The organism is Bradyrhizobium sp. (assembly GCF_027307225.1).
GTDB lineage: Bacteria > Pseudomonadota > Alphaproteobacteria > Rhizobiales > Xanthobacteraceae > Bradyrhizobium.
Window position 1 is genome coordinate 1 of record NZ_DAHUXJ010000154.1, and the last position, 55933, is coordinate 55933.

The following is a 55933-nucleotide window of genomic DNA, read 5'->3' on the forward strand; positions in this document are numbered from 1 at the left end:
GCAAATCGAGCCTACAAAGCCAATCAGTAGAGCCGCCAAGCCAATCCGGGCCTGTGCATCGGCATTCTCCACCCCGCCGATAATGCACACTAAGATGCCTACGGTGAAGGATACGAACGTACCGGCTGGGACGAGGAGGAAAGCGAGAAAGAGAAAAACCGGGGTTGAAATGCGTCGGAAAAAGTTCGGCTGAATAGAGTTTTCGGCGCTGGACATCGTTCGATCCTTTCAATGTTTTCGTCGTGAGCGCGCCCGCCTAGGTTGACGAATAGGGACTATATTCCCTAGAGACTATATGCCCGATGGTGCTCGATCCTGCAATGCAGGACTGGCGCGCGATATTGGGGAGAAACGTTCGCAAGATCCGTCAGCAACGACGGATGACGCAGGAGAAGTTGGCCTTCGAGGCCGAGATCGATTTGACTTATGTCGGCGGGATCGAACGAGGGAAGCGCAACCCCAGTCTGATGGTCATGGCGCGCATTGCGGAGGCGCTTTCGGTACCTCTAACCAAGCTGATTTCTGAGTAGTGGCGGGCGTCCTGATGAGCCGGTTAGCTACTAATATTCTTCTGCCAACATTATCGTAATCACCCGTTCGGTAAGAGACGGATCGGCGGGATCGGGCGAATGTGCCTCTGCGTCCAGAGCGTAGTAGTCGATCTTGAAAACGATGGAATGGCCTTCAAATTGGAGCGTCCCAAAATCGTGCTCACCCCAAGGATCGTTGTCGGCGCTGAAATCGTGGAAGCTGGCTATCGCATTGACGATGTGATTGACTGCTGCCTCTCCGAGCGCTGCGACGCCGGGAGTCATGACGGCACCTCCACTATATAAATGTTGTCGCAGTTCATCGTTGAGCAAACGGATGCGATCCGTGTCGGTGGACATCGGTGTGTCTCCTAAAAAGATGGTGGGATCTGAGTTTGCGCACCTAAGAGCCGGGTCGCGCAGTTTTGGAAGTTGGCCCGGGCCGAAGTCCGAGCCAGCTACACGAACGTTGGGCCTATGATCAGGCGGGGCCGGGGTTGACCAGTGCCACCGCATTGATGTGGCGGACCCACGTTCCCTGTTTTGGATAATCACGCAGGCGGAGGGTCAGGACTTCGCCCTCACGTTTGATAACTGTAGCCTCGAACCAACCATCTTCTGGGCTCTCATGCATAAGGACCATGTGACCGACCGAGACCTCGTCCCAGCTCCTCGGCAAGCCCGAAATTGTGGGCGAGACACATTTCACATCGGGGAGAGCGGAGTGAGCCACTTGGCCCTTGGTCTCATTGGCTGCCGTCTGCTCGCTGGGAGCGGCTTCCGTTTTGGTCTTAGATAGAGCTTCGGCGGTTCGCGCCGCCTCTGATATCTGGTCGTAGAGTTCGCGCCGGATGTTTGGGACGAACAGCCTCACCACCTTGCCTGTACCGATCACACGACCGACCGGCAGCTTCATGCCAAGCGCGGAAACCGCTTCGGGTTGGCTGATCAGCACGCGGCAGTTCATATCCATGGCGGCGGAAGCGATGCTGTCCTTCAGTTCTGGAAAGCGTGCGCCGCGCGGCTTTCCATTAGCGTCCAGACCAAGGACGTAGACTTGATCAACTCGCGCCGGTTCTTTCTTCTCAGCTTTCTTACCCATCGAGCGGCTCCTAAAAATGCGAAAGGGAGCCATTGGCTCCCTCTTTCCGCGGTTGGAAAGGCGATTTCAGACCCGAAGGCTGGGGCAAAGAGAAGTATTCCCGGAAGTATCTCCAAGTCTAAAATGCGCAAGGTCGTGAATTCGACTCTGTGTCAAAAGTATATCGAGATTCTAAGTCAGAAACAAGTCTGAAAAATACCGTAAATACTTGAAATTACGCCGTTTTTAGCGGCTTTCTGGCGCAAATCCGAAACAGGTGGCAGTAGCCAAGCTGGCACGGCTCGGTGGCCGGGAGACGGTTGCCGTTGCACAGATCGAGCCCCTCTGCGGAGCAGTATCGCCAGAGAGCGAATTGAATCCAACGCGGGAAAAGCTTCGGAAACCGCGGATTGAAGGTGCGAGCATCAATCCGGTCTGCGGCTCCTCTGATAATTTCGGCGCAGCCGCCCTCCGCGTAGCAGGCGGGACCATAGGGGTGGGGGACACCGCAATCATCCAGAATCCCCGAGCGGGTTAGGAAGGCATGGACGAGGGTATCCACGACTATCATCGACACGCCCGCCTCAAACCAGAGGGGCCGCTGTTCCCGAGAGCCGATGAGGAGGCCGGACAGCGCCATCGTCAGGAGTTTGTCCGAGACGCCGAAAATCTCCCGAAGAGGCCCAATTAATGCTTCCTGCCTTGCCTTTTCTAGGTCGGCGACTGGGGCGCGCGCTGCGGCTTTCAGTTGACCGTCGATCCAGCCGACGAGGTCGCTCTCGGCGATGTCCCGGACAAATAAAAAGAAGCTGAGGGCGATCTGGTTCAGTCGCCCGTTTCGCAAACGAAGGCGAGGTACCGGACACGCGTCGATACGATCCGGCACCGTGCAGGTGTGCCGAGTCTTTTCGTACCCGCAGTCTGCGTAGCTCCAAAATGAACGAAGCTTCGAGCATGGCGGAAAATCCGTGATACTTGCCTCTACCTGGGACCACGACGCAGTGCCGTGCTTACGCATGTATTCCCAAGCGGCTTGATCGGAAATTCCTTGAAAATTGAATGCTCGTAGGAGCCAATCGAAAATTGGTGGTGTTTGTCTTCGCGTGACCGCCTCTCGCAAGCCAGTGCCCCGGATTTCCTCGTCGATGTCGTCGAGGAAGGATAAGGGACCTGCAAATTCACAGACGGTTCGAATGAGCAATGTGGTGCGCTCACTCGGACTGCGATGCACAGAGGACAGTGGGCGTGTGGGTGCCGCGATCTGTTGCCGAGATCGGGCATGCGGAGGCGGACTCAAATCAGCGAAACCAATTTGCGCTGCGCATCCGTATCGCCGTCGATGTATCCCTGCGTGGTTTGTATTGAACGATGACCCGCAAGTAGTTGTACATCGCGGAGCGATCCGCCGGTCTTGTGCACCAGTCTCGCCGCCCTCGTGATAAACGTGCGGCGACCTGAGTGGGAAGAACACCCCGTCAAATCGAGCGCTTTGAACACACGATGAAACCAGACGACAATACTGAGAGGCGTCATAGCGCCGCCTTGCTGCGACCGGATCACAGGTCCTCGACCTGTGCTTTGGTGTCTGACAGCGACAAGTGCTTGTCGTAGATCAGTATGAAGCGGAACCGACCTTCCACCACCCTTTTTCGCGACTTTGTCGTGAAGTTCGATGGTACTGCCAACTTCGCCGCTCGGATCGAGGATCATATCCCAAGTGAGCTTGGCGATTTCAGCCGCGCGAAGGCCAGCTTTCACTGACAATAACACGATCAGGCGATTGCGGTGCGGATGACGAGAGGTTTCGGCGAAATAAAGGAGTTCGTCGATATGATCAGTCGAAAGCGTCTTGGCCTGTCTGCCTGCCATCGTCACTCAGAAAAGTAGACCTCGATTCTAGAGCGATTTGGTCGGCGCGCAACGGAAATTTACGAACCAGATTCGATAAGGTTTCTATGAAAAGCTTATCGAATGCCGCACCACAAATCGGCACACGCAAAGAACTTATCAGTTCTATTGAATTCTGCTCGGAGGCGAGCGAGATCAAGTCGTGAGAACAAGAGCAAAAAGGTATCGAGGCCGATTCGGTCAGTGCGGCTTGCTGGTCGCGACACTTCTGAAAGGAGTCGCACCGATCAAGAAAAAGCTAAGCAAGCGGTAGGGTCGCTGTTTGCGGTCGCCGCGCGGCAACGCAGTGCGCTCTTCTTCAGTCAGCTTGGTGCGCGTGAAGCTATGAATACGTCCAAAGTGACCCATTGAATCTTGCGAATGCCGCGCAAAGAGAGAATGTCTCTCCCACAGAGAGACTAGCCGCCTCCGAAGGAAGCTTTCATGACAGGTACATTTGTAGTAGCCGCCGCGATCCTGCTCCGAGAGGGATTGGAAGCCTTGCTAGTGATCGCAGCCCTCGCTGCTATCTCAAATCAGCCGTTTCGCGAAGTGCGGGTTCGGACCTAACAGATCGCGAGGGGCGATCCATCCACCGTCTTCCAATTCGTCATTGTTAGAAAGAGTGTCCTTATTCTCGACTGCAAAGCCGAGAACATAAAAGCCTTGCCGAAATCGGACGAAGCAGCCAAACAACCCTTCATTTACATTCGTATCGAACTTGTATTCGAATGTTTTTCCTGTATCCCAGCGGCCCTGAACCAACTTGTTGTATTTGCCCATCAGATTGATGAGGTCCAACGGTACGCCGTGGTGAAAGTCTTCCTTTGACCTCCAGAAAGCTTGCACGCGACCGTTATTTGATAGCGGTCGCTTGAAGTGCTCGAAGTAAAGGGCCAGTGCCACCTTATGGGAGAACACGTTCAGATGACGAACGGTGAGAGGTCCAATGGTCACGACCGGCGTACCACGCGGAAGGTCAACGCCCTGACGCTTGAGGTGTAGTTGCCCTCGACGCTGCATATCTGGCGTAAACGCGGTCTCCCACTCAAGCAGAACGTCAGGAGCTTGTATCCTGATCTGACTAACAAGCTTCGCGTGGTCGGCTGGACCATAAGGCGTTTGTTCAAAGCCCCAACGACTTATCAGCGACACGACCAAATCAGAAGTGCTGGTGCCTCTATTGCACTCGCCGCAAGCAGGCATGACTAGCTTGTCTGGGCGATGCTTATTCTCGAAGAGCGCTTTGGGCGGCATGTGCTCGCGAGTAGCGGTAGGACGTTCACCGCAAAGACAGCACGCGGGATAGTTCCGAATGAACTCAGCCGTGCTGCGCCGTTTCACCTTCTGCTGTCCCATACTTCAACCTGAATAGGTGTTGAACCTTCCGTGCTTCACGCCACGCACGTACCCTTCCGATACTTGCTTCTCTGTGAATTCAAGAGCGACCAAGAGCGCCTTAACAGCCTCTCGCGCATCACCGCCACAAGCCGCTATCGCCTGATCAGCAGCAATCTCCAATCGCTCCGCGTCTGACGGCGGATCGACCGTTTGGGCCTCGTTCATGATGGCTAATCCGCTTGACGGAGCGAAATAGATGTTCTCATTATGTTCTTATTAAGTCAAGCTGCGTTGGGCCCCTCTTGCGGGATGCGAACCCTTTAAAGGAACGGAAAGTGTCTGAAAATTCGTCCGACGCCTCAGTGCGATTTCTGCTTACTGAAAGACTGGCTGAGATTAGCTTCAATCCGGCACTTCCAGACGGCCTGACATTCGCTGATGCTTCATCGGGCGTGGAAATCACCATCAAGCCAGAACGCCCCGACGGTTTTAGACCTCTCGTGTGCAAAGCGCGCGTAAGCCTCGCCGCGCCTGCCGCTGCACACAAGTTCATTACGTCATTGCTTGCCCGTAAATTTGAAGCACATGACAAGATGCCTGTTGAGCTGCCTTACAAGGACCGCGACCGTACCTTGATTGCTGCTGACGGTTCAATTTCAGAAGGCTTTGGTGTGCCTTTCGAGCTGTATCCACTTGACGTGCAGGCCCTGTGCGACACAGCGCGCGAAATGCTCTTGCAGCGAGCCTATCGGCTGGTCCGTCTCCTGCGATGGCAACAGAATCTGGATGGTCCTCATTGGGTGTTCGATGGTGACCCTGCGCTGTATTGGAATGTAGGCGGCAGCTCGTACCAGATTGTGGGGCGTCGAGGGCAAGAACGAGTAGGAGCATCACCGGCTGGAATCGAGTGGAATGAGCTGGATCGCGCCGACCTGGATAGCGTCTGGAACGAAGCTTCTTCAGAAGAAAGTGTCGCTCATGAGCTTTTGAGAGAAGCCAAAGTTCTTCGAGAGCACTCCCCACGCAGCGCGTTTTTGATCGCTACTTCGGCACTGGAAGTCGGCGTTAAGGCGTATGTCGCGCACCTCTCTCCGGACACTAGTTGGTTGCTTTCTGAGCTGCCTTCACCTCCAATCCACAAAATTCTTAGGGCTTATATTCCGGAGTTGCATCAGCATCGGGGAACACCAATCGACTATTGGGGCAAGCTGAAGCCGTGGTTCAAGCGCGTTGAGTCTGGGGCGATCACTCGAAACAAGCTTGTTCATACGGGAGCGATACAGATCGAGCCAAAGGACCTTACGGCATACCTTCAGGATGTATCGGACTTGCTCTACTTGTTTGATATCTTGAGAGGCCACGAGTGGGCCAAGCACAACGTTAGTTCCGCAATGAGAGCCGCGCTCGGCTGGCCATCATCGCGCCGAAAGCGCTACATCGTGCTGATGCGCTCGGGCGGCCTGTAAGAAAGGCGATATGACGGCTGAAGATCCGCTGAATCTCCTGTGGGATTTGCGGGTGCCGTTGAGTGGTTACGCAGCTTACGAGCTAGTGCCTAGGCTCGCGGTGCTGTAGACAATCCCCTATTTGGCGAGAGTTGATGCGCGACGGCTAACGCGAATGAGATCAACCACTAGCCAAACTGCTTGGGCCGCAAGCTCCTCCCGTGCGTAAGTGGGAAAGCTCCCGGTCAGCCATAGAATGAGGCTGGCGATTACCAGAGAAGCGACGTTCGCCGCAATCGCGAGGAACGGCCCATTCGGAAGAGCTTTGCCGACAACCCAAAGCATAAGTCTGCTAATCAAGAATGTCGGCACGAGTGCACCAATGAAAAACGCCACGTCAAACATGCCAACCTCCTATGCAAGCTAAGAGTTTCTTTACCGGATGCGACGATACGGCGAACCGGGTTGCGTATCATGCCCCCTTCCTAGCAAAGCCGTCGCCGATCTCAACCCGGCGGCGGCTTTCGACTTTGTGGGGCTTTGCGCCTTCGATAAAGTTCGCTACGATTGTAAGCGGGGAGCATCACAACGTATGAACGACCTCTTTGACTGGGTTCTTTCACTTCCGTCCTTCGCCATCGTCGGGATTATCGGCGCGATAGCTGGCGGAACTGGTGCATTGCTTGGCGCTGCGGCTCAGAAAGTCTTCGGCCAGAATAAAGCGTGGCGGATCATCCCTGTTATTTTCGTGGTTGGCTCAATCCAGTTAACGACGAAGTCACTTCTCCCATCGCTCCAGCAAGATGCGGCGGTCAGGGTGATGATGAAGCAATCCCCGATTTTCAGCGTGATCCTCAAATATCACCCTGACGCGGAAGCGGAGACCGTGCGAAAGCTAAATGAAATCAGGGGTAGTCCAAACTCCGGTCTAGCCGCTCGCGCGGTTGGCGCGGCAATCGCAGACAAATATGTAAACCTGCACATGTTAGTGGCTTCTGATGAAGCCGTCCGAAATTTGCTTCTGAGCGAAGTGGCCATAGTTCGTTCCGCGAGATCGCAACCAAGTGACTGTGTCGCTCTCTATCTCGGGACAGCAAATGCTCCCGTCGATAAAGTCCCGCTCGACCTATTGAACGCAAAGGCGAAAGCCAGAGCCGACATCATCGAAACGGCCGTCACTCAACCCGCTCCGCTACCATCAGGTCTCTCGGTGGACGCGCTCGGAAAGATTCTAGCCCGCTCCTATCAAAGCAACGGCTTTAACATCGGCGAAATCAGCAAGCTCGAAGATGTCGGCTCGTTGCCCGCGAAAGAAGGATGCGACATCGCATATCATTTTCTTACTGCTATGGCCTCGCTTGCTCCGAAGGAAGCGGCGACGGTTTACAAAGGGCTATTGGCCTTAAATAAGTAGCTCAGGTCCGATTCGGAGTGAGAAGCATCGCCATGCGGCAGAAAACTAGGAAATACCCTCATGGCGTCGGCATCGCTCTCGCACTAGCCATCTTCACCCCCTGCATGGCGCAGAACTCGAAGCTGAACGCGCCGATTTCACGGCAGCCAACTGTAGGATCAGAAATTGATAGGGGCCAAGATGCTGCGTTCGACTGCGGACTGCACAACCTCACAAACTTTGCCGAGTTCGTCGCCTGCCTAAACGACATTGTCACCGCCAATCGGCAAAAGAGTACGCTATCCGAGCCGTTCCAATTCGGCCTTTACGTGCGCGCGTTGCAACACGCCTATGTGCAGCACGTTGCTCTGGAGGGGAACGTGTCGATCTGGCGTGACAGCATGGTCAAGATAATGAAGTCCAATAAACTATCATTTAAGGACTTCTGCGACGCGGTTGGCTCGGGCAAGTGTGAACCCGTCAAAATCAACGAACAGACCTTCGGAAGCGCGACCGCTGCGCGGCATTGATAGAACAGGGTAGGGGAAAGCGGCGAACATGACAGCAGTAACGCCTTTGGCGCGCCTTGAACGTGAGACGCTTCGCAAAGCATGGCCTAACGAGGCCAGTAACTTCACTCCGTGGCTGGCAGAAAAGGCCAATCTTGATCTACTTGCTGAGAGAATTGGCATCCCACTCCAGCTTGAAGCGGTTGAAAAGGTGGTCGGGTCCTTCTTTGCGGACATCTTAGCCAAGGAGGCTGATACGGGCCGATGGGTAATTATCGAAAGCCAGATCACGCCTACCGATCACAGCCATCTCGGGCAGTTATTGACGTATGCGGCTGGATTGGAAGCTAGCACGGTCATTTGGATCGCCGAGAATTTTCGGGAAGAGCACCGCGCAGCAATCGATTTTCTTAATCGAGCTACTACCGAGGAGTTCGCTTTCTTCGGTGTGGAGATCGAGCTTTACAAAATTGGCGATAGCCCGCTTGCCCCCGATTTCTCGATTGTCGCGAAACCGAATGACTGGGCAAAGAGAACGCTGACGGCAAAGCAGACTACGGCCACCGAAAAAGAATATCAGCGAGAGTGGAAGGACTACTGGCGCGCGTTGATCGAAGCAGCGAACGGCCGATATTCCGCCCTTGCTGAACGAAGTCCGTACAGAGAAAATTGGCAGGCGTTTGAAACTTTGAAAGGTGGCAACCCTAGCTTCGCGCTCAATGCAACATTCCCCTGGGATAAAAGTCTTCGACTGGAAATCTATATTCAGGGGTCTTTGGCGAAGGCCGGGTTCGCCGCGCTCCTTGCCCAAAAGGAGCAGATTGAGAACGCCTTCGGGGCACCGCTTGCATGGGAGGAATTGCCGGAAAGACAGGCTTCTCGGATCGCGTTTTATATGCCCGGCCTAGAGAAGCGCGGCGATCAGGCAACATGGGGAAAACAGCACGAGTGGTTGCTTACGTGGGGGCCGAAATTGGCAAGCGCTCTGAAGCCTTTTATGAGCAATCTCAAGCTTGCCGTGCCGGACATTGAGCATGATCGCTCGGCGCTTTGATAAGCGGCTGGCGTTCGCCCGGGCAGGATAGGGAGGTCAGCGCTCGGAATGTTGCGACGAATTGCGATAGCCGCAAGCCTCTTACTTGCCGTAGCGACCGAAGCAGACGCCATGACTTTCACTAGGCGTGACCTCCAGACGGTGTATGCATCAGGGCCGATTGAAGAAAATGACGCAGCGAAATTCGCTGCGTTGCCAAAGTTCGAAACGTTAGAATTAGACAGCCCTGGCGGCCTAGTTGGCGAGGCGCTCGCTATCGCCGCCCGTATGGATGCGCGCGGCGGTATTCGGACGGTGGTCAGGGCGGGTGCATCGTGTGCTTCTGCGTGCGCGATGGCTCTGTTCGTATCGGGCAAGACACGCGTTGTGTACATGGGCGGGCGTCTCGGCATTCATTCTTGCCGTAATCCAGACGGCACACCAGCCCTCGAATGTAACAAGGCCATGGCCGCTAATGCGACCGCGCATGGCGTACCATGGGGCGTGATCGAAGGTTTCGGTAAATACACCAAACCCTCTGACATGATGTGGCTTGGTGCCGAAGACTCCGAGTGCTGGGGACTCATGAAGTGGAGCGTGGAGGATACCTCAAATAATGGCGTTGACTGCTACAGATGGGCAAGCCGCATTCCCGCTGAGGAGGTAACACCGGCCAGCGCAAATGAAGCAGACTACATAGCTTGTAGGGCCAACGCGGCCACGTCTCGTACTTATGTTTCAACGGGCCGCGATAGTCAGGGGCGCTCAGCCGCATACCGCACGGCTTGCGAACGCATTGCGGCAGATCCGAAGACGCCGAAGTATGCCGCCATCGATATAATCATGTGGCTTACTCTTTCTGACCCCAACATGTCGGCGCAAAAACCGGGGACGCTGATGGTGACTATTTTGGATCGCGATGACAAGCAAATCGTCAACTGCTGGAAATGCCTCGCCATCGTAGGAATATCGGAAGCCATGCGTGGATATCCAAGGGAGGCACTAGAGGATTTTCGAAAAGCTGTGAACTTGGTTAGGCGCGAGACTGGCTCAGTTCCTGCTTGGCTTACGGCGAGCGTTGATACTGCTGCTGCGGAGGCGGCAAAGCAAGACCGCTAGTTTGTGGCGCTGGCGGCGGCGTGTTGGCTTATGTGTCGCCAGTTGTCCGGGCGGAGTTCGTCAAGGCTCATCGCGAGGGAATCGACCTAGAGGAGATGTTTGATCAGGTCTTCGCGCGCGACCGGAAGATTGCCTCCGCCCAAGCCATACGAGGCAGCCAATTTCGGGTTTTTTTCGGCATCCAACGCGAAGAACGCGACGCCTCCGAGCGATGTTTTATCGGGATTGAAGGTGAGATCGATTATCAGGGAACATCGGCTAGATCGGCGGAACTATCTGCCACTCGCAACGGATACTGCGCTGATGGAGGACCTTGGTCGGCATGGACGCCGTAATCGGTGAATGGCCCCTCATATCCTATTAGGTAAAACGTTAGCTGCCGGAGCAAAACTTCGGTACGATGTATGAGGTCAAAAAGCTCTTGGTAATCGACTTGATCAGGTTTCTTTAGATCCCTTATTGTTGGGTGGACGTGTCGCTGACGAAGCCTATTCCAAGCTTTGATATATTCCTTTGTAACGTGCCCTGTTTCGGCGAGCACGTGTAAAGTATCATGCGGGCGTTTATTTCCCATCGCATCGATCTGTCCGTTTATTCGGTTAGCGAAGTCTTGCAGGTCAGCCTGCTCGGAGAACCATTCACGCATTCGATCTTGAAGGACGCCGACCCTTTCAGCCTTTTCTTTGTCTCCTTCCACGCTGATTAAACTTGTCAAGGCCTCAACCGCGACGGATACACCGACCGCCCAAGCGTCGAGTGAGCCTGCTGTCGCTTCGCAAGCGTTGTACAGGTGATATGCAACAGGGTTCCAGTATGTACCTTTTGCACTGGCGATGACGTACTCTAAGTATTTCCCAAACAGCCGCCATCCGTGCTGATGAAAATCAATAGAGATTGGTGCGATGGGTGGATTGAATTGAGTGCGCGGAGCCTTACGCAATGACGACGCAAGTTCGAGGTGAAGTTCGCTACCCGCGCTCTCTAGGCGGGCGCGGTAGATTGCTGTCTTTGCTGTTATGTATTGGAGAGCTTCCTGTATTCTGAGATTAAACTGCGCAGGGAAGGGGCTTTCGGAAGTCACTTCAATGGTGGTGTCGCCCGACCCGTCGCGCTTCCGAACCTCAAACTTCGATCCGCATGCTTCAAATTCGGCAAGGTCCCGAACCATCCAGCGATTTCCGTGCTTTTCAGTCTCACTCATACGATGAAGTGGAACGACATATTCGTCGAAAAAATGCAGACGCAGGAAATTCAGCCTTTGCGGCATATCAAGATGTGCGGTTATAGATTGCATCTGAGCGTTGACCAGCACGCTCAAATCCGTCGCGTCCCAATGAGGCGCTAATCGAATGCGCTTCGAGGTCCAACGCGTGCCGTCGTGCCCAGTTGCATCTAAATCGTAAAACAGGTCATCGCTAATAATCTCGCCCGACTTGGTAGCGAACATGGCTGCAAAATGGCCGAACGGTTTGGCGTTGTGTTGCGCGACATAAATTTTGCACACAAGCGTGCCATCTGCTGACTGGCGGACATACCCTTGACCTTCGAAGCGTTCGCCGTCTTTCTTTCGTTGAGCTAGCACCATTCGCTTGCAGTCGAAATCGAGCGCACCCCGGCGGAAAGCGTCAATCGTGTCATCGATGTCCAACATGCCTCAGACTTCCAAAAAGGACGCACAGTCCGGTGGGCCTAGCCTAATAAATTGAAGGGCTACTGCGCACTCAGATCATCGGGTGCGCCGATTCAACTCATCGAGCGGACTTGAGCGGCAATCTTCTATCGAATGGCGGAGATGCCGCGGCTTTGGCGTGGACGGCCAGACGTGAATAGCCCGCTGCACCTACTTCGCTCGATACATTTCGTGCACTCTTCAACGTAACCATTTTTCCAATCCGAGATCGACTGGACAGCATAAGGCCAAATACTGCGTTCGAGGACACACAGTGGGAGGTTGTAAACAGAGACATTCATGCCAATGGCGGCCAATGTCTGGACCCCCTCACAAAGGCTCTCCCGATAGTCAATCGGATCGATCCAAAGCGATTTTTCGTTAGCGAGCGCGAAACCAGTGTTTTCCATTCCCATTAAGGCGACGTGATCGACGAAGGGCAGATTTCGGGCAATCCAGCGACTAGTCTCGGCGATAATCGGTGCTGTGTGCGCATGTAAGACCACCCGCACTTCCACGCGTTGTCCTCGATCCTTAAGTTTCAAAATGCCTAGGATCGTTTCATCGAAGGCACCTTTGGCCTGGACAACGTAATCGTGCAGATAGTCTACGGCTGCATATACTGGAATTGCCGCTATCAGGCTTCGATGACCTATAGCCTTCCAAGCGTCTACAATTGTCGAGTTAGCAAATGCGCGCCCGTTTGTCAGAACTTGAATGGCGGTATTCGGAAGAAGGTCGCGGCAGTCTGCAATAACCCCGATAAAGTCAGTCCAATCTGAGAGCGGCTCGCCCCCCGTAAAAGTTAGAGTAGGAGTGCTTTTGGGAATAAGCGGCAAGCTCCGTTTTATCTCACTTAGAATCCAATTGTCGTCTATGTCTTTTGGTGGCTGGGAGCACATAAGGCAATAGTTGTTGCAGCGCTCGGTTACCAAGAATGAGTTGTGCCGGGAGCTCCTTCTAAACAGTGTCCGGAATTTTTTAGTTGGAATATGGATCCCGAGGATATCGCCCGTATCCAAATAATCGAATTTGGCCGGTAGTGAAATTACCCTATTGAACAGGCTGGGCGACACGGGGGTATCAAGTGAGTCGCCGACCACAAATATTGAGTGGTGCTTTCCCTCAATTGAGCGGATCAAATCAACGGTCGATTTGACGAGCGAAAAATCGGAATCGTCGCAGGGTTCAGTGTCCGGCGATTTCAAACGAACAACGATCCTCGACGGCTCTCTCGCAAATCCCTCACAACTATCAGCAATCCCAAATAGCGGAAGCGTCATATCCCTGCCCACTGCCGTAGAATTGCTGCGTCCTTCGGAGAGCTTTCCAATATTTCGAGCAGCAGACGCATTGTTCCCTTCTGCCGTTCGCAGAAGTCCGAAAGGGGCTTGATGCCGAGCATGTCACCTTGAGTGGCGTGGTGATGAACCGGGTTCGCCCCGCAGTGGCTTTCAAACACGCAGTCTGAGCATTCGGGGGCGCATTGGGTCAGAGAAGCTGAAATTGCCTCGATTAATGTGTCCGACAGAACAAGCGAGCGGTAGTCATGAGTGTCAACATGGCCAAGACGAAATGCGTTGTCGCCGGTCTCCGCAAGCATGCGTCCCTCGTCAGAGGCATATACACTTCCATCATAATTATAGACCAAAGCGCCTATTCCAATTCCAGCCGGACTGCGCAGATCAACGTAGCCGATTGGTTTGTCTGTAAGCATCCTGGTCAGGACCAGCGCGGAGTAGAACTCACGGAACGGGGTACCTTTGTGATTGATATCTAGAATGCGTCGAAGACCTTGTTCGAAGAAACGAAGCCAGCGCTTCGTATCGTAACGTTGATACTGCTTCGTTTTAATGGCGAAGCCAAACGGCGATAACGGTCGGAGAAAAATGCCTTCTAAGCCGAGCTTCAAGTATTCATCGATGATTTCATCGACGCGATCCAAGCTGGCTTCGGTTGTCGTCATAAGTGCGCCGACGCGGTCTTTGCCAAGCGCCTCTTGTGCCCTGCGGATGCCACTAGTCGCCAATTCGTAGCTGTTTCCGCCCGGTCTAGGTCGATTCTTGTTATGTAGGTCTAAGGGGCCATCAAGCGAAGTCGATAGAAGGACTCCATTCGCTTTGCAGTATTCCAAGATTGAAGTGTTCAGTAGGGCGAGGTTAGTCGCAATTACGAAGTCAACCTGCTTGCCGCGCGTTGTGGATTTTGTGTTAGCCGCTTGCACAATTTTCTGGATTAAGCCGAAGTTGAGAAGGGGCTCGCCTCCTTGGAATTCAATCTTAATTCGTGATGACTTGCTTTCGAACGCAATATCTAGCGCTCGCTGAGCGGTCGTTTCGCTCATGTCAAATCGCGAACGATCTGTACTCTGACGCGAGACTTGGCAATATGGGCACGAGTGCTCGCAGCGCAACGTCACGACAAACATGTGCAAAGGTGTCATTTCCCGCAAGAATGACATCCGGCTCCGAAGACGGAGAGCGAGAAGCTGCTGCTGAGCCTTTTGCTGAGTGCCAGTGATCAGGTGAGCGGCGTAAGCCCTTTCGTATAACCCGTCTCCGGGCTTCAGCTTAAGGTCAATGACGTTGTTGATTTCATCCTCGGTCAGTCGGATGAAATCGCCCACCATATTGGAAACTAGGAATTGTGCGTTTCCCGTGCGCTCAAAATTGAACGGCAGAAGGGTAAGCTCACCGCTTGGCGAGCCGAAAGCTTCTACGTTAGCAAAACGGGCCATGCTGAGCAGTTCTACGCGCTAGTTGTTAGCTTGGTCGGCTGCCAACGATCCAAAGGCGAGCGCCAGTATTACATTCCGGATACCGGACGTTTTCCTCGCCACTTGCGCTCTCAAGTTCTCGTCGGTGACAAAGTCCAGAAAGCGCGCCCTTAGTCTATCCGGATCCTCCTCCACACGCCCAGAGGGCCCGTGCTGAATTTCAAGATGACAAACGAATTGGCCGTTTACTTCCTCAATCCGGCACGCCGCGGTTCCGATTAGACGATAGGCAGCCGCCTGCAAGGCATCCAAAGTCTGGACGCTCGCATCGAAATCTACGGTAATCGAAGGTCGCGGCTCGTGCTTCTCAGTATCGGCTTGAGGCATGTGATGCGTGAGACGCATGAGAAGCGTGGGAAGTGTGAGACGAATGCTGGGCCACCAACGTTCCGTCTGGCTGCTGAGTCATCACAAAGCCGAGTAGATCATCGCCCACTCGGTAGTGCGCGTTTGGTTCCAACCGTGGAACGGAGTTCTCTGTACCGACATTTGTAGCGTTCGAATCCGTTGCCGCTGTTGCGTGCGCTTCGGTGCCGAGCACCTGAGCGCCAGTCAAAGATGCAATCGCAGTTCCAAGTGAAAGAATCTTTTTGGAAGTGACAGACATCAGGCAAATCCCCCGGCTCACGTGTTGGCGTTATGAAATGAAAAGCACCATTTTGCGATTGGTTGCAAGTATCAGAGGGGACCAACTTTAGATTAAAAACACTTCTTTGGCAGCCCTAATCTAACTTTTCCGGTCCGCTCCGCCCCGCTTTTGCGCGAGCAACTGGACGACAGCCGCTCTCTGAGAGGGGGGACCGACCGGCCTTTCCTTGCATAGGACTAGCTCAAATCCCTGGAGTGCCTCTGGAATCTCGCCAAGCTTTGGCAATTCGAGATAGTTTTGGCCTTGGCCCCCAAAGGTCTCGACGTAAAGCCATCCACCATCTTTTAACGCAGTGCACAAATCCACAATGACCTTCTGCACCGGATAATGGATGCAGAGAATTGCTGAAAATGATGAGTTCCGAAAAGGCAATCGGCTCGCGACAAGGTCGGCGCAGAGCGTGACAATCCTTCCTGACCCGGTCGATTGCAATGCGCCAGACACTTCGACCGATTTGAGACGTGCAACATCGTTATCGACCGCAATCACGTCGTACCCGCGGGAAGCCAGAGCCAGCGCGTTTCGCCCGAAACCGCACGGGGCGTCCAAAACCGGCTGGTCATAGGATGAAGCCACTCGGTCGAGGACTTGCATCAAAAATTTAGACGGAGCGAGCGAAGGTACCGGCCTGCTTGTAGGCACTGCGCCAATGTCCAGTTATAGGAACGAAGGGGACAACACAGCGCCTGATGCGTGTTGTCCCATTGGTCTCACGGATGCTGTTCGTTCTTTGCGGCGCGCATTCCTTGTGTAGCAGTATCTCTTTCACACATATACGCGCCGTCTTTGGTGTTTCCGTAATTGTGAGTTCCCGCAAAATGATAGATTTTGGACCGCAAGTTCACCCAAACAACGGTATCTCCCAAGCAGGAAGCCTTCGCTTGAGCCTCAGTTGCGTATTGGCCAGTTCCGGACGGCGATCCGGTGGATGGTGCCCGTTGCGTAGTACCGTAGGGCGGTTCTGACGACGGCCTTGAAGCGGTTGGTGCAGGCGGCGGTGACGGTGACGGTGGCGGTGGGGCGGCAGTCGTCGTAGGCGCTGGGGCAGGGGCTGGAGCCACCGTAGGCGTTGCGACAGTTCCGGCCCGGCATGCCGCGACATACGCTCTTTCTGTGATGCCTCTAGCTTGGAAGTTGGCTTTATCAGCACGCCATTCTTCGGTGCAGGCTTTAGCGGTTTTTGCCCCCGCATTGCCTTCAGGCGCTGTTGCAACAGGAGGAGGCGCAGCCGTCGGCGCTGGACTTGGTGCAGCGGTCGGGGTTACGGCGGTCCCGGCGCGACAAGCAGCTACGTATGCTCTTTCCGTGATGCCCTTAGCCTGGAAATTCGCTTTATCCGCCCGCCATTCTTCGGTGCAAGCTTTGGCGGTCTTTCCGCCCGTGCCGCTACCTGGAAAGGTCGTGCTGGGTGCCGTCGCTGTGGGGGCTGAAGGCGGAGCAGTGGTAGGGACTGCCGCCGTTCCGGCCCGACACTGCGCTACATATGCCTTCTCTGTAATGCCCTTCGCTTGGAAATTGGCCTTGTCCGCTCGCCACTCTTCGGTGCAAGCTTTAGCGGTCTTCCCTTGAGCCAATACGGGGATGGAAAACGCGAAGAAACCGACTATGACAGCGCCGGTTGATACTAGAATCAGTTTTTTCATTAAACATCCTCCCAGCAAATGCAATTGACGGTTGTCAGCTTAACATAAGACTCTCAACGCCGTCATTCCCACCTAAAGCATGTTAACTCAGCATTTGCCGTTATCGGGTGGTTTGGGCAGCCGCCGTTTCACAGATCGAGCCAGTTCGTCGAACGAGTCAAACTTCTCTACACCATGCAAGAATTCACCTTCCACGTAACCATCGTCTCGAATTCTGTAGCCCACGCCATAGAGATAGCCGACTTCCTGACCTAATGCCCGACCAATTAAAACCGTCTCTACGTCGAGCGGGGGCTTCAACGGATTGATATGCCCTGTTGATCGCATCTGCCTAAAGGGCATGTGCATTCCAGTAACTTCCGTCTCGCATGATCCGTTGGGCTCTGATTTTTTTTTATTCGTTGGATAGTCTGACGTGCCGGAAATTCGAGACAATATTGCTCGATGAGGACTAACCTCGTACTCAAAGAACAAATCCTTTTCGATTTTGACTCGCCGCTTAATCATGGGCTTCATTCGTGCTTAGCTAGGAGCATGTCGGCAGTCTAGCGGTCATGGATTTCAGCCCCCGGGGCGACGCGCCAATCCGCGAAGCCGATAACTTGCGCTGACAGGCGTGTGGTCCATCCCAGCACTTGTAGCCAATATCCGTTGAGCAGCCAAAGGCACGAGGAATTGCGGCTCTCGCAGCAGAGCTTCTCGTCGGAACGTTGAAAGTTTGGCCTCGTGAAACCCAACGAATAGGCCAATTCCTCACCCTAACGCTATGGCGCGACAAAGCGTGACCTGATGTTCTCTTTTGCAAAGCAGCGGGCTTCATTACGTCACTTCCGCATGCTGTCGCGTTGCCTCTCGGCTTCGACGATACTAGCGAAGAGCTTCTGTGTTTCGATTTTTGCGTCGGTTTCCGTCAGTTTCCGTCTGTCAACCCGCTCGGATATTTGAAGGCGCTTCGTATTGAAGTCCTCAATGAGGTCCATGTAGCGGTAGTTGGCTCTTCTAAAAGCTTGGATGATGCGAGGATTGGCACATTCAGCCGACGCGACGAAAGATTTCAGTTCGCCGTTGATCCTCTTATTTCTGCACTCGGCGATTGCCGCGACCATTTCGTTTTGCGCGACCACCATAGCGTCTTGTGGCGGTTGGCTGAGCGCTTGCTGCGGTAACGGCGCGCCCATTTCGCGAAGTTTACGTTGCGCATCGAGCGCCTGCTGATGTTCCTTAGCGTTCGCCTGTTGCGTCCCTTCAACTCGTTCCGCCATTATTTGTGCCGCCGTGCATCGCCCAGCCAACTCGATACTTTGCGGAAGAGATTTATTTTCGATTGCATCTGCTTGTAGGCAGACGATTGTCGCGTTTCGCTTGAATTGCTCTAGCGTTCCGCAGGTACCGTTAATGCAACAGCTTCCGCCCGGCATACATGGAGGTGTTTGAGCAAAAGCAACTCCGCTGACGGCGACAAATACAATTGCGAAAAGCATCTTAATCGGGAATGCTGCTCGCAACGCGATACTGTCCAGCTTGGCAATCATTGATGCCCCCATCGCAAGTCTCGGGGCGGGATCATCGGGTAAAAGGCGCTTCTGTCAATCAGGGGATGTGCCTGCTGGCTTGCCGCGCGGCGCGAAAAATGCGGGCAATTTTCGGACATGCTGAGAATCGTGGAGGCAACGCGCCTAAAGGATCTTCATTTCACCGTTGAGGACGGGACCGACGGTTCCCGGTCTTTAGCTGAGGTATCTTGGCGGCGTTGGCCTAGCGATTGATAGCCGAGCTTTGGCGGGTAACATTGCCGAACGCCGCCCCTCGAAAACCCCCCGAAGTATGGCGTGAACGAAACGCGAAGAGGGTGGCCGGAAGCCGATGAAAAACACTGAAAATACAAAGGCTGACGACTTGGGAAGGGCGTTCGGGACGCAGGGGTCGCAGGTTCGAATCCTGCCGCTCCGACCAACTTCTCAACTCCTTTTAGATACGACTGTTTTCGAGCGCAACGACTGGCTGCCATGATTGACCCCATGGCCCGGTCAGCGCTGGCCTTCGCCTCTCTATTGCTGGTGGCGGCTTGAAGGATCGGAATCAGCCGCGCCGCTTCGCTCTTTACGAGCTCGGCGAGCCGCTTTTTGACCTGTTTCCTTCTCAAGATCGCCATCTGAAAGATGGCGGCCGCCACCCAATACCTCATCACGATTGCCTCCCTTGCGCGGTGCCCGCTGCCGCCGTGCCTGGCGACGCCGTCAAATCTGCGGTTAGACCTCGAGCTTGTCGCCGCCCTTCAGATCGAGAATTTCGCGGGCTTCGTCGGAGCTTGCGATCTCGAGACCAAGCCCCTCGATGATCTTGCGGGCGAGCAGCACCTGCTCGGCGTTCGAGGCTGCCATCCGCCCCGGCGCGGCCCACAGCGAGTCCTCCAGCCCGACGCGGACGTTGCCGCCCATGGCGGCCGACATCGCCGCGATCGGCAACTGGTTGCGTCCGGCGCCGAGTACCGACCAGATCATCTTGTCGCCGAACAGCCGGTCCGCGGTGCGCTTCATGTGCAGCACGTCGTCGGGATGCGCGCCGATCCCGCCCTGCAGGCCGAACACGGTCTGGATGAACAGAGGCGGCTTTACCAGGCCCTGATCGAGGAAATATTTGAGGTTATAGAGGTGGGCGGTGTCGTAGCATTCGAACTCGAAACGGGAGCCACTTTCCGCAAGTGTCGTAAGCACATATTCGATATCCTGAAAGGTGTTGCGAAACACGATGTCCTTGTTTTCGACGTGCTTGCGCTCCCATTCGTGCTCGAACTTGTTGAAGCGGTTGAGCATGCCGAAGAAGGCGAAGTTCATCGATCCCATGTTGAGCGATGCGACCTCGGGCTTGTAGGTCGCCGCTGGCCGCACCCGTTCGTCGACCGTCATGGTCGGCGAGCCACCGGTGGTAAGATTGATCACGCAATTCGAGCGCTGCTTGATGATCTTGAGGAAAGGCGCGAAGGCCGCCGGACTTTGATCGGGCTGGCCGGTCCTGGGGTTTCTTGCATGCAGATGCACGATCGCGGCTCCTGCTTCCGCCGCCTCGACCGCGGCATCGGCGATTTCCTGCGGCGTCACCGGGAGCGCCTTCGACATCGAAGGCGTATGGATCGCGCCGGTCACGGCGCAGGTGATGATGACTTTGCGGGGGGCCATGGTTTTTTGCCTTTTTTGAGGAGGATGGAGTCAGGACTTATTGGCTTGGTTGATCTTGTGGGCCGCGAGCGCGGCGAGGCGTTCATTGCGTCGAGCGGTCAATGCTGCGATGCGCTCGGCCTCCGGCGGGTAGGGCCACGCCGCGATCACCGCCTCGACATTCGGGCTTTCGTACACGGCGGGACCGGCCGCGGACGCGGCGAGTTCCTTGTAGAAGCCGGTGTAGCGCGCGCAATAGTCCGGGATGCCGCCGGGCGCATTTAGTTCGATGGTCTCGAACGGCCCGAGAAACGACCAGCGCAGACCAAGCCCGTCCTTGACGGTGTGGTCGAGGTCCTCCGCCGAGATATAGCCTTCGCCGACCAGCCGGAACGCTTCAGCGAGCAGCGCGCCTTGCAGGCGGTTGAGCACAAAGCCGTTGACCTCCTTGTTGATCGTGACCGGCACCTGTCCGATTTCGCGGTAGATCGTACGTGCCCGCTCGATCGCCTCGGGCGAGGTCCAGGGCGCGCCGCAAAGTTCCACCAGCGGCACCAGATGCGGCGGGTTGACCGGATGGCCCACCAGGCAGCGCGCGCGGCCAGGCAGATCCTCGGTGAAGCGCGAGGCCGTGATCGCCGAAGTCGAGGAGACGAGCAGCGCGTCCTTTCGCGTCAGCCGGTCGAGCTGGGCGAAGATGACCCGCTTGTCCTCGAGCTTTTCCGGTCCGTTCTCCTGAACGAATTCGACATCGTGCACCGCTTCCTCGAAACTGCCGGCCACCGAAACCCGCGCGACGGCACTATCGGGATCGTCGGCGAGGCCATGGCGCGCCAGCATGTGCAACTCGTCGCGAATGAGGCGCGGGGCGGCCTTGAGCGTTGCGATGTGCGGATCGGTCAACCGCACGTTCCACCCTGCGCGGGCGAAGATCGCGGCCCAGGCCCGTCCAATCAGCCCAGCGCCAACGATGGCGACGTTGCGTTCAGCGTTGGCCATTTCTGTCTCTCACCGGTTTTCCTTGCCGTGATCTGTCATGACAGTTAGAGTTGCAAAAGACAGGACGCTTGTCGACCTGCCCCACGAGTGATCATGAATCTCGACATCAACGGTTTGCGCGTGCTGGTGACGGCAGGCGCCAACGGCATCGGGCTCGCCATCGCGCGCGCTTTCGTGCGCGAGGGCGCAAAGGTCCACACCTGCGACGTCGATGATGCGGCACTCGCGGCGCTGGCCCGAACCGATCCTGCGATCACCCAGACCAAGTGCGACGTTTCCGACCGCAGGACGGTGAAGCATTTGTTTGACGAGGCGATCGGAAATCTTCGCGGTCTCGACGTGCTGGTGAACAATGCCGGTGTCGCCGGCCCGACCTCGAAGGTCGATGAGATGCACCCGGAAGATTGGGACCGCTGCGTGGACATCTGCCTGACCGGGCAATTCAATTGCACGCGGCTCGCCGTGCCGCAGTTGCGCAAGAGCAGGAACGCCTCGATCGTGAATATCTCGTCGGCGGCAGGAAAGCTCGGCTTTGCGATGCGAACGCCCTACGCGGCGGCGAAATGGGGCGTGATCGGCTTCACCAAGTCGCTGTCGATCGAGCTTGGACCGGACAATATTCGCGTCAATGCGATCCTGCCTGGCCTCGTTGCCGGTGACAGGCAACGCCGCGTGCTGGAGGCAAAAGCGCAGCAGCGCGGCATTTCCTATGCCGAGATGGAGCGCACCGCATTCTCCTTCACCTCGATCAAGGAATATGTGACGCCCGATCAGCTCGCCGATCAAATCCTCTTCATGTGCAGTCCGCGCGGCAAGACGATTTCCGGACAGGCGATCTCGATCTGCGGTGACACGCAAATGCTGGGATAGGCGAGAGGGGGCAAAAACGCAGGGGTGACGTCGCCCGCAGGGCGATGACAGCCGGCCCACGATTTGCTCAAATTCTGGCGCGACTGAAGTTCCCGCTCGCTGGAAATCCAAATGCATTTTATCGAACTGGACGGTGTTGCGCTTCGCTTCGAGTTGAGCGGCACGGGTGAGCGTACGCTGGTGCTGGTGCATGAAATGGGCGGCTCGCTCGAAAGCTGGGACGAGGTCGTTCCGCATGTTGCCTCGTTGCGCCGTGTCCTGCGCTACGACACCCGCGGGGCAGGGATGTCGCAGAAAGTCCGTGGCGAGCTCAGCTTTGCCGCCATGGCAGCCGATATTGCCGCGCTGCTCGATGCACTGCGGATAAGCGGCAGGGTGGCGCTGGCAGGCGTTGCCGTCGGCGGCGCCATCGCGCTTCAATTCGCGGGCCAATATCCGGAGCGAGCAAGCGCCGTCATCGTCGGCAGTCCGGCCACCGGGATCGCAGCCGCGCGCCGTCCGGCGGCGCTTGAACGCGTTGCCAGGATCGAGGCGCTCGGGATGGCATCCGTCGTCGAGGATTCGATGCTGAACGGCTACCCACCGGAGCTGCGCGGTGATGGCAAGCGCTTTGAGCAATTCCAGGCGCGCTGGCTTGGCAACGATCCCTCGAGTTACGCGACGATCTGGCGAATGCTGGCGAACGCCGACATGCAGGAAACCCTGAGCAAGATCAGGTGCCCGGCGCTTGTAATCGGCGGAAGCCTTGATCGCGTCCGGCCACCGGCGATTGCGCAGGAATTGGCCAAAACGATACCAGGCGCCCGTTATCTCGAAGTACGTACCGGGCATTATATGGCGGTCCAGACTCCCGGCCTGATCGCGAACTGCATCGACGAGTATCTCACATCCATCGGTGCCTGACGGATCAGCTTCCCTCCAGTGTATCAAGGTCGCCCCCATGACTTCCCAGCCCCTGCAGCAAATTCCCGGCCTCTATCGTCGCAAGATCGGGGACATTATCGTTACCGCCGTCAGCGACGGTTACCTCGACGGCAATCTCGAAGTGATGCGCAACGTCGATCTGCAAATGGCGGAGACGATCCTGCGCGAGGCGTTTCGCCCTGCGCGCCGAACCAGCGTCAACACCTTCCTGATCCGGTCAAAAGGACGCACCGCGATCATCGACACCGGATCGGGCAATTATCTCATGCCGACCGCAGGTCACGTTCATCGCAATCTCGTCGCAGGCGGCATCGATCCGAAGTCGATCGACACGGTGCTCCTGACCCATATGCACCCGGATCATTCCGCCGGGCTGACCGACATGTCGAACGGCGAGCTGCTGTTTCCGAATGCGGAACTGGTCGTGCACGAATACGAACTACCGCACTGGTTCGACGACGGCGCGATGGCCAAGGCCGATGAGCGCTCGAAGAAGCTGTTTTTCCAGGCAGGCCGCGAACAGGTCGCGCCCTACAAGAACCGCACGCGCTTGTTCAAGCAGGGCGAAATCTTTCCCGGCGTGACGGCGGTGCCAAGCCATGGACATACGCCGGGCCACACCGCCTATCTGGTCGCATCAGGCGATCATCAATTGATGATCTGGGGCGACACGGTTCATGTGCCGGAAGTGCAGACCGCGCATCCCGAAGCCGGCATGGCCTTCGATACCGATCTGGCGCAAGCGGCAGCATCCCGAAAGCGCATGTTTGACCGGGTCAGCGCCGACGGCGTCCTCATCGCGGGGATGCATACGCATTTCCCGGGCTTTGGGCGGTTGGCGCGGCGCGGCGACGCTTATGCACTTTATCCGGAAGCATGGGTGCACAGCTTCGACCAGGCCTGACGAACGCCATTCGTTCGCGCCACTTTCCGAAGTTCGTGTTACATCTTCGCGCTCTTTGGCTCTCACCCGGAGATGATGATGTCTTTCGATCTGGTTCTGCGCGGCGGTCGCGTGGTTGATCCCTCCCAGAAACTCGATGCCATCGCCGATGTTGCTTTTGCCGGCGGCAAGGTCGCCGCGGTCGGGAACGCGCTCAAGACAACTCCGGGTACCGAGGTGCGCGATGTGTCGGGCCATATCGTCACGCCCGGCCTGATCGACCTGCATACGCATGTCTATTGGGGCGGTACCTCGCTCGGCATCGACGCCGAGGAGTTCTGCCGCACCTCGGGCGTCACGACCGCGATCGACACCGGCAGCGCGGGGCCCGGCAATTTCGCCGGCTTCCGCAAGCACGTGATCGAGCCGAGCCAGGTCCGCATCCTGGCCTACTTGCACATTTCGCATGCCGGCATCTACGGCTTCTCGCACCGCGTCATGGTCGGTGAAAGCGAGGAAATGCGGCTGATGAATCCGATCGACGCCGTGCAGGTCGCGGATGCCAACCGCGACCTCATCGTCGGCATCAAGGTGCGGGTCGGTCTTCATTCTTCCGGTACGTCCGGAATCGTACCGCTGCGGATGGCGCTGGAAGTGGCGAACGAAGTCGGCATGCCGCTGATGGCGCATATCGACCATCCGCCGCCGAGCTACGAAGAGGTGGTCAGCCTGCTGCGCCCCGGCGACGTTCTGACGCACGCCTTCCGGCCGTTCCCCAATTCGGCGGTTTCCGCGCAGGGCACGGTGAAACAGGTCGTGCGGGAAGCGCGCGAGCGCGGTGTGCTGTTCGATATCGGCCACGGCAAGGGATCGTTTGCCTTCAAGGTCGCGCGCGCGATGCTCGCCAACGGCTTCTATCCCGACACGATTTCCTCCGACGTTCATCAGCTCTGCATCAATGGCCCGGCCTACGACCAGGTGACGACGATGTCGAAATTCCTGTGCATGGGCATGCCGTTTCCGGACGTGGTCGCGGCGTCGACCGTCAATGCGGCGATGGCGCTGCGGCGTCCCGAACTCGGCAGCCTCAAACCGGGCTGTGTCGGTGATGCGACCGTCCTCTCCATCCAGGAGGGGAAATTCGACTACGAAGACGTTGTCGGCGAGCATTTGGTGGGCGACCGCAGGATCGTGTCCGAAGGCGTCGTCATCGGCGGACGCTGGTGGTATCCGAAAGAGTCGCCGAAATTCAAACGGCTAGCTGGCTAACTCCCGCCGAAAATGCTGTGATCCTCCAAAATCGCCCATCCAGACCGGGCTAAACCGGCAGGGCGTTGGCATATCGTTTGCAAGCTAACGAACCGCATTGCGTGACGTTGCTTCTTGAGGGCCTAATCGCGCGGTGGGCATTGGGAATTGGGAGGTCTCCATGGATCGCAGAACAGTATTGAAGGGATTGGCGGGGGCGGGCACCCTTGCAGCCACGGGCAGCCTGCCGATGCCGGCGCTGTCCCAGGGCGCTGCCGCGCGCACCTTGCGCCTTGTGCCGCAGGCCGACCTTGCGAATTTCGACCCCGTCTGGACCACGCAATATGTGGTGCGCAACGCCGCCGTGCTGGTGTGGGAAACGCTCTACGGCTTTGACGAAAAATTGCAGCCGCAGCGCCAGATGGTCGAGTCGGAAGAAAACTCCAGCGACGGCCTGACCTGGACGTTCCGGCTGAGGCCGGGGCTGAAGTTTCATGATGGCGAGCCGGTGCGCGCCAAGGATGTCGTGGCGAGCCTGACCCGATGGTCGAACCGCGATCCCATGGGACTCATGCTCAAAGCAATCCAGAACGAGCTCACCGCTGTCGACGACAGGACCTTCAAATGGGTGCTGAAGCGGCCCTATCCGAAAATGCTGCTGGCGCTCGGCAAGAACAGCACGCCTTGCGCTTTCATCATGCCGGAGCGCATTGCCCAGACCGACCCGTTCAAGCAGATCAACGAATATGTCGGCTCCGGGCCGATGAAATTCGTGCGGAGCGAGTGGGTGCCCGGCGCGAAGTCGGTGTTTGAGAAATTCGCCGACTACGTGCCGCGGCAAGAAAAGAACTCGTGGTTTGCCGGCGGCAAGCAGATGCTGCTTGATCGGATCGAATGGGTGGTGATCCCCGATCCGGCGACGGCGTCGGCCGCCTTGCAGAGCGGCGAGGTCGACTGGTGGGAGAATCCGCTTCCCGATCTCGTGCCGGTCTTGAGGAAGAACCGCAACATCAATGTCGATATTGCCGACCCACTTGGCAACATCGGCTCATTCCGGATGAATCATCTTCACCCGCCCTTCAATGACGTCAGGGCGCGGCGCGCTGTGCTGACTGCGATGAACCAGGAAGATTATATGCGGGCGCTGGTCGGGGACGATACCTCGCTCTGGAAGACGCTGCCGGGCTTCTTCACGCCCAATACGCCGCTTTACACGGAAGAAGGCGGCGAAATCCTCAAAATGCGCAATCTCGATGCTGCCAAGAAACTTCTTGCCGAGAGCGGCTATGCCAACCAGCCGGTCTCTTGCATTGTGGCGCAGGACCAGGTGATCACCAAGGCCCAGGGCGACGTCACGGCCGATCTGTTGAAGCGCATGGGCATGAATGTCGATTTCGTCGCCACCGACTGGGGCACGGTCGGTACGCGCCGCGCGCAAAAGGCGCCCCACAACCAGGGCGGCTGGGAAATGTTCCACACCTGGCACGCCGGCGCGGATTGCATCAATCCTGCCGTCTATATCGCCATTCGCGCCAGTGGCGACAAGGCTTGGTATGGCTGGCCGGATAGCCCCGCCGTGGAAAAGGAAGTGACGGCATGGTTCGATGCCAGGAGCCTCGATGAGGAAAAGGCCGCGGTCCGCCGCCTCAACAAGGCGGCGCTCGAGGATGTCGTCTATGCGCCGACCGGTTTCTTCCTGAGCTACACGGCGTGGCGCAAGAACGTGTCCGGGATCGTCAAGGGGCCGGTGCCGTTCTTCTGGGGTGTGTCGAAGACCGCCTGAGCCGTGCGGTAAAGCGATCATGGCCTCCTACATCCTGCGGCGCGTTCTGGTGACTTTGCCGGTGATGGCGATCGTCGCGCTGTTTGTCTTCAGCCTGCTCTACATCGCGCCGGGCGATCCGGCGGCGGTGATCGCAGGTGATCAGGCAAGCCCGGCGGATGTCGAGCGGATTCGCCAGAGCCTTGGTCTCGACCAGCCGTTCCTGGTCCAGTTCGGCGGCTGGTGCTGGCGAATTCTGCACCTCGATCTCGGCACCTCGATCTTCACCAACCTGCCGGTCACTTCCATGATCGCGCAGCGCATTGAGCCGACGCTCTCGCTCATGATGCTGACGCTGGCGCTCACCCTCGTGATCGCCGTGCCGCTTGGCGTGATCGCGGCCTGGAAAGCCGGTAGCTGGATCGATCGTTCGATCATGGCGTTTGCCGTATCGGCATTCTCGCTTCCCGTTTTTGTGGTCGGTTACGTTCTGGCCTATGTCTTTGCGCTGGAGCTCGATTGGCTTCCGGTCCAGGGCTATACGCCGTTTTCCGAAGGGGTCTGGCCATGGCTGCAGAACCTCATTCTTCCATCGGTCGCACTTGGTAGCGTCTATATCGCGCTGATCGCGCGCATCACGCGGGCCTCGATGCTCGAAGTGCTACAGCAGGACTATGTCCGCACCGCCCGCGCCAAAGGTCTCGGGCAACGTGATGTTCTCTTCATTCACGCGTTGAAAAATGCCGCCGTGCCGATCGTCACGGTGATCGGCATCGGTGTTGCCTTGCTGATCGGTGGCGCGGTGGTGACCGAGAGCGTGTTCGCCATTCCGGGTTTGGGACGCCTGACGGTCGACGCGATCCTGCGCCGCGATTATCCTGTGATCCAGGGTATCGTGCTGATGTTCTCTTTCCTCTACACGCTCGTCAATTTGATGGTCGACGTCACGTATACGCTGCTTGATCCGAGGATACGCTATTGACGGCGTCAATCACCAGTTCAGTACCCGTGCCGCCGGGCCTTGCCGTCGCGCAGGTGCTGCCGGACCTCATGCTGCCGGTGAAGGTGCGGCGCGGCGTGCTCGGCTTTCTGCGCAACAATCCGACGGTTGCGATCGGCGGCGCATTACTGCTCTTGCTGGTGCTGATCGGCGTCTTCGCACCCTATCTCTGGACGGTCGATCCTACGGCGTTGGCGCCTGCCAAGCGCATGCGCCCGCCATCGGAACAATACTGGTTCGGCACGGACGCGCTTGGCCGCGATGTCTTTTCGCGCGTGATTTTCGGGACGCGCGTTTCGCTCACGGTCGGGCTGTCAGTGGCACTGCTCGCCACGTTCGCCGGCCTTGCCATCGGTCTCGTCTCGGGCTTCGTGCGCTGGGCCGACAGCATCATCATGCGGATCATGGACGGGTTGATGTCGATCCCGCCGATCCTGCTCGCGATTGCGCTGATGGCCTTGACGCGCGGCAGCGTCCGCAATGTCATCATGTCGATCACGATTGCCGAAATCCCGCGGGTATCGCGTCTCGTGCGCGGTGTCGTCCTGTCGTTGCGCGAGCAGCCCTACGTGGACGCTGCGATCGCATGCGGGACTCGGACGCCGATGATCATTCTTCGCCACATCCTGCCCAACACGTTGGCTCCGCTTTTGGTACAGGCCACCTATGTCTGCGCCAGCGCGATGATCGTCGAGGCCATCCTGTCCTTCATCGGCGCCGGCACGCCGCCGACGATTCCGTCCTGGGGGAACATCATGGCCGAGGGCAGGGCGCTGTGGCAGGTGAAGCCTTTTATCGTGTTCTTCCCGGCCGCGTTTCTCTCGATCACAGTGCTCGCGGTCAATCTGGTCGGCGATGGCTTGCGCGACGCGCTCGATCCCCGCATGGCCAAGAATCTCTAGGTCCGTTTCTGATGGCGTTGCTCGAAGTCGAGAATCTGCAGACCCACTTCCGCACTCCGGACGGAATCAACCGCGCTGTCGATGGCGTCTCTTTTCACGTCAATGAAGGCGAGACGCTGGCGATCGTCGGCGAGTCCGGCTGCGGCAAGTCGGTGACATCGATGTCGGTGATGCGGCTCATTCCGGAGCCGCCCGGCAAGATCGCTGGCTCGATCCGCTTTCGCGGAAAGGATCTTCTAAAGCTCAGCGATCGCGAAATGCGCAATATCCGCGGCAACGATATTTCAATGATCTTTCAGGAACCGATGACGAGCCTCAACCCGGTGTTGACGGTCGGTCGCCAGATCGGCGAGACGCTGCGGCTGCATCAGGGGCTCGACAAGCAGACGGCGGAGGCGCGCGCCGTCGAGCTGTTGACGCTGGTCGGCATCCCCGAGCCGGCGCGGCGGGTCAGGGAATATCCGCATCAGATGTCCGGTGGAATGCGCCAGCGCGTGATGATCGCGATTTCGCTCGCCTGCAATCCCAAGCTTCTGATCGCCGACGAGCCGACTACCGCGCTCGACGTCACGATCCAGGCCCAGATCCTGCAATTGATGCTCGACTTGAAACGCCGCGTCGGCGCTGCCGTGATCCTGATCACCCATGATCTCGGTGTGGTCGCCGAAGTCGCCGAGCGCGTCATGGTGATGTATGCCGGCCGCAAGGTCGAGGAAGCGCCGGTCGAGGAGCTGTTTCGCACCCCACGTCATCCCTATACGCAAGGCCTGCTCGGCGCCGTGCCCAAGCTCGGCTCGTCGCTATCGGGCGAGGCCGGCCGGCTTGCGGAAATCCCTGGCCAGGTGCCGAGCCTGAAGCAGCGCATCGCGGGCTGCGCCTTTGCCGGGCGATGCGCGCTTGCCACCGATTTCTGCCGCGAGGTTGCGCCCGGGCTGGAAGAGAAATCGTTCCGCCATTTCGCCGCCTGCCATTTTGCGAAGAAGGAGGCGGCCGCGGCATGAACGCGCCTCTGTTGCAGGTCAATGACCTCAAGAAGCACTTTCCGATCCGCGGCAATCTTTTCAGCCGCGGCGGCGGGGGCAGGGTCTATGCGGTCGACGGCGTATCTTTCGAAATCGCGCGCGGCGAGACGCTGTCCCTGGTCGGCGAATCCGGCTGCGGCAAATCAACGGTCGGGCGCGCGATTTTGCGGCTAAACGATGTCACCGCAGGTCAGGTGGTGCTGGATGGCCAACGCATCGACACTCTTTCGCCCGATCGGCTGCGCCGCATTCGCCGGCGCATGCAGGTGGTGTTCCAGGATCCGTTCTCCAGCCTCAATCCGCGATTGAGGGTGCGTGACATCCTGGCGGAGCCGATCCGCAATTTTGGCCTCGCCAGGTCATCCGCCGAACTTGAAGAAAAAGTCGCGGCGTTGATGGATACCGTGCGCCTGCCGCGCGATGCGCTGAGCCGCAGGCCGCACGAATTTTCAGGCGGGCAGCGTCAGCGCATCTGCATTGCACGCGCGCTTGCCGCGGAGCCCGATCTGATCGTCTGCGACGAGGCGGTTTCGGCGCTCGACGTTTCGGTGAAGGCGCAGATCGTCAACCTGTTGCAGGATTTGCAGCGTGAGTTCGGTCTCGCGCTGCTCTTCATCAGCCACGATCTGGCGATCGTCGAGCACATGACCCATCGGGTCGCAGTGATGTATCTCGGCAAGATCGTCGAGATGGCGCCGCGCCACCAGATTTTTGCCGCACCCAGGCATCCATACACCAGGGCGCTGCTCTCAGCCGTGCCGGTGCCGGACCCGACTGCACGCCGCACGCCGATGATCCTCAAAGGCGACGTGCCGAGCCCGATCAATCCGCCGCGCGGATGCCGCTTTCACACGCGCTGTCCCTATGTGTTCGAGCGCTGCCGCACCGACGAGCCGGAGCTTCGCCAACGCGTGGAAGGTCAATGGGCTGCCTGCCACCTCGAGAGCCTGCCGGAAGATGCCGGCAAAGGTGTCCCTGCCGAATAGGGGAACTACCGGTTTTCCAGGCGGAAAAGCGCTCTGCTGATCGGCGGCACCGCGGTAACCTTGCCGGCTAAATCCACTGGAATTGGCCGCCATATATCCTAGATTGATAGATGTGGGGGGTAACCCGTTTCGGGAGGCCCTGATGGTCAAAAAACACGGTCCGTTGTTGGCGGCCATTGGCGTGGCCCTGGTATGGAGCGGCTTTGCGGCTGCGCAGCCCTATCGCCCCGGTGAATTCCTTAAACTCAACCTTTCGCAGGCTGTGCTCTCGCCGAGGCCGCTCGGTCCCGCCACAAGCTTCACTCCCGGTCCGCTGGACGTGACGGTCGATCGCGGCAGTAAACCCGCGCAGGCCGATGCCGAACTCGTGGTCGATCCCAAGGCTGTGCTGGCCGCCACGGTGCATGCCGGGAACGCGCCGACGGCACATGCCGAAAGCAAACCCGCCAGCCGCGCTGTCGTCAGAACCGCCGCTGCCCCACGCGTGGCCCATGCGCGCACCGCGCGGCCGGCTCGCCATGCGCCGCATAGGCTGGTCGCGCTTCACGGACGAAATCCCATGGAAGCCCAGGCCCGCGACACCCGAATTCAGGTCTGGCCCTGCAGGTCGGGCGGTATTTGCAACTGGAAGCGATAATCTCGCCTGCTCACCCGCCGTCAGGCGAGAGTTGGTGACGTCATCTTGATTTGAATACGGCCGTGCCGGCACATTATCAGCGGCGGGACGTTGGTTTGCTCAAACCTCACCTGATCATTTCTGCGAGCCGCCCTGTCGTCGACGATGGGCCGCCGATCGGAGTTCACCTGAAATGGAACAGTTGCAAACGCAGGGCATCGGCCTGCCGCGCCTCGGGCTCGGTACCTTTCGCATGCAGGGCGATGCTTGCCGCGCGGCGGTGGAGAGCGCGCTTGCGCTCGGCTATCGCCACATCGACACCGCCGAAATGTACGGCAATGAGGAAGCGGTCGGCGCGGCGATTGCCGCATCAAGGATCGCCCGCAAGGACCTGCACATCACGACCAAGGTCTGGAATGAGAACCTCGCGCCGGATGCAATCCGCCGCGCCTTCGATGCCAGCCTGAAAAAACTCAGGCTCGACCAGATCGACCTCTATCTCGTGCATTGGCCCGCGCCGAACATGAACCTGCCGGCGATGTTCGAGGCCCTGATGAAGCTCAAGCAGTAAGGCCGGACGCGCGCCATTGGCGTTGCCAATTTCAATGTCGTGCTGCTGAAGAAGGTCGTCGAGGAGATCGAGGCACCAATTGCCTGCAATCAGGTCGAGTATCACGTAATGCTCGACCAGACGCGCTTGCTCAAATATCTCGCCGCAAAATCGATTCCGCTGGTGTCCTACTGTCCGCTCGTGCAGGGACGGGCGGCATCCAACGAAACGCTTGAGGCGATCGGCAAGAAGCATGGTGCGAGCGCCACCCAGGTCGCGCTGAAATGGCTGCTCGATCAGGATGGCGTTGCGGCGATCCCGAAGGCTTCGCGCACTGAGAGCCAGCGTAGCAACCTCGAGGCGCTGAACATCGGGCTCGATGACGAGGACCGCCAGGCGATCGCTAATTTGCCCAAGGACCGGCGATGCGTGTCGCCGGGTTTTGCCCCGGTGTGGGATTAGGCCCTATCCGAGCGGCTTAAAGAAAACGGCCCCGCCAGTAACGAGACTGGCGGAGCCATTCCTGTGTCGGCCTTCCTAATCGTGGCGATTCTTGATGACGACCGTCCGGACAGCTGTTCAGTTTGGAATACGTTCCCTGAGATAATACGCCGGCGCGAAATCAGTCGACGATGGCTTGATAGACCAGCGCATTGACCGTCGGGCGCAGGCGCGGCCTGTAGCTTGCGCAAAACCGCAAGGCGGCGCATCATCGATGCATAAGAAACAATCAATATTCGGGGGAGGCGCCAGCATGTCCGCACTGTCACGCCGATGTTTTCTCGCCGGTACGGCCGCCGCTGCCCTGTCGGGCCCGGCCATGGCCGCGATGGGACCGAACGACAAATTCGATCTGGTGATCAAGGGCGGGGACGTGCTCGATCCCAGCCAGTCCTTGCGCGGCAGACGCGACATCGGCATCCGCTGGGGCGTGGTCGAAGCGGTCGAGGCGGACATTCCGGCCGCGCGGGCGCTCAAGACCATCGATGCTTCGGGCAAGCTCGTCACACCCGGCCTCGTCGACCTCCATTGCCATGTCTACCCTTACGGCTCGGCGATCGGCATTCCCGCCGATGAACTCGTGCAATTCCAGGGGACGACGACCGTGGTGTCGGCGGGCGACGCCGGCGTCAACAATCTCGCCGCGTTGCGCCGCTTCATCGTCGCGCAAACGCGGGCACGGATGTACGCCTTCCTGCACATTGCCAATAATGGCCTGTCGGCATTCCCGGTCGCAGAGCTCTACAATATCGACAACGCTCAGGTCGAAGCTTGCGCGATGGGGCTTGCCGAAAACCCGGACTTCCTGATCGGCGTCAAGGTACGGATGTCGGAGAACGTCATCTTCAAGCATGGCATCGAGCCGCTCAAGCGCGGCATCCAGGCCTGCGAGATGTGTGGCTGGCCGGCCAGGATGATGGTGCATATCGGCGGCGTCGAAACCCCGCAATTGATGACCGATATCCTCAATCTGCTGCGGCCGGGCGACGTTCTGACCCACTGCTATTCCGGCGCGCCGAACATGGCGGGCGCCTTCACCAACATCGTGCAGGACGGCAAGCTGTTGCCGGCGGCGCTCGCCGCCAAGCAGCGCGGCGTCATCTTTGACGTCGGCCATGGCGGTGGCAGCTTCGATTTCACGGTGGCGGAGGTCGCGATTCCTGCGGGCTGCGCGCCGGATACGCTTTCTTCCGACATCCATGTCTTCTCGGGAAATTCGCCCGGTCTGCCCTATCTGCCCAATGTCATGGGCAAGTTCATGGCGATGGGCTTTTCGCTGGAGCAGGTCGTGGCGATGGCAACCATTGCGCCGGCCAGGATCATCAATCGCGCGCCCAAGATCGGCACGCTTCAGATCGGCGCGCCCGGCGACGTCACCATCCTGGATGTGGTGGAAGGGCCCGTCACGTTCGTCGATACCCGCAACAACAGGCGCGAAGGTAAGGTGCAGCTGAGGCCGGTGCAGGCCGTCCTCAATGGCGTGCCGTTCGGCCGGCCCTATCAGGCGCCGTTTGCGGTGAGATAGGCCGATCCGCTCGGGACCACGGGCTTAAGCGCGCAGTTCCTTGTTCGAGCTGCGCGTCGGCACGCCGAATTCCTTTCGGCACACCTCGGCCAACGTCGCGATGCCTTCGGCCAGCACCATCTGCTCCAGTGCGCCGCTGCTGGAATCGGAGCACTAGTTCGCCATTGACGTATTTCATCCTCCGATGCAGCATGCCTCCGTTCTCAGGGCAGGGTGAAACTCCCTACCGGCGGTATGCAGCGTCATTTGCTGCGAGCCCGCGAGCGCCTTCCTTCGGGAAGGGTCGAGCAGATCAGGTGAGATGCCTGAGCCGACGGTGAAAGTCCGGATGAAAGAGAACGCGCGAGCCGGCCTGCAAAATGCGGGGCTGGCGCGCACGTGATCGCCTTGGGTGACGTGTCGGTTACCGGAAAGGAGATCGCTGTGACACACGCCCGATATGTATTTGTCGAAGCCAATTGGGATGGTGAGTTCGCCACCCCGTCTTTCGCTGGCTTCCCGCCGTCGCTTCCAGGACAGGAGATCGCCGTTTTTGGTGCACCGGGCAGGTCTGCCCTGCGTCACGACGCTGGCAGGCGGCTTGCCGCCGGGCTAAATGCTCGATCCCTTTAGCGAGAGACCCACATGGCTGACCCGATTCAGGAAGTTCTGTTTGCCTTTGCCCAGGGCGAGCTTGTCGTCGTTACCGACGACGACGATCGCGAAGGCGAGGGCGATCTGATTGTCGCCGCCTCGCTCTGCACGCCGGAGAAAATGGCTTTCATCATCCGCCACACCTCCGGCATCGTCTGTGCGCCGATCACCGTGGAAGACGCGCGCCGACTGCGGCTCGATCCCATGGTGGCGCATAACGATTCCAGCCACACCACCGCCTTTACCGTCTCGATCGACTACAAGCCGGACGGCGGCACCGGCATTTCCGCGGAAGAGCGCGCGTCCTGCTGCCGGGCGTTGGCCAATCCGAATGCCGGCGCCAACGATTTTGCTCGGCCCGGCCATGTATTTCCGCTGATCGCGCGGGATGGCGGCGTGCTGTTGCGCTCGGGCCATACGGAAGCGGCGGTCGATCTCTGCAAGCTGAGCGGCCTGCCGCCGGTCGGCGTCATCAGCGAATTGATGAACGACGACGGCTCGGTGATGAAGGGCGCGCAAGTGGCGCAGTTCGCCAAAGCCCACAACCTCAAACATGTCACGATCGCCGAGTTGATCGCCTACCGGCAGGGGCGTGAGAAACTGATCGAACGTGTTTCGACCTTTACCGCCGATAGCCCGATCGGGCCGATGCAGGGCTTCGCCTACCGCTCGCCGTTCGATTCCATCGCCCACGTCGCGTTTGTCTACAACGGCATCGGCGACGGCAGGAACGTGCTGACGCGCTTTCACAAGCCCAACATCGTGAGGGACATCTTCACCGGGCCCAAGCAGATGAAAGCGGTGCTGGAGCAGTTCAAGAAGAACGGTAGCGGCGTTCTGGTCTATTTGCGCGATGGCGCGGCCGGTGTTCCGGTGGCGCCATTGCCGGAGGAGAAGACCGCGGAGGCCGACCGCAACCGGCAATGGCGCGAAGTCGGCGTCGGCGCGCAGATCCTGCGCGATCTCGGCGTCACCTCAATCCGGAATCTGAGTTCGTCGCTTCACGACTACAAGGGGCTTTCCGGATTCGGCATCGAGATCGTGTCGAACGAGGCGCTTGAAGGCTGAGACGAGGCAAATGATTGCACGATGCGACAAGCTTCCCGCTGATTGAGCCGGAGGCTCGCTCCATTCCGCATCTCGAAATGAAAAAACCAGTGCCCACTTTCCGAAGTTCGCAAATCCCTCTCAGCAACAACTTTAAGCGAACTTCGGAAAGTAATGGGCCCTGGCAAGATAATATTTCCAGCACCCCTTTCGATTTGAAGTCCCTGATGGACACCCGCGGCTTGTGGTGCAGGGACTTCAAATCGGCGGTGCTGGTGCAATTGCGCTTCCTTGCCGATCGTTTTAAAATAAAGGCATCTTTGTGAAAGGACTTTCCATGAGCGTGCGCCCTCAGGCCAAGGACAAGCCGTCTCCCGTGAATTTTCAGTGGGACGATCCGTTTTTGCTCGATGACCAGCTGACCGAAGATGAACGGATGATCCGCGATACCGCGCGCGCCTATGCGCAGGACAAGCTGCTGCCGCGCGTCATCAAGGCGTATCTGGAAGAGAAGGTCGATCGCGACATTTTTCATGAGATGGGCGAGCTTGGCCTGATTGGCATCACGCTGCCAGAAGAATACGGCTGCGCCAACGCCAGCTACGTCGCCTACGGCCTGGTCGCGCGCGAGATCGAACGCGTCGATTCCGGCTATCGCTCGATGAATTCGGTGCAGTCATCGCTGGTGATGCACCCGATCTATGCCTATGGCGATGAAAACCAGCGCAAGAAATATCTGCCGAAGCTCGCAACCGGCGAGTGGGTCGGCTGTTTCGGCCTGACTGAGCCCGACGCCGGTTCCGATCCCGGCGGCATGAAGACCCGTGCGGAGAAAACCTCCGACGGTTACCGGCTGACCGGCTCCAAGATATGGATCTCCAACGCGCCGATCGCCGACGTGTTTGTGATCTGGGCGAAATCCGCCGAGCACAACAACCAGATTCGCGGCTTCATCCTCGAAAAGGGCATGAAGGGACTTTCGGCGCCGAAGATCGGCGGCAAGCTTTCGCTGCGCGCCTCCGTTACCGGCGAAGTCGTGATGGACGGAGTCGAGGTGCCCGAAAGCGCGCTGCTGCCCAATGTCTCGGGTTTGAAGGGGCCCTTCGGCTGCCTCAACCGCGCCCGTTACGGAATTTCCTGGGGCGCGATGGGCGCTGCCGAAGACTGCATGCACCGCGCGCGGCAATATACGCTCGACCGCAAGCAGTTCAACAAACCGTTGGCGGCGACGCAGTTGATACAGAAGAAACTCGCCGACATGCAGTCGGAGATCGCGCTGGGCCTGCAGGCCTCGTTGCGGGTCGGACGGCTGATGGACGAGGGCAAGATGGCGCCCGAGATGATATCGATCGTCAAGCGCAACAACTGCGGCAAGGCGCTCGATATCGCCCGCACCGCGCGCGACATGCATGGCGGAAACGGCATCCAGATCGAATACCACGTGATGCGCCACACCGCGAACCTGGAGACCGTCAATACCTATGAAGGCACAGCCGACGTTCATGCGCTAATCCTCGGTCGCGCCATCACCGGCATTCAGGCGTTTTCGTAAAAGTTATAGGCCGTCATTCCGGGGCGCGTCGAAGACGCGAACCCGGAATCTCGTGCCGTATTTTTCCTCATCTTCGAGATTCCCGGTCTAGCCCTTTCGGGCTATCCCGGAATGACCGCGGAGAAAAAATGGCCGATACCGACGACGTCCCGTTTAACCGTAACTTTCCGCTTGCGCCCGGCGTGGTCGAGGAAGTGAGGCCCGGCGTGCGGCGCATCCTCTGCAACAATCCGAGCCCGTTCACGTTCACCGGCACCGTGAGTTACATCGTCGGCCGCGGCAAGGTCGCGATCATCGATCCCGGTCCCGGCGATGAAGCCCATGCGAAGGCGCTGCTTGATGCCGTGCGCGGCGAGACCGTGACGCACATTCTCGTCACCCATACCCATCGCGATCACTCGGTGAATACGCCGCGAATCAAGTCGGCCACCGGCGCGCCGGTCTATGCCGAGGGGGCGCATCGCGCCTCGCGTCCGCGCTTCGAAAGCGAGAAGCACAATCCGGAATCGGGCGCCGACCGCGACTTTCGTCCCGACGTGCAAGTCAGGGATGGAGAGATCATCGAGGGCGACGGTTGGAAACTCGAGGCGGTCGCGACGCCGGGCCATACGGCCAACCATCTTGCGTTCGCCTGGCCTGAGAAGAAGTTCCTGTTCGTCGGCGATCACGTGATGGGATGGTCGACCTCGATCGTGGCGCCGCCGGATGGCTCGATGATCGATTACATGGCCTCGCTGGAAAAGCTCGCCGCGCGTTGCGAGAATCTCTACTTCTCCGGTCATGGCCCGGAAATTCCGGACGCGCCGCGTTATGTGCGCTTCCTGATCCGCCATCGCCAGGCACGGGAAGCCTCGATCCTGCATCGCCTTGCCAAAGGCGAGGCGGACATCCCGACCATCGTTCGTGCCATTTATATCGGCATCGATCCGCGGCTGATGAAGGCGGCCGGCTATTCCGTGCTGGCGCATCTGGAGGATCTGGTCGGGCGCGACGTGATCGCAACCGATGGCGACCCCGTGATTGGCGGAACGTATCGATTGGCGAATAGCGAGTAGGGAAAACAAGACTACTCGCTATTCACCATTCCCTGTTCGCCTCACTACTTCTTCACCGTTTTGGCCGGCGGCTTCGAAGGCGCGGGCGCGGTCTTCGCAGGCTTCTGCACGTCGGCGTCGGCAGCGGTGTTGAGGTCATCGATCAGCTTGCGCACCCGCGCCGCATTGCTGCCGAGGTCGCTCTCGAAAAAGCGCGAGGCGGAGCGGATATCGACGCGCGAATCCTCGTCGTCCGGCGCGATGCGGATCGATACGTCCTCGCGGAACCCCATGATCGGCGTGCGTGCGACGGCCTCGATTCGGCCGATCCGGCGCGGCGGCTGGGGAGGGCGCTCGTCGATGATCAGCCACTTGCGCCGGTTGACGAGCCGCAAGGTGATCTCGTAGGCCCGATCCACCGGAAGCTCGAGTTCGACCGTTTCGATATCGGGATAGGCAATGTGCTGCTGTTCGGCCGAATAAAGGCCGGCATAGACGGCGGGGTTGGCGCCGTCGCTGCTGCGCAGGCGCGCCAAGGCTTCGAAGCGCGGTGGATCGATCGGGTCGGTGGTGACGTCGTGGATCGCGGGCAGGCGGCGATATTGCACGCCGAGATAGGCCGGATAGGCGAGCAGCAAAGCGTCAATCAGGAATGCCAGCAGGATCCGGGCCATACCACGCGCGCCACTCTGCCAGATCGCCGCAGCCCCGATCAGGCCGACCAGAATGGAAAGGCCCGCGCAGGCCAGCGCGCCGAAGAAGGTTGCGAGCGCCGGTTTGATTTCGAGAAAGCCGAAGCGGACGATGAGGATCGAGACCACGACCGCTACCACGGCAAATACCGCCAGATTGCGTGACCATGACGCCAGGCGCGACACGGGCTCCGACAGATAGGGAGCAGAAAACCTGCGGGCCATGGGCGCTGTTCTTGGCCTTGAAACTACCGGGTTGAGTCACAGCCGGCCGGAACCGGCCGGCGGTTAGAATTAACCCGTTTGAGACCACGAACCTGCGCCGAATTCAAGGGAGGCGTACCAATGGCCGGAGCATTGTCAGGCCATTTGATGCCCTCTACGCGCCCCGAAAACTGTAGGCCTTGAATTGCTCGCGCAGCGCCGTTTTCAGGATCTTGCCGGTCGCGGTATGCGGAATGCCGTCGACGAACACGACATCGTCGGGCATCCACCATTTGGCGATCTTGCCGTCCATGAATTTAAGAATGTCCTCGCGTGAGGCATTCTGCCCTTGTTTGAGCTGCACGATCAGCAGGGGGCGCTCGTCCCATTTGGGATGATGCAGACCGATCACGGCAGCTTCCGCCACCGCCGGGTGGGCGACGGCGAGATTTTCCAGATCGATCGAGGAAATCCACTCGCCGCCGGACTTGATCACGTCCTTGGAACGGTCGGTGATCCGCATGTAGGCCTGCCCGTCGATCGTCGCGACGTCGCCAGTGTCGAAAAATCCGTTCTCGTCGAGGATACTGCCATCGACGCGGTAATAGGCTTTGGCGACCGCGGGCCCCGAAACCTTGAGGCGGCCGAAGGTCTTGCCGTCCCATGGCAGCTCCTTGTCGGCGTCGTCGGTGATTTTCATCTGGACGCCGAAGGGCGGGTACCCTTGCGTCTGCAGGATATCGAGCGCTGTCTCGCCGGTTAGCTTGTCGTGGGGCGGCTTCAGGGCGGCGAGCGTTCCGATCGGGCTCATCTCGGTCATGCCCCAGGCATGCCGCGCCGTGACGCCCATATCGTTGAAGGCCTTGATCATCGAGCGCGGCATCGCCGAGCCGCCGCAGACCACAAAGCGCAGATGCGGCAGCTTCAGTTTGTTGGCGGCCATGTGGTTGAGCAGCATCAGCCACACGGTGGGAACGCCTGCCGTATGGGTGACGTTTTCGGTGTCCAGCAGTTCGAACACGGAAGCGCCGTCGAGTTTCGCACCAGGCAGCACCAGCTTGGTCCCCATCGAGGGCGCCGAGAACGCGATGCCCCAGCTATTGGCGTGGAACAGGGGAACCACCGGCAGCATCGTATCGCCCGCACAGGCGCCAAGCGAGTCGCCGGTATTGGCCATCAGGGCGTGCAACACGTTGGAGCGGTGCGAATACAGCACCCCCTTGGGGTCGCCGGTGGTGCCGGACGTGTAGCACATCGCAGCTGCGGTATTCTCGTCAAAGGTCTTCCATTTGAAATCGCCGTCGACTTCGCCGATCCAGTCCTCATAGGCGACCGCATTTTTCAGCGAGGTCTCCGGCATATGGGCTTTGTCAGTGAGCACGATGTAGCGCTCGACGCTGGAAAGCTTGTCAGCGATCTTTTCCAGAATCGGCACGAAGGTGATGTCGGTCATCACCACGCGGTCCTGGGCGTGGTTGATGATCCAGGCGATCTGTTCGGGGAACAGTCGCGGGTTGACGGTATGGCAGATCGCGCCAATTCCCATGATGCCATACCAGGCTTCGAGATGACGCCAGGTGTTCCACGCGATGGTGGCCACGCGGTCGCCGAACTTGATGCCGTCACGGTCGAGCCGCTGCGATATCTTCAGCGCGCGCTTGTAGATTTCGGCATAATTGGTGCGATGGATGGGGCCTTCGATCGAGCGCGTGACAATTTCCTGCTTGCCGTGGATTGTCGCTGCGTGCTCAAGAATTCGGTGACAGAGCAAAGGCCAGTCTTGCATCAAACCAAGCATGCGGTAGTTCCTCCTGAAAGTGCTGTCGCTTTTCGCGGTTCTTTTGCGCGAGTTGGCACAAAGTTTAGCGTGGGGAAGAGATGCCGCAAGTGGGCTTCTGGTAGGGGGCACGCCGGCCGGGGTGCCATGGTTACCGCCGCCGCGCTGCTGCTCGCCTTTTGCGGCGAGTTATATCCAGCCGCTGCCAGGATACCGCTGCCCAGGCCCCGGCCTGCCGACGCTCCGGCCGCGACGGCTGAGCCGTCCGCCGGGCCGGACCAGAAAAACGCCGAGCCAAAGGCCGCAGCCCCACCTCCGCCCTCCGCCTGCCGGACCGCCTTGACGGAAGCGATCGCGATTGCGCCGAGCATTCCCGACATCCACGGCCCCAGCGGCTGCGGCGGCGAGGATCTGGTGCGGCTGCAGGCGGTGGTGTTGCGTGACCAACGTCGGGTTGCGCTCAAGCCGGCGGCGATCCTGCGCTGCAAGATGGCCGCAGCCGTCGCCGACTGGGTTCGCACCGACGTCGACGCCGTTGCCAGCAAGCTCGGCAGCGTGGTCACGGACCTCGACAACTTCGATTCCTACGAGTGTCGCGGCCGCAATCGCATTGCGGGCGCGCCACTGTCCGAACACGGCCGCGCCAATGCGCTCGACGTTCGTTCCTTCAAATTTGCCGGCCGGACCATCTCGCTGACCGACCGCAACGTGCCGCGCGATGTGCGCGAGACGGTGCTGCATTCGGTATGCGCGCGATTCTCGACCGTGCTGGGGCCCGGCTCCGACGGCTACCACGAGGACCACATCCATCTCGACCTGATGGAGCGCCACAACAATTACCGGATTTGCCAGTGGAACGTCTGGGATCCGCTCCCGGCCGTTGCGCCGATGCTGCCGGCGCCGCGGCCGGCAGAGGCGCCGCCGCGCGAGGTGGCGGACGAGCCGACAGCAGCAAAGCCCGGCCGTGAAGCAGCTCCGGGAGGTGAGCAGGCGCAAACGCCTCCACCCGACCATCCGCCAATAAAAAAGCGCCGGTAAACCGGCGCCTTTTCCGTTAAATCAGAATGAAGAGGCTTATCGCCACGAGCCAATGTTGGTGTTGCCGCCTTGCGCCACTTGCGACGAACCGCCGAACGGCGAGTCGCTGCCGCCGCCATGATGAGGCGCGAGCACGACGACGATCGTGCCGACCTTGGCACGGTTATAGAGGTCGATCACGTCTTCATTCGTCATGCGGATGCAACCGGAGGAGATCGACTGGCCGATATATTCGGGTTGGTTGGTGCCGTGAATCCGGAACAGCGTGTCCTTGCCGCCAGAATAGAGATACATCGCGCGCGAACCCATCGGATTGTCCGGGCCCGGCGGCACGAAAGTGGGAACGCCAAGGCGCTCGATTTCGCCCGAGGTCGGGTGCCACGCGGGCCATTCGGTCATCGCGCCGATCTTGGCGACACCAGACCAGGCCATGGCTTCTTCGCCAACGGTGATGCCATAACGGATCGCCTTGCCATCGTTCATCACGTAATAAAGGTAGTGGTTGTCGGAATCGACGACGATCGAACCCGGGGCTTCCTTGCGCTGATACTCGACGATCGCGCGGCGGAAGTTCTCCGGCGGCTGCACGTTCTCGTAGCGAATTTTCGCCAGCAGATCCTTGTCGTGCTGCTTGAAATTAGCGGTATTGGTCGCCTCATAGTTTGCCGTTTCCATGCAACCTGAGAGCAGGAGCCCGGCGGCAGTCACAGCCATTGCCAATTTCAGCGACGTCAGTTTCAACGACATTTTGGAGTTTCCAATCGAAGGCCATACGGTCGAGACGAAGAATTTTCTGTCCGCCACGATTCCATCTTCAACTCCCACATTATCGCCGAAATTGGCAACAATTCCAGCGCTCAGATGCCACTTCGGCACTGCAGCGGCCCGGTTGTGTCTTTTTTGCCGCAAGTACTTGAGCGGGACGGGATTCTTGGGCAATTAGCTGGGCCGAGGGGCGGATTCCGCCACTCTTCCGACGCCCCGACGCCGCAAATCCTGGAGAGCTACCGGCTTTCACGAAAGGTTTGCCGAATCGAGCCAAGTCTCCTGGTTACAAGTCTTCCTGGTTACAAGTCTTCTTGGTTACAGGTCCTGATGGCTACGAGTCCTCTTGGTTAACTTTGCCAGTCCGGAGTTCTGCATGTTTTCGGTGTTCGTCCCCAGCGAGTCCTCCCTGAAAAAGGCCACCGTTACCGATCTGGACAAGTTGCCGGAGAACGCCGTCTGGATCGACCTGATCAAGCCGACCGCGGCCGAGGACAGGGCGGTGGAGGGGATCGCCGGGATCGCGGTGCCGACCCGGGAAGACATGCAGGAAATCGAGATTTCGAGCCGCCTTTATATCGAAAACGGCGCGCGCTACATGACGGCGACGCTGATGTGCCAGTCCGACACCGAGGCGCCGAAGACCACGGCGGTGACTTTCATCCTTGCCGGCCATCGTCTCGTGACGGTGCGCTACGACGATCCGAAGCCGTTTGTGCTGGTGGAAAACAAGCTCGGCCGCAATTGCTCGGCCAGCGTTACCGGCGAAATGGTGTTGATGGAGTTGCTGGACGCGGTGATCGACCGCTGCGCCGACATCCTCGAGCGCATCGGCGCGGACGTCGACCAGGTTTCCCACGACATCTTCGAGCCCGAGAGCGAGCGCCACGGCAACGCCAAGCGCTATTCGCAGATCCTGATCGCGATCGGCCGCAAGGGCGACCTGACCTCCAAGGTTCGCGAAAGCCTCGTCTCAATCGGCCGCCTCGTGACGTTTCTCTCGGCTGTTATCGAAGGCGTGAAGTGGACCAAGGACATGCGCGAGCAGCTCAAGACCATGCAGCGCGACGTCGCCTCGCTGACCGACCACGCCTCCTATCTTTCAAACAAAATCACCTTTGTGCTCGATGCCATGCTCGGCGTCGTCAATCTCGAACAGAACAACATCATCAAGCTGTTTTCCGTGATGGCGGTGGTGCTGATGCCGCCGACCCTGATCGCCTCGGTCTACGGCATGAATTTCAAGGTGATGCCGGAACTTGAATGGCAGCATGGCTATCCGCTTGCCGTGCTGATGATGGCGGTCGCGGCCGTCGCCCCCTACATGTATTTCCGCTGGAAGAAGTGGCTGTAAAGCCTGGCGCCGCCGCCGCCCGCGCGAGGTTAAGAAAGTGCGCTGCAATTGCCGGACTCGCCGTTATTTTCGCTCCGCTAAAATTTGAGCGGTGCACTGAACGTTTGCGCGACGGCTTTCTGCCATAACACTCGCGAACGACCCGCGAAAATTCCAATGGTTGAGAAAGTCATAAGGCCAATGCAGAACGTCATCGATTTCGCAAGCTACCGGCAGGGCCGCAGCATTGTGGTCGGGGCACGGGCGATCTCGGCGCGTAGCTGCCGGCATTGCGGGGCTGCGCTCGGCGACGGCGAGCTCGAAGACGAGTGCTCCAGCATCGCCAACACCCAGGAAGCGCTGCGCTGGCAGGCCGCCCAGATCCTGCGCGGGCTGATCTGAAACGTTATCCTGCTTCGATGCCCACCTGCGCGGCTTCGAGGTTAAGCGACTTTTGCGCATCGCCCAAAACGCTAGTGGAGTGGATTTGACATTCGCTACCCATCCGGCCGCGAGTTTGGAAAGCGAATGTCAAATCCTAAACTCCACTAGAAACAGACATTTGCTAGTGGTCCTTTGACTCTGACGTTCCTTTGAAGAGGTCGCTGCGAAACTGAAACGTCAGTGTCGCCACACTAGACGTGCTGGCCGCCGTTGATGTGGATCTCCGCGCCGTTCACGTAAGAGCTCGTTTCCGTACACAGCACGTAGATGATCTTGGCGACCTCATCCGGGGTGCCGACCCGGTGCATCGGAATCTGCTGCTCCACGATCTTTTCGGTGCCCGGCGACAGGATCGACGTGTCGATTTCGCCCGGAGCGATCGAATTGACGCGGACGCCGAGCCTGCCGAAATCCGATGCCATCTCGCGCGTCAGTGCGGCGAGTGCCGCTTTCGACGTTGCATAGGCGGCGCCCGCGAACGGATGCACCCGCGAGCCGGCGATCGACGTCACGTTGACGACCGAACCTTTCGCCGCCGTCAATTCGTCGATCAGGCCGCGCGCCATCATGATGGGCGCGAAGAAATTGACGCGAAACACGTGTTTCCAGGTTTCAAGTTCGGTATCGATCGAGCCGAGCCGTTTGCCGCCTTCGGCCTTCGGCGAAATCGCCGCATTGTTGACGAGCGCATGCAGTACGCCGCCTTCCAGCCGGTCTCGAATTTCGGAGATGGCGCGTTCGGTATCGCGGTGATCGGCGAGGTCGACCTGAATGTGATCCTCAGGCCCCGCGCCCCATGGGCATTCCTCGGGAAAGGGATGGCGTGAACAGGTGAGAACGCGCCAACCCGCCGACGAAAAGCGGATCACGGTTGCATGGCCGATGCCGCGGCTGGCACCGGTGAGCAGCATTGTCCGTCGTGGTCCGTTATGAGAGGGAGTGGCCATGGGATCCTAGCCGTCGATCACGGGTAAAGCCGCGTCTTCGACCAGACCTGGTCGGGAGCGTCGCGGCGGAATTCAATGCGGTCGTGCAGGCGGAACGGGCGGTCATGCCAGAACTCGAAGCACTGTGGGGTGATGCGCCAGCCGCTCCACCCCTGTGGGCGCGGCACCTCGCCGATGATGTATTGCGCGGCAACCTTGGCGATCGCTTGTTCAAAAGCGAACCGGCTTTCCAGCGGCTGCGACTGTTTGGACGCCCAGGCGCCGATCTGGGCTTGCTTGGGGCGGGTGGCGAAATAGGAATCCGCCTCGGCGTTGGTGACCGGCGACACCAGGCCACGGATACGCACCTGCCGCCGCAGCGACTTCCAGTGAAATAGTAACGCCGCCTTAGGATTTGCGGCCAATTCGCGGCCCTTCTGGCTGGCGATGTGACTGTAGAACACGAAGCCGGCGCCGTCATAGCCCTTCATCAGCACCATCCGCACGTCGGGCAGGCCGTCCGTATCGACGGTCGCCAGCGCCATGGCGTTGGGATCGTTAGGCTCGGCCTTTACGGCTTCCGCAAACCACTCTCCGAACAGCGCGAAGGGTTCCTCGGCCGCGGTGAAATCACCGGATGTTAAGGGTGTCGGGTGTTTGATGGAGGTCGTGTCCGTCATGTAATCGGAGTCCAAGGTTGCGCCCGTCCGCGGCCAAATGCGCGTCAATGCACCGTGTGAAGTCAGCCTTATATAGGGCATGGGGACGCTTTGGCCTATCGCCGATCAGGCTAGTGCCCACTTTCCGAAGTTCGTGCACCGTCGCAGCAACCACCTTCACGAACTTCGGGAAGTTATGGGCGCTAGCAAACTCATTGATTCTAGGACCGCTTTATCGATCTGAAGTCCCTGATCGAATTCGCCGCTTGTGGTACAGGGGCTTCAGATCGGCGGTCCTACCCGGAGTAGCGGCCATGCTTTTGATTGGCGTCAGTGTCGGCGGTTGCAGCATGTCCCGCCTGAATGGTGCGTTCGCCAAAAGCGACGACGTCACCGGCTCGTTCAGCCCGGCGGCCGGGGCGGGCTCGTCCGTTCCGACCGAGACCGACCTCGCCTTTGCCCGCAACGCCGCGTCCGATGTGCTGACGCGGGGCGACAAGGATGCGAGCCAGCCTTGGGAAAATCCGGAGACTGGCGCACGGGGGTCGGTGACGCCGCTGGCGCAGGCCTATTCCTCGGATGGGCGGACCTGCCGTGATTTCCTGGCGAGTTACGTCAAGGGTACGTCGGAAAGCTGGCTTCAAGGGGCTGCTTGTCAAACCAGCCGCGGGCAATGGGAAATTCATACGCTCAAGCCTTGGCGGCAGAGCTAAAGTCGCGCGGAAACGGCCAGTTGAGAATCAGCTTTTGCTTTGGCTTCCTTGCACAAATGGTTGAGAATGCGTGCGATCTTGGTCTATTTCGACAGCGCTGCGCGACGGGTGCGAAGCCGTTGCAAAAATGACACGACGTCCCCAAATGAAAAGCCTGAGCTGGCTGCCGGCCCGTATCATAGACTGACGACTTCCCATGAAGGAGAACTGACGGATGCGCGACCCCTATGAGGTCTTGGGGGTGCCGCGGAGCGCCAATGCCGCGGCGATCAAGGGCGCCTATCGCAAGCTTGCCAAGAAGTACCACCCCGACACCAACAAGAACGACCCGAAGGCTGCCGCTCGTTTCGCCGAGCTGAATTCGGCCAACGAGATCGTTGGCGATGAGGACAAGCGCAAGCAGTTCGATCGTGGCGAGATCGACGCTGAGGGCAAGCCGCGCTTTCAGGGATTTCCCGGCGGCGATCCGCGCGCGCGCGCCGGTGGGTTCGAGACCCATACCTTTCGCAGCGGCGGCGCGGGCCCCGGCGGCGGCGGCGGTTTTGAGGACATCCTCAACAGCATGTTCGGGGCGGCGGCGGCGCGCGGCGGAGGCCGACCCGGCGGCGGTGGCGCCCGGTTCGAGTTCGACCCCGGAACCATGGCGATGGACCTCGATGTCTCCGTCGCCATGACCGTGTCGCTGGAGGAGTCGGTCAAGGGGGCGGAGAAGCGCGTTCGCTTGCCGGCCGGCAAGGAACTCAATGTCAAGATTCCACCCGGCGTTGTGGCCGGCCAGCAGATCCGGCTGAAGGGGCAGGGCGAAACCGCGGCGGGCCATCCGCCAGGGGACCTGCTGATCGCGGTCAGTATTGCGCCGCACGCGCTCTTCAAAGTCGATGGCAGCGATTTGCGCCTGGATCTGCCGATCACGCTCTATGAGGCTGTTCTGGGCGGAAAGGTTCGCGTGCCGACGCTCGGCAGCGCGGTCGAACTTTCAATCCCGAAAAACACCTCGAGCGGCCGGACGTTTCGTCTTAAAGGCAAGGGATTGCCGAAAGCAGGCGGGAACGGCGATCTGCTGGTGACCACCCGAATCATGCTGCCGGACGGGAACAACGCCGAACTGGAGGCGTTGATGCAAAAATGGCGGGATACCCATCCCTACAACCCGCGCAGCGACTTTTCGTAATCGCCGCGGGAACGAAGGGGTGCGGCCTCGATCTGGGGGACCAGCGCGGTACAAACCCCAGTCGAGGCCGCTTGCGTCGATCGGCGGATCGAACGCGCCACAATTTTTCGTGAGTCATGGTGCGATATTGAGACGCGTCCATGTTCCAATTCCAGATTCTTAATGTCGGAATTTGGACGTGGCCGATTTGCCACCCAGTCGCGCCGCTTCAGCCGCCTTTCTCGTTCTGGTCATAAACTTGGCGCGCCACCCGATGCAGCTTTTCCTTGTCCATCGGGCCGCTGAGCACATAGCTGACGTCGTCTTCCGACCAGTACATGGCGCCCGAATTCTCGGCGGCGGTGTAGCGCATCTGCGCCGATCCGGCCTTCGAGCGGGAAGCGTAAAGCGTGTAGCGTTCCCCGGAGGCGCTCTCGTACATGAAGAATGAGGCCGGCCCGGTCGGGCCGGGCAACAGGCGTCCGCCGACGAGCTTCAATCCACTCGCGTCCAGCTTCGGGGCCCGGACGTCCCAACCGCATCGTTTGGTCAGCCAGGTCTGCAAGTGATCGCGTTCGCTGCCCGGCACCTCGACGGGATGGCGGACTTCGACGACATAAAGCCGATGCGCATCGAGCGCGTCGGAGGTCAGGCTCTGGATGGCCGAAGGCGTCGCCGTAATACCACGCGCCACCCAGCCGACGCCGCCGCCGCCAACGAAAGCTGCGAGCACCGCGGCCGCCGTGCCATACAGCCACTGGCGCGGCCGGCTTACCAGCCGCTCGAGTTCAAGACGCTTCGGCACCACCTCGTCGGCAACACGATCATAGCGTGCATGCAGTGCATCCGCCATTTCGCGCCATCCTTGTACCCGTTCGGCGCAATCGGGGTGGGTCGCAAGCCACGCTTCGACATCGCCGCGCCGTTCCGCGGGCAATTCGTTGTCGACGTAAGCGTGCAGCTCGTCTTCGGTGACGGGAATCTTTGGGTCGATCATGGTCGTCGTCTCTTCTCAGTCGAAATGCTCGCTGCCGCCGTCCGCTCTCCCCGACGGAAATGCGACCGCGTCTGCGATGCGGTTTCCCCAAAAAGCTTAGTCACTCCACGCCAGTTCATCGAGTTCGTCATTATTTCACCCGCCGCAATGCCGGGCGCTCGCCTTCGAGGACCGCCTTTACATGGGCCCGCGCCCGCGCCAGGCGCGACATCACCGTGCCGATCGGCACGCCCTGAATGTCGGCAACTTCGCGATAACTCAATCCTTCCAGCATCACGAGCAGCAGCACCGCGCGCTGATCGTCCACCAGCGTCGCCATGGCCTTGGCGATGTCGCGGCCTTCGGCTTCGGTGCCGCTGGCGTCCGGATTGTTGTCCAGAAGAGGCATGAACTGCGGCCGCCGGGCCAGCGATCGCCGCCTGTTCTTGTTGAGATTGGTCAGGATGGTGTAGAGCCAGCTCCGCACGTCACCGCCGAGAAAAAGCCGTTCCGAGCGCAACGCCCGAACCAGCGTATCTTGCACGAGGTCGTCCGCAATGTCGGCATCCCGCGTCAGCGCGCGCGCATAGCGGCGCAACGCAGGAATCATGGCTTCGACACTCTCGCGAAACGCTATCATCGCGTGCGATCCTAAATCATCCCCTGCGGTGCTTCGGCAGTCGCGAGCACCAAAGCCTGAATACAAACGACTAAACCCCAGATCGAAATCGCTATTCCGCCCGTAGTCGCACGGGTATTCAGGTTGTCGTCATCGAGGAGCCTGTACCGACCGTCGGGGCTGATGTACCTCCAAACCGGCGGCAAAGCACCGGATTTGTCATATGGTGAAAAACTCAGATCTGATGAAAGGTAAAAGCAGCGTGATTCCTGGCGCCGCCAAGCCGCTCGATTGCCTGGGGTATTGCGAAAGCATGCCGCGTGCGGGTGCGGAGATCGGGGACTTCAGATCGATAAGCGGTACTAGAATCGATTAGTTTGTGAGTAGCCCACGCTTTCCGAAGTTCGTGAAGGTGGGTGCTGCGATGGAGCACGAACTTCGGAAAGTGGGCACCAGGTGCCGACCATCTATTACATCCGTCACGGCGAAACGGAATGGAATGCGCTGGGTCGCTTGCAAGGCGTGCAGGACATTCCACTCAACGAACTCGGCCGCAGACAATCGGTTCACACCGGCCATATCCTCGCAGATCTGTTCGCGCGGGATGGCCAACGCGCGGCCTCGATCGGCTTCGTCTGTAGTCCGCTTGGTCGCGCGCGCCAGACCATGGATCTGGCGCGCGGTGTTCTCGGACTTCCGCTTTCGGGTTACGCCATTGACGATCGCCTGCGCGAAATCGGTTACGGCACGTGGGAGGGATCGACGCTCGCGGAAATGCAGGCGAAAGACCCCGATCTGTTTGCGCGGCGTCAGGCGGAAAAATGGACAGTGGCCCCACCCGGCGGCGAGACCTACGTCGAGGTGCAGGCGAGGGTGGCCGAGTGGTATCGAGAGCTCAAGGTCGACATGGTGACAGTCGCTCATGGCGGCACCGCTCGCGCGTTGATGGTTACGCTTGACCTTTTGACGCCCGAAATCGCTGCCGATTGGTCCGTCGGGCAGGGCATAGTCTACGTATTCAGGGACGGCGAGATGAGTAGCTACTATAGTTAATTCGGCTGTCCTCGAGTTTAACCGGGGCGGAGGAAAGGCCATTTGACCGGCCATTCGCCGCGCGTTACGACAAATCATGTCCCACAACACCTTCGGCCATCTGTTCCGCGTGACGACCTTCGGCGAGAGCCATGGGGTTGCGATCGGCTGCGTGGTCGACGGCTGTCCGCCGCTGCTGCCCTTGACCGCCGAAGATATCCAGCACGATCTCGATCGCCGCCGTCCCGGGCAATCGCGCTTCACCACCCAGCGCCAGGAGCCGGACGCAGTAAAAATCCTGTCGGGCGTGATGGCGCATCCGGAGACCGGGACGCAGGTCACGACCGGCACGCCGATCGGGCTTCTGATCGAGAATACCGATCAGCGTTCGAAAGACTATTCCGACATCAAGGACAAGTTTCGTCCAGGTCACGCCGACTTCACCTATGAAGCCAAATATGGCTTGCGCGATTATCGCGGCGGCGGCCGCTCGTCGGCGCGCGAGACCGCGATGCGGGTCGCGGCCGGCGCCATTGCACGCAAGATCCTGTCCGGCGTCACCGTGCGCGGCGCGCTGGTGCAGATGGGACCACACAAGATCGATCGCGGCAAATGGGATTGGGATGAAGTTGCGAAAAATCCGTTCTTCTGTCCCGACAAGGACAAGGCGGCTTTCTTCGAGAATTATCTCGACGGCATCCGCAAGAACGGCTCGTCGATCGGCGCGGTGATCGAGGTGCTCGCGGAAGGCGTGCCAGCCGGGTGGGGCGCGCCGATCTATGCCAAGCTCGATGCAGATCTCGCGGCCGCCATGATGAGCATCAACGCAGTCAAGGGCGTCGAGATCGGCGCCGGCTTTGCCGCGGCCGAACTGTCCGGCGAAGAAAACGCCGACGAAATGCGGATGGGCAATCAGGGCGTCAACTTCCTGTCCAATCATGCGGGCGGCATTCTGGGCGGCATCTCCACCGGCCAGCCGGTGGTAGCGCGCTTTGCAGTGAAACCGACGTCGTCAATCCTGTCGCCGCGCCGCACGGTCGATCGCAAGGGTGGCGAGACGGAAATTCTGACCAAGGGCCGCCACGACCCCTGCGTCGGCATTCGCGCCGTTCCGGTCGGCGAGGCCATGATGGCCTGCGTGCTCGCGGATCATTTCCTGCGTCACCGCGCCCAGACGGGTCAGTAGGCTTTTGCTGGCGGCTGGTTGTTCGCCTCATTGACCTTTTCGCCACTTGCGTCGCACATTGATCCCATGGACGCATCGGAGCTGGATAAACTGGTCGAGTGGCTGACCGACGGCGCACGATCGGCAAAAACGTCGGCAGCGCTGCTGGAGCAGACCTGCGAGCGGCTGGTTGCGGCCGGCGTGCCGCTTTACCGGGTCGGCGCATTTGTCACGACGCCGCATCCCGACCTGTTTGGCCGCGCCTTCATCTGGCGCCGTGGCAGCGAAGTCGTGGTCAACACCGCCAACTTCGATCTGCCGTCGTCGCCCCAGTTCACGCAAAGCCCGCTGATCCTCGTCTACCGGAGCCTGAAGGCGGCCCGCTTTCGGATGGACGATCCCGAAATCCGGCGATTTCCCCTGTTCGACGATCTACGCAAGGAGGGCGTGACCGATTACATCGCGCTGCCGATGTTGTTCACGGACGATTCGGTTCACGTCGCAAGCTGGACCACGAAAGAGCCTACCGGGTTCGGCGAAGAGCACTTGATCGCTTTGCGGAGGATCATTGGTCCGTTTGCGCGGCTCGGTGAAATTTTCGCGCAGCGTCGCATCGCCAGCACGCTGCTTGATACGTATGTGGGCAACAGCGCAGGCGAGAGGATTCTTGCAGGGCAAATTCGTCGTGGCCACACAGAAGCCATGCAGACGGTGATCTGGCTATCGGATCTGCGCGGCTTCACGGCGCTTTCGGACCGCCTCCCGGCCGAGACCGTCGTCGAGATTCTCAATCGGTATTTCGATTGCCAGGTCGCTTCGATCAAATCCCGTGGCGGCGAGATACTGAAATACATGGGCGACGGACTGCTCGCCGTTTTCCCGGTCGATCAGCACGCCGACGACGTCGGGAAGGTCTGTTCCGGCGTTCTGGACGCCGCTCGTGAGGCGCGCGCCAATGTCGAAGCCATGCAATTTCCGATCGGTGAGACCGTCGAACGCTTTCGCTTCGGCGTCGCCTTGCATGTCGGAAGAGTGCTCTACGGCAATATCGGTGGCGGCAATCGGCTCGATTTCACCTGCATTGGCCCTGCGGTCAATCTCGCAGCCCGACTGGAAAAGATCGCCAGCCGTCTGCATCGCACCGTGATTGCCTCACACGCCTTCGTCGAGGCTTGCGCGAATAGCTGGCAGGATAGCTGGCAAGACCTTGGCGAATTTCCGATTGCCGGTTTTACGATAGCCTCACGTGTTTACGGCTTGCGAGACGAGGCAGGAACGCAAGCCTCCCAACCGGCCGTTCAATGACCAATAACGGATAGCTTATGGACGCACTCGCCCTGCAGAAGCTGACCGAATGGCTTGTCGACGGTGCGAGGTCTGCTCCGAACCCGCCGCAGATGATGACGGAAACCTGCGAGCGGATGGTGGCGGCCGGGCTGCCGCTGTGGCGGGTCGGCGTTTTCGTCCGAACGCTGCACCCGGATGTGATCGGCCGCAACTTCGTCTGGCGGCCGGGGACCGAAGTCGTCGCCGGCACGGCGAATTACGACGTGCTGGATTCTCCGGAGTTCCTTCGCAGTCCACTTGCAATCGTCTTCAACGAGCGGCGCGAGGTCAGGGCGCGCATGGACGGGCCGGACGCCAGGCGTTTCCCGTTGTTCGATGACCTCCGCGCCGAAGGCGCCAGCGATTATATCGCGTTGCCGTTACTCCAGGTTGACGGTACGGCGCACGCATCAAGTTGGACGACGAAGCAGCCGGGCGGCTTCACCGAGGCTCAGCTCGCAGCGATCCGCGGATTGATCCCGCCGCTGGCCCGCCTCATCGAAGTCACGCGGTGGCGTTTCACGTCCTCGATCCTGCTCGATACCTATGTTGGAAACCGCGCCGGTGGACGCATTCTCGGCGGGCAGATCCGGCGTGGCCATGCCGAGACGATGGACGCGGCGATCTGGCTATCGGATCTGCGTGGCTTTACCGCGCTGTCGGATCGACTGCCGCCCGAAACCGTGATCGACATTCTCAACCAGTATTTCGACTGCCAGGTTTCGGCGATCTCAACCCACGGCGGCGAAGTCCTGAAGTTCATGGGCGACGGGCTGCTCGCCGTCTTTCCGATCGATGAATATGTCGGCGATGTCGGCAAGGCCTGCGCCCAAGTCCTCGACGCGGCCTGCGAGGCGCGCGCCAATGTCGAAGCCATGCAATTTCCGATCGGCGAGACCATCGAACGCTTTCGGTTCGGCGTCGCCTTGCACGTCGGAAGGGTGCTTTACGGCAATATCGGCGGTGGCAACCGCCTCGATTTCACCTGCATCGGACCTGCGGTCAATCTCGCGGCAAGACTGGAAAAGATGGCAGGCCGCCTGCATCGAACGGTACTCGCATCGTCGGCTTTCGCGGCGGCCTGTCCGGACCGCTGGCAGGATCTTGGCGAATATCCGGTAGCCGGCCTTTCGCAAGCGGCGAGAGTTTATGGCCTCACGGATGAGGCAGCCGCTGCCTTGGCTGCGGATGTATGATGGGTTGAGGTCCCAGGTCGGGGCTGCGAACCGCTATTCCTCCGGCTCGGTCGTGAACATCAGCGGGTAGCCCTTGGCGCGGCCGGCATCGGTGGCGCGGGTGGCCTTGGTTTCGGCAACATCCTTGGCGAAGACGGCCACGACGCAGGCGCCACGCTGATGCGCCGTGATCATCACCTTGTGTGCCTGATCCTCGGTCATCCGGAACTCCGCTTTGAGAATCGTGACGACAAATTCGCGCGGCGTGTAATCGTCATTGAGCAGAATGACTTTGTGCAGCCGCGGCCGCTCGACCTTGGTTTTGACCTTCGTCCGGGGTTTGGTATCGGTATCGGCCATTCGCTTCCCACACCTTCGATAAGTCGCCGTCGAGGCGTCAGCCTATCAAAATAGGCTCCGTCTGTTGACCGGCAACCCCATTAATCGGGAATGCCATCATTGCATAGTAGCGGAACGCCATCGTGGCTTGAGCGTGTGACCGTCGCAGCCGATCCCGCGGGGTGACAGCGCGAACAATTTCCGGCACGCAGCGGTGCGCCTGAAAAGCCAGTCTCCCCGATTCTCCGCGAGGCCGGCGATACGAACGGCAGCAGTCTGTGCCGCTAACCTGAATGTGAATGCTGGAGGCTGTTCCGCCTTTCCGCGGGCCACTTTGCATGTCAACATAGCGCTAGTGTCCCGTTTCCGCAGTTCGTCCGGCCTTGCAGCACCTTCTGAAACGAGCTTCGGAAAACATCGGGGGCCTAGAGCTCCGATTCCGAGGTTCGCAAGCTATCGCGGTAACCTCTGATGCGAACTTCGGAATCAAAGGAGCTCCAGCAACTTATTGATTTGAGTAGCGGCTTTGAATTTGAAGTTCCTATAACGAACTCGCGGCGAAACTGATAGGAATTTCAAATTCGCCGCACTCGCACAGAATAGGTTTCGAGTGCCGCTTTCGATTTGAAATTCCTTTGCGAACCAGCAGTAACCCGTGGAGGAATTTCGGATCGGCGGCACTTGCCGACGGGAGGGCCGCAAATGCGCTGGTATGCCTCGATCGGAGCGGTGTTGGTCGCGGGTGTGCTCACCGCAAGCGACGTCACTGGAGTGGCCGCGCCGGATCCGCGCCATCGACCCGCGATGCAAGCGGCAGACAAGGCCGCCGGCAAGGTCGACGTCGAGCTCATCCTCGCCGTCGACGTCTCCTATTCCATGGATATGGACGAGCTCGCGGTGCAGCGCGAAGGCTATGCACAGGCCCTTGTCTCGAGGGAATTCTTGCAGGCGTTGAAGGCGCTCCCCAGCGGCAAGGTCGCGGTGACCTATTTTGAATGGGCGGCGTCGAACGACCAGAAGATCATCATTCCCTGGCGCGTCATCGACGGTCCGGAGACCGCAGATGCGGTAGCCGCCGAAATCATGAATGCGCCGATTCGCCGCGCCTCGCGCACTTCGATTTCCGGCGCGATCTATTTTGCGATGCCGCTATTCGAGACCAGCCCCTATCCGGGATTGCGTCGCGTGATCGATATCTCCGGCGACGGCGCCAACAACAATGGCGCGCCGGTCACGCCGGCGCGCGATGAGGCAATCTCCAAGGGGATCGTCATCAACGGCCTTCCGATCATGGTGAAGGATCCGTCCTACTCGAC

At 59.3% G+C, this 55933-nt stretch carries 56 protein-coding genes, 2 pseudogenes and 1 riboswitch (1 of these 59 cut by a window edge); of the genes and pseudogenes, 33 read left to right on the forward strand and 25 right to left on the reverse strand.

All coding sequences use genetic code 11. The annotated features are described in order from the left end of the window. Positions 1-216, reverse strand: a 216-nt coding sequence (locus M6D32_RS25750; protein ID WP_298261659.1) for a hypothetical protein, incomplete at its 3' end; no start/stop codon positions are given. A gap of 86 nt (positions 217-302) precedes the next feature. Here M6D32_RS25750 and M6D32_RS25755 point away from each other — a divergent pair. Next, on the forward strand, positions 303-530 hold the full coding sequence (locus tag M6D32_RS25755) for a helix-turn-helix transcriptional regulator (protein ID WP_298261661.1): 228 nt from the start codon (positions 303-305) through the stop codon (positions 528-530). A 30-nt stretch (positions 531-560) separates the two neighbouring features. Here M6D32_RS25755 and M6D32_RS25760 read toward each other — a convergent pair whose 3' ends face one another. From M6D32_RS25760 to M6D32_RS25775, 4 genes are all read right to left on the reverse strand, one after another. After that, a complete protein-coding gene (locus M6D32_RS25760; protein WP_298261663.1) occupies positions 561-890 on the reverse strand; it encodes a DUF3768 domain-containing protein in 330 nt (109 codons plus the stop codon). A gap of 121 nt (positions 891-1011) precedes the next feature. Then, positions 1012-1632 (reverse strand): hypothetical protein, encoded by a 621-nt coding sequence (locus M6D32_RS25765; protein WP_298261664.1) that lies wholly within the window; start codon positions 1630-1632, stop codon positions 1012-1014. A gap of 214 nt (positions 1633-1846) precedes the next feature. Further along, positions 1847-2812, reverse strand: a complete 966-nt coding sequence (locus M6D32_RS25770) for a hypothetical protein (RefSeq protein WP_298261666.1) — start codon at positions 2810-2812, stop codon at positions 1847-1849. A gap of 92 nt (positions 2813-2904) precedes the next feature. Then, positions 2905-3480 carry a site-specific integrase gene (locus M6D32_RS25775; RefSeq protein WP_298261668.1) on the reverse strand — a complete coding sequence of 192 codons (576 nt, stop codon included), beginning with the start codon at positions 3478-3480 and terminating at the stop codon, positions 2905-2907. A 462-nt stretch (positions 3481-3942) separates the two neighbouring features. Here M6D32_RS25775 and M6D32_RS26975 point away from each other — a divergent pair. Beyond that, positions 3943-4026 (forward strand): annotated as a pseudogene (locus M6D32_RS26975) (iron permease FTR1); the annotation flags it as partial. A gap of 3 nt (positions 4027-4029) precedes the next feature. Here M6D32_RS26975 and M6D32_RS25780 read toward each other — a convergent pair. Together M6D32_RS25780 and M6D32_RS25785 are read right to left on the reverse strand one after the other, a co-directional pair. Continuing rightward, complete coding sequence (locus M6D32_RS25780; protein ID WP_298261670.1) at positions 4030-4755, reverse strand: hypothetical protein; 726 nt, start codon at positions 4753-4755, stop codon at positions 4030-4032. Positions 4756-4860: 105 nt separating this feature from the next. Next, a complete protein-coding gene (locus M6D32_RS25785; RefSeq protein WP_298261672.1) occupies positions 4861-5064 on the reverse strand; it encodes a hypothetical protein in 204 nt (67 codons plus the stop codon). 110 nt (positions 5065-5174) lie between these two features. On the opposite strand from M6D32_RS25785, the gene M6D32_RS25790 reads away from it, so the two are divergent. Then, positions 5175-6305, forward strand: a complete 1131-nt coding sequence (locus M6D32_RS25790; RefSeq protein ID WP_298261674.1) for a hypothetical protein — start codon at positions 5175-5177, stop codon at positions 6303-6305. A gap of 117 nt (positions 6306-6422) precedes the next feature. Here M6D32_RS25790 and M6D32_RS25795 read toward each other — a convergent pair whose 3' ends face one another. Further along, on the reverse strand, positions 6423-6689 hold the full coding sequence (locus M6D32_RS25795; RefSeq protein ID WP_298261676.1) for a hypothetical protein: 267 nt from the start codon (positions 6687-6689) through the stop codon (positions 6423-6425). Between the two features lie 187 nt (positions 6690-6876). Between M6D32_RS25795 and M6D32_RS25800 the strand changes: the two genes are divergently transcribed. From M6D32_RS25800 to M6D32_RS25815, 4 genes are all read left to right on the forward strand, one after another. Next, complete coding sequence (locus M6D32_RS25800) at positions 6877-7698, forward strand: hypothetical protein (protein ID WP_298261678.1); 822 nt, start codon at positions 6877-6879, stop codon at positions 7696-7698. A gap of 32 nt (positions 7699-7730) precedes the next feature. After that, positions 7731-8207 (forward strand): hypothetical protein, encoded by a 477-nt coding sequence (locus M6D32_RS25805; RefSeq protein ID WP_298261680.1) that lies wholly within the window; start codon positions 7731-7733, stop codon positions 8205-8207. Between the two features lie 28 nt (positions 8208-8235). Continuing rightward, entirely contained in the window at positions 8236-9240 is a 1005-nt protein-coding gene (locus tag M6D32_RS25810) for a DUF4268 domain-containing protein (protein ID WP_298261682.1), read from the forward strand. Positions 9241-9351: 111 nt separating this feature from the next. Further along, positions 9352-10338 (forward strand): hypothetical protein, encoded by a 987-nt coding sequence (locus M6D32_RS25815; protein ID WP_298261684.1) that lies wholly within the window; start codon positions 9352-9354, stop codon positions 10336-10338. Between the two features lie 244 nt (positions 10339-10582). Here the strand turns inward: M6D32_RS25815 and M6D32_RS25820 are convergent, their stop codons facing one another. The 9 genes from M6D32_RS25820 to M6D32_RS25850 form a co-directional block, all read right to left on the reverse strand. Then, positions 10583-11989, reverse strand: a complete 1407-nt coding sequence (locus tag M6D32_RS25820; protein ID WP_298261686.1) for a hypothetical protein — start codon at positions 11987-11989, stop codon at positions 10583-10585. Between the two features lie 125 nt (positions 11990-12114). Next, positions 12115-13290, reverse strand: a complete 1176-nt coding sequence (gene hxsC, locus M6D32_RS25825) for a His-Xaa-Ser system radical SAM maturase HxsC (RefSeq protein WP_298261688.1) — start codon at positions 13288-13290, stop codon at positions 12115-12117. After that, complete coding sequence (gene hxsB, locus M6D32_RS25830; protein ID WP_298261690.1) at positions 13287-14744, reverse strand: His-Xaa-Ser system radical SAM maturase HxsB; 1458 nt, start codon at positions 14742-14744, stop codon at positions 13287-13289. The genes hxsC and hxsB overlap by 4 nt, the downstream gene beginning before the upstream one ends. A 346-nt stretch (positions 14745-15090) precedes the next feature. Beyond that, the gene (hxsA2, locus tag M6D32_RS26980; protein ID WP_366145863.1) at positions 15091-15390 is read right to left on the reverse strand and encodes a His-Xaa-Ser repeat protein HxsA2; all 300 of its coding nucleotides are present in this window, start codon (positions 15388-15390) and stop codon (positions 15091-15093) included. 120 nt (positions 15391-15510) lie between these two features. Next, positions 15511-16026: a methyltransferase domain-containing protein gene (locus M6D32_RS26985; RefSeq protein ID WP_366145864.1), complete on the reverse strand. Its 516-nt coding sequence runs from the start codon at positions 16024-16026 to the stop codon at positions 15511-15513. A gap of 1136 nt (positions 16027-17162) precedes the next feature. Then, entirely contained in the window at positions 17163-17591 is a 429-nt protein-coding gene (locus tag M6D32_RS25835) for a hypothetical protein (RefSeq protein WP_298261692.1), read from the reverse strand. A gap of 308 nt (positions 17592-17899) precedes the next feature. Further along, positions 17900-18607: a hypothetical protein gene (locus M6D32_RS25840; protein WP_298261694.1), complete on the reverse strand. Its 708-nt coding sequence runs from the start codon at positions 18605-18607 to the stop codon at positions 17900-17902. A 717-nt stretch (positions 18608-19324) separates the two neighbouring features. Then, positions 19325-20251 (reverse strand): 3-keto-5-aminohexanoate cleavage protein, encoded by a 927-nt coding sequence (locus M6D32_RS25845; protein WP_298261696.1) that lies wholly within the window; start codon positions 20249-20251, stop codon positions 19325-19327. A 30-nt stretch (positions 20252-20281) separates the two neighbouring features. Further along, positions 20282-21229 (reverse strand): 3-hydroxyacyl-CoA dehydrogenase, encoded by a 948-nt coding sequence (locus M6D32_RS25850; protein ID WP_298261698.1) that lies wholly within the window; start codon positions 21227-21229, stop codon positions 20282-20284. A 93-nt stretch (positions 21230-21322) separates the two neighbouring features. Here M6D32_RS25850 and M6D32_RS25855 point away from each other — a divergent pair, with 93 nt between their 5' ends. The 16 genes and pseudogenes from M6D32_RS25855 to M6D32_RS25930 all read left to right on the forward strand — a co-directional run bounded on the left by M6D32_RS25855 (position 21323) and on the right by M6D32_RS25930 (position 38305). Next, positions 21323-22099: an SDR family oxidoreductase gene (locus tag M6D32_RS25855; RefSeq protein WP_298261700.1), complete on the forward strand. Its 777-nt coding sequence runs from the start codon at positions 21323-21325 to the stop codon at positions 22097-22099. Between the two features lie 111 nt (positions 22100-22210). Beyond that, positions 22211-23002: an alpha/beta hydrolase gene (locus M6D32_RS25860; RefSeq protein WP_298261702.1), complete on the forward strand. Its 792-nt coding sequence runs from the start codon at positions 22211-22213 to the stop codon at positions 23000-23002. 37 nt (positions 23003-23039) lie between these two features. Next, the gene (locus tag M6D32_RS25865; RefSeq protein WP_298261704.1) at positions 23040-23927 is read left to right on the forward strand and encodes an MBL fold metallo-hydrolase; all 888 of its coding nucleotides are present in this window, start codon (positions 23040-23042) and stop codon (positions 23925-23927) included. 78 nt (positions 23928-24005) lie between these two features. Further along, complete coding sequence (locus M6D32_RS25870) at positions 24006-25175, forward strand: amidohydrolase/deacetylase family metallohydrolase (RefSeq protein ID WP_298261706.1); 1170 nt, start codon at positions 24006-24008, stop codon at positions 25173-25175. A gap of 160 nt (positions 25176-25335) precedes the next feature. After that, positions 25336-26937 (forward strand): ABC transporter substrate-binding protein, encoded by a 1602-nt coding sequence (locus M6D32_RS25875; RefSeq protein ID WP_298261708.1) that lies wholly within the window; start codon positions 25336-25338, stop codon positions 26935-26937. 19 nt (positions 26938-26956) lie between these two features. Next, a complete protein-coding gene (locus M6D32_RS25880) occupies positions 26957-27898 on the forward strand; it encodes an ABC transporter permease (protein ID WP_298261710.1) in 942 nt (313 codons plus the stop codon). Next, positions 27895-28818, forward strand: a complete 924-nt coding sequence (locus M6D32_RS25885) for an ABC transporter permease (RefSeq protein WP_298261712.1) — start codon at positions 27895-27897, stop codon at positions 28816-28818. The genes M6D32_RS25880 and M6D32_RS25885 overlap by 4 nt, the downstream gene beginning before the upstream one ends. 11 nt (positions 28819-28829) lie before the next feature. Further along, a complete protein-coding gene (locus M6D32_RS25890) occupies positions 28830-29819 on the forward strand; it encodes an ABC transporter ATP-binding protein (protein WP_298261714.1) in 990 nt (329 codons plus the stop codon). Beyond that, on the forward strand, positions 29816-30826 hold the full coding sequence (locus M6D32_RS25895) for an oligopeptide/dipeptide ABC transporter ATP-binding protein (RefSeq protein WP_298261716.1): 1011 nt from the start codon (positions 29816-29818) through the stop codon (positions 30824-30826). The genes M6D32_RS25890 and M6D32_RS25895 overlap by 4 nt, the downstream gene beginning before the upstream one ends. A 142-nt stretch (positions 30827-30968) precedes the next feature. Continuing rightward, complete coding sequence (locus M6D32_RS25900; RefSeq protein WP_298261718.1) at positions 30969-31463, forward strand: hypothetical protein; 495 nt, start codon at positions 30969-30971, stop codon at positions 31461-31463. 172 nt (positions 31464-31635) lie between these two features. Next, positions 31636-32454 (forward strand): annotated as a pseudogene (locus M6D32_RS25905) (aldo/keto reductase). A gap of 292 nt (positions 32455-32746) precedes the next feature. Then, complete coding sequence (locus M6D32_RS25910; RefSeq protein WP_298261720.1) at positions 32747-34018, forward strand: amidohydrolase/deacetylase family metallohydrolase; 1272 nt, start codon at positions 32747-32749, stop codon at positions 34016-34018. A gap of 195 nt (positions 34019-34213) precedes the next feature. Beyond that, positions 34214-34362, forward strand: a riboswitch (FMN riboswitch). A gap of 280 nt (positions 34363-34642) precedes the next feature. Then, the gene (ribB, locus tag M6D32_RS25915) at positions 34643-35719 is read left to right on the forward strand and encodes a 3,4-dihydroxy-2-butanone-4-phosphate synthase (protein ID WP_298261722.1); all 1077 of its coding nucleotides are present in this window, start codon (positions 34643-34645) and stop codon (positions 35717-35719) included. A gap of 14 nt (positions 35720-35733) precedes the next feature. Next, a complete protein-coding gene (locus M6D32_RS25920; protein WP_298261724.1) occupies positions 35734-36024 on the forward strand; it encodes a hypothetical protein in 291 nt (96 codons plus the stop codon). A gap of 11 nt (positions 36025-36035) precedes the next feature. Beyond that, on the forward strand, positions 36036-37250 hold the full coding sequence (locus M6D32_RS25925; protein WP_298261726.1) for an acyl-CoA dehydrogenase: 1215 nt from the start codon (positions 36036-36038) through the stop codon (positions 37248-37250). 128 nt (positions 37251-37378) lie between these two features. Beyond that, positions 37379-38305, forward strand: a complete 927-nt coding sequence (locus tag M6D32_RS25930) for an MBL fold metallo-hydrolase (protein WP_298261728.1) — start codon at positions 37379-37381, stop codon at positions 38303-38305. 44 nt (positions 38306-38349) lie between these two features. Here M6D32_RS25930 and M6D32_RS25935 read toward each other — a convergent pair whose 3' ends face one another. Both M6D32_RS25935 and M6D32_RS25940 read right to left on the reverse strand, forming a co-directional pair. Beyond that, positions 38350-39201: a DUF1499 domain-containing protein gene (locus M6D32_RS25935; RefSeq protein WP_298261730.1), complete on the reverse strand. Its 852-nt coding sequence runs from the start codon at positions 39199-39201 to the stop codon at positions 38350-38352. A gap of 154 nt (positions 39202-39355) precedes the next feature. Further along, positions 39356-40978, reverse strand: a complete 1623-nt coding sequence (locus M6D32_RS25940) for a fatty-acid--CoA ligase (protein WP_298261732.1) — start codon at positions 40976-40978, stop codon at positions 39356-39358. A 126-nt stretch (positions 40979-41104) separates the two neighbouring features. On the opposite strand from M6D32_RS25940, the gene M6D32_RS25945 reads away from it, so the two are divergent. Continuing rightward, positions 41105-41995, forward strand: a complete 891-nt coding sequence (locus M6D32_RS25945) for an extensin family protein (protein WP_298261734.1) — start codon at positions 41105-41107, stop codon at positions 41993-41995. 36 nt (positions 41996-42031) lie between these two features. Here the strand turns inward: M6D32_RS25945 and M6D32_RS25950 are convergent, their stop codons facing one another. Continuing rightward, positions 42032-42730: a L,D-transpeptidase gene (locus tag M6D32_RS25950; protein ID WP_298261792.1), complete on the reverse strand. Its 699-nt coding sequence runs from the start codon at positions 42728-42730 to the stop codon at positions 42032-42034. A gap of 406 nt (positions 42731-43136) precedes the next feature. Here M6D32_RS25950 and M6D32_RS25955 point away from each other — a divergent pair, with 406 nt between their 5' ends. Both M6D32_RS25955 and M6D32_RS25960 read left to right on the forward strand, forming a co-directional pair. Further along, a complete protein-coding gene (locus M6D32_RS25955) occupies positions 43137-44114 on the forward strand; it encodes a magnesium transporter CorA family protein (protein ID WP_298261736.1) in 978 nt (325 codons plus the stop codon). Between the two features lie 180 nt (positions 44115-44294). Beyond that, positions 44295-44495: a hypothetical protein gene (locus M6D32_RS25960; RefSeq protein ID WP_298261738.1), complete on the forward strand. Its 201-nt coding sequence runs from the start codon at positions 44295-44297 to the stop codon at positions 44493-44495. A gap of 233 nt (positions 44496-44728) precedes the next feature. On the opposite strand, the gene M6D32_RS25965 is transcribed toward M6D32_RS25960, so the two are convergent. Together M6D32_RS25965 and pdxH are read right to left on the reverse strand one after the other, a co-directional pair. Continuing rightward, complete coding sequence (locus M6D32_RS25965) at positions 44729-45484, reverse strand: SDR family oxidoreductase (RefSeq protein ID WP_298261740.1); 756 nt, start codon at positions 45482-45484, stop codon at positions 44729-44731. A 17-nt stretch (positions 45485-45501) separates the two neighbouring features. Then, on the reverse strand, positions 45502-46143 hold the full coding sequence (gene pdxH / locus M6D32_RS25970) for a pyridoxamine 5'-phosphate oxidase (RefSeq protein ID WP_298261742.1): 642 nt from the start codon (positions 46141-46143) through the stop codon (positions 45502-45504). A gap of 293 nt (positions 46144-46436) precedes the next feature. Here pdxH and M6D32_RS25975 point away from each other — a divergent pair, with 293 nt between their 5' ends. Next, positions 46437-46835: an RT0821/Lpp0805 family surface protein gene (locus tag M6D32_RS25975; RefSeq protein ID WP_298261745.1), complete on the forward strand. Its 399-nt coding sequence runs from the start codon at positions 46437-46439 to the stop codon at positions 46833-46835. 214 nt (positions 46836-47049) lie between these two features. Next, on the forward strand, positions 47050-48006 hold the full coding sequence (locus M6D32_RS25980) for a DnaJ C-terminal domain-containing protein (protein WP_298261747.1): 957 nt from the start codon (positions 47050-47052) through the stop codon (positions 48004-48006). A 208-nt stretch (positions 48007-48214) separates the two neighbouring features. On the opposite strand, the gene M6D32_RS25985 is transcribed toward M6D32_RS25980, so the two are convergent. Continuing rightward, positions 48215-48982 carry an anti-sigma factor gene (locus M6D32_RS25985; RefSeq protein ID WP_298261749.1) on the reverse strand — a complete coding sequence of 256 codons (768 nt, stop codon included), beginning with the start codon at positions 48980-48982 and terminating at the stop codon, positions 48215-48217. A 130-nt stretch (positions 48983-49112) separates the two neighbouring features. Continuing rightward, a complete protein-coding gene (locus M6D32_RS25990) occupies positions 49113-49601 on the reverse strand; it encodes a sigma-70 family RNA polymerase sigma factor (RefSeq protein WP_298261751.1) in 489 nt (162 codons plus the stop codon). 435 nt (positions 49602-50036) lie between these two features. On the opposite strand from M6D32_RS25990, the gene M6D32_RS25995 reads away from it, so the two are divergent. The 4 genes from M6D32_RS25995 to M6D32_RS26010 all read left to right on the forward strand — a co-directional run bounded on the left by M6D32_RS25995 (position 50037) and on the right by M6D32_RS26010 (position 54299). Beyond that, positions 50037-50633 carry a histidine phosphatase family protein gene (locus M6D32_RS25995; RefSeq protein ID WP_298261753.1) on the forward strand — a complete coding sequence of 199 codons (597 nt, stop codon included), beginning with the start codon at positions 50037-50039 and terminating at the stop codon, positions 50631-50633. A 76-nt stretch (positions 50634-50709) separates the two neighbouring features. After that, positions 50710-51798, forward strand: coding sequence for a chorismate synthase (gene aroC / locus M6D32_RS26000; protein WP_298261755.1), 1089 nt, complete (start codon positions 50710-50712; stop codon positions 51796-51798). Positions 51799-51864: 66 nt separating this feature from the next. After that, a complete protein-coding gene (locus M6D32_RS26005; protein WP_298261758.1) occupies positions 51865-53082 on the forward strand; it encodes an adenylate/guanylate cyclase domain-containing protein in 1218 nt (405 codons plus the stop codon). 17 nt (positions 53083-53099) lie between these two features. Next, positions 53100-54299 carry an adenylate/guanylate cyclase domain-containing protein gene (locus M6D32_RS26010; RefSeq protein ID WP_298261761.1) on the forward strand — a complete coding sequence of 400 codons (1200 nt, stop codon included), beginning with the start codon at positions 53100-53102 and terminating at the stop codon, positions 54297-54299. Positions 54300-54332: 33 nt separating this feature from the next. Here M6D32_RS26010 and clpS read toward each other — a convergent pair whose 3' ends face one another. Further along, positions 54333-54638: an ATP-dependent Clp protease adapter ClpS gene (gene clpS, locus M6D32_RS26015; protein WP_298261763.1), complete on the reverse strand. Its 306-nt coding sequence runs from the start codon at positions 54636-54638 to the stop codon at positions 54333-54335. A gap of 681 nt (positions 54639-55319) precedes the next feature. On the opposite strand from clpS, the gene M6D32_RS26020 reads away from it, so the two are divergent. Next, positions 55320-55933, forward strand: partial view of a DUF1194 domain-containing protein gene (locus tag M6D32_RS26020; RefSeq protein ID WP_298261765.1) — the 5' portion only. The gene runs 235 nt beyond the window's last position; 614 of the gene's 849 nt are visible here — the first part of the coding sequence; the start codon lies at positions 55320-55322; its stop codon lies beyond the right edge, outside the window.

What these genes read in the sequence shown, in the direction of transcription:
- M6D32_RS25760 (WP_298261663.1), bottom strand. Translation starts at nt 890, where the DNA reads ATGTCCACCGACACGGATCGCATCCGTTTGCTCAACGATGAACTGCGA.
- M6D32_RS25960 (WP_298261738.1), top strand. Translation starts at nt 44,295, where the DNA reads ATGCAGAACGTCATCGATTTCGCAAGCTACCGGCAGGGCCGCAGCATT.
- M6D32_RS25980 (WP_298261747.1), top strand. Translation starts at nt 47,050, where the DNA reads ATGCGCGACCCCTATGAGGTCTTGGGGGTGCCGCGGAGCGCCAATGCC.
- M6D32_RS25775 (WP_298261668.1), bottom strand. Translation starts at nt 3,480, where the DNA reads ATGGCAGGCAGACAGGCCAAGACGCTTTCGACTGATCATATCGACGAA.
- M6D32_RS25800 (WP_298261678.1), top strand. Translation starts at nt 6,877, where the DNA reads ATGAACGACCTCTTTGACTGGGTTCTTTCACTTCCGTCCTTCGCCATC.
- M6D32_RS25890 (WP_298261714.1), top strand. Translation starts at nt 28,830, where the DNA reads ATGGCGTTGCTCGAAGTCGAGAATCTGCAGACCCACTTCCGCACTCCG.
- M6D32_RS25985 (WP_298261749.1), bottom strand. Translation starts at nt 48,982, where the DNA reads ATGATCGACCCAAAGATTCCCGTCACCGAAGACGAGCTGCACGCTTAC.
- M6D32_RS25975 (WP_298261745.1), top strand. Translation starts at nt 46,437, where the DNA reads ATGCTTTTGATTGGCGTCAGTGTCGGCGGTTGCAGCATGTCCCGCCTG.
- aroC (WP_298261755.1), top strand. Translation starts at nt 50,710, where the DNA reads ATGTCCCACAACACCTTCGGCCATCTGTTCCGCGTGACGACCTTCGGC.
- M6D32_RS25765 (WP_298261664.1), bottom strand. Translation starts at nt 1,632, where the DNA reads ATGGGTAAGAAAGCTGAGAAGAAAGAACCGGCGCGAGTTGATCAAGTC.
- ribB (WP_298261722.1), top strand. Translation starts at nt 34,643, where the DNA reads ATGGCTGACCCGATTCAGGAAGTTCTGTTTGCCTTTGCCCAGGGCGAG.
- hxsC (WP_298261688.1), bottom strand. Translation starts at nt 13,290, where the DNA reads ATGACGCTTCCGCTATTTGGGATTGCTGATAGTTGTGAGGGATTTGCG.
- M6D32_RS25835 (WP_298261692.1), bottom strand. Translation starts at nt 17,591, where the DNA reads ATGAAGCCCATGATTAAGCGGCGAGTCAAAATCGAAAAGGATTTGTTC.
- hxsA2 (WP_366145863.1), bottom strand. Translation starts at nt 15,390, where the DNA reads ATGTCTGTCACTTCCAAAAAGATTCTTTCACTTGGAACTGCGATTGCA.
- M6D32_RS25940 (WP_298261732.1), bottom strand. Translation starts at nt 40,978, where the DNA reads ATGCTTGGTTTGATGCAAGACTGGCCTTTGCTCTGTCACCGAATTCTT.
- hxsB (WP_298261690.1), bottom strand. Translation starts at nt 14,744, where the DNA reads ATGGCCCGTTTTGCTAACGTAGAAGCTTTCGGCTCGCCAAGCGGTGAG.
- M6D32_RS25895 (WP_298261716.1), top strand. Translation starts at nt 29,816, where the DNA reads ATGAACGCGCCTCTGTTGCAGGTCAATGACCTCAAGAAGCACTTTCCG.
- M6D32_RS25880 (WP_298261710.1), top strand. Translation starts at nt 26,957, where the DNA reads ATGGCCTCCTACATCCTGCGGCGCGTTCTGGTGACTTTGCCGGTGATG.
- M6D32_RS25875 (WP_298261708.1), top strand. Translation starts at nt 25,336, where the DNA reads ATGGATCGCAGAACAGTATTGAAGGGATTGGCGGGGGCGGGCACCCTT.
- M6D32_RS25945 (WP_298261734.1), top strand. Translation starts at nt 41,105, where the DNA reads ATGGTTACCGCCGCCGCGCTGCTGCTCGCCTTTTGCGGCGAGTTATAT.
- M6D32_RS25805 (WP_298261680.1), top strand. Translation starts at nt 7,731, where the DNA reads ATGCGGCAGAAAACTAGGAAATACCCTCATGGCGTCGGCATCGCTCTC.
- M6D32_RS25965 (WP_298261740.1), bottom strand. Translation starts at nt 45,484, where the DNA reads ATGGCCACTCCCTCTCATAACGGACCACGACGGACAATGCTGCTCACC.
- pdxH (WP_298261742.1), bottom strand. Translation starts at nt 46,143, where the DNA reads ATGACGGACACGACCTCCATCAAACACCCGACACCCTTAACATCCGGT.
- M6D32_RS25925 (WP_298261726.1), top strand. Translation starts at nt 36,036, where the DNA reads ATGAGCGTGCGCCCTCAGGCCAAGGACAAGCCGTCTCCCGTGAATTTT.
- M6D32_RS25780 (WP_298261670.1), bottom strand. Translation starts at nt 4,755, where the DNA reads ATGCCGCCCAAAGCGCTCTTCGAGAATAAGCATCGCCCAGACAAGCTA.
- M6D32_RS25930 (WP_298261728.1), top strand. Translation starts at nt 37,379, where the DNA reads ATGGCCGATACCGACGACGTCCCGTTTAACCGTAACTTTCCGCTTGCG.
- M6D32_RS25865 (WP_298261704.1), top strand. Translation starts at nt 23,040, where the DNA reads ATGACTTCCCAGCCCCTGCAGCAAATTCCCGGCCTCTATCGTCGCAAG.
- M6D32_RS26005 (WP_298261758.1), top strand. Translation starts at nt 51,865, where the DNA reads ATGGACGCATCGGAGCTGGATAAACTGGTCGAGTGGCTGACCGACGGC.
- M6D32_RS25855 (WP_298261700.1), top strand. Translation starts at nt 21,323, where the DNA reads ATGAATCTCGACATCAACGGTTTGCGCGTGCTGGTGACGGCAGGCGCC.
- M6D32_RS25900 (WP_298261718.1), top strand. Translation starts at nt 30,969, where the DNA reads ATGGTCAAAAAACACGGTCCGTTGTTGGCGGCCATTGGCGTGGCCCTG.
- M6D32_RS25755 (WP_298261661.1), top strand. Translation starts at nt 303, where the DNA reads ATGGTGCTCGATCCTGCAATGCAGGACTGGCGCGCGATATTGGGGAGA.
- M6D32_RS25785 (WP_298261672.1), bottom strand. Translation starts at nt 5,064, where the DNA reads ATGAACGAGGCCCAAACGGTCGATCCGCCGTCAGACGCGGAGCGATTG.
- clpS (WP_298261763.1), bottom strand. Translation starts at nt 54,638, where the DNA reads ATGGCCGATACCGATACCAAACCCCGGACGAAGGTCAAAACCAAGGTC.
- M6D32_RS25810 (WP_298261682.1), top strand. Translation starts at nt 8,236, where the DNA reads ATGACAGCAGTAACGCCTTTGGCGCGCCTTGAACGTGAGACGCTTCGC.
- M6D32_RS25910 (WP_298261720.1), top strand. Translation starts at nt 32,747, where the DNA reads ATGTCCGCACTGTCACGCCGATGTTTTCTCGCCGGTACGGCCGCCGCT.
- M6D32_RS25990 (WP_298261751.1), bottom strand. Translation starts at nt 49,601, where the DNA reads ATGATAGCGTTTCGCGAGAGTGTCGAAGCCATGATTCCTGCGTTGCGC.
- M6D32_RS25860 (WP_298261702.1), top strand. Translation starts at nt 22,211, where the DNA reads ATGCATTTTATCGAACTGGACGGTGTTGCGCTTCGCTTCGAGTTGAGC.
- M6D32_RS25955 (WP_298261736.1), top strand. Translation starts at nt 43,137, where the DNA reads ATGTTTTCGGTGTTCGTCCCCAGCGAGTCCTCCCTGAAAAAGGCCACC.
- M6D32_RS26010 (WP_298261761.1), top strand. Translation starts at nt 53,100, where the DNA reads ATGGACGCACTCGCCCTGCAGAAGCTGACCGAATGGCTTGTCGACGGT.
- M6D32_RS25850 (WP_298261698.1), bottom strand. Translation starts at nt 21,229, where the DNA reads ATGGCCAACGCTGAACGCAACGTCGCCATCGTTGGCGCTGGGCTGATT.
- M6D32_RS26985 (WP_366145864.1), bottom strand. Translation starts at nt 16,026, where the DNA reads ATGCAAGTCCTCGACCGAGTGGCTTCATCCTATGACCAGCCGGTTTTG.
- M6D32_RS25935 (WP_298261730.1), bottom strand. Translation starts at nt 39,201, where the DNA reads ATGGCCCGCAGGTTTTCTGCTCCCTATCTGTCGGAGCCCGTGTCGCGC.
- M6D32_RS25870 (WP_298261706.1), top strand. Translation starts at nt 24,006, where the DNA reads ATGTCTTTCGATCTGGTTCTGCGCGGCGGTCGCGTGGTTGATCCCTCC.
- M6D32_RS25795 (WP_298261676.1), bottom strand. Translation starts at nt 6,689, where the DNA reads ATGTTTGACGTGGCGTTTTTCATTGGTGCACTCGTGCCGACATTCTTG.
- M6D32_RS25815 (WP_298261684.1), top strand. Translation starts at nt 9,352, where the DNA reads ATGACTTTCACTAGGCGTGACCTCCAGACGGTGTATGCATCAGGGCCG.
- M6D32_RS25840 (WP_298261694.1), bottom strand. Translation starts at nt 18,607, where the DNA reads ATGATTGCCAAGCTGGACAGTATCGCGTTGCGAGCAGCATTCCCGATT.
- M6D32_RS25820 (WP_298261686.1), bottom strand. Translation starts at nt 11,989, where the DNA reads ATGTTGGACATCGATGACACGATTGACGCTTTCCGCCGGGGTGCGCTC.
- M6D32_RS25845 (WP_298261696.1), bottom strand. Translation starts at nt 20,251, where the DNA reads ATGGCCCCCCGCAAAGTCATCATCACCTGCGCCGTGACCGGCGCGATC.